General features: G+C 45.8%; 52 protein-coding genes, 1 pseudogene and 1 riboswitch (1 of these 54 running past the window's edge). Of the genes and pseudogenes, 32 read left to right on the top strand and 21 right to left on the bottom strand.

Translation table 11 applies throughout. The features are described from left to right. Positions 1 to 562, bottom strand: partial view of a TonB-dependent receptor gene (locus tag ABD031_RS15060; protein ID WP_343852925.1) — the beginning only. It extends 1,829 nt beyond the left edge of the window; the window shows 562 of its 2,391 coding nt (coding positions 1–562); the start codon lies at positions 560 to 562; its stop codon lies beyond the left edge, outside the window. A gap of 141 nt (positions 563 to 703) precedes the next feature. Here ABD031_RS15060 and ABD031_RS15055 point away from each other — a divergent pair, with 141 nt between their 5' ends. The 4 genes from ABD031_RS15055 (at position 704) to ABD031_RS15040 (ending at position 4,188) form a co-directional block, all read left to right on the top strand. After that, entirely contained in the window at positions 704 to 1,669 is a 966-nt protein-coding gene (locus ABD031_RS15055; protein WP_343852924.1) for a VWA domain-containing protein, read from the top strand. Further along, positions 1,669 to 2,313, top strand: a complete 645-nt coding sequence (locus tag ABD031_RS15050) for a hypothetical protein (protein WP_343852922.1) — start codon at positions 1,669 to 1,671, stop codon at positions 2,311 to 2,313. Before ABD031_RS15055 ends, ABD031_RS15050 begins: the two co-directional genes overlap by 1 nt. Further along, complete coding sequence (locus ABD031_RS15045) at positions 2,303 to 2,917, top strand: hypothetical protein (protein ID WP_343852920.1); 615 nt, start codon at positions 2,303 to 2,305, stop codon at positions 2,915 to 2,917. Before ABD031_RS15050 ends, ABD031_RS15045 begins: the two co-directional genes overlap by 11 nt. 92 nt (positions 2,918 to 3,009) lie before the next feature. Further along, positions 3,010 to 4,188: an acetyl-CoA C-acyltransferase gene (locus ABD031_RS15040; RefSeq protein WP_343852952.1), complete on the top strand. Its 1,179-nt coding sequence runs from the start codon at positions 3,010 to 3,012 to the stop codon at positions 4,186 to 4,188. A gap of 116 nt (positions 4,189 to 4,304) precedes the next feature. Here ABD031_RS15040 and ABD031_RS15035 read toward each other — a convergent pair whose 3' ends face one another. Beyond that, a complete protein-coding gene (locus ABD031_RS15035) occupies positions 4,305 to 5,321 on the bottom strand; it encodes an FAD:protein FMN transferase (protein WP_343852918.1) in 1,017 nt (338 codons plus the stop codon). 156 nt (positions 5,322 to 5,477) lie between these two features. Here ABD031_RS15035 and ABD031_RS15030 point away from each other — a divergent pair, with 156 nt between their 5' ends. The 9 genes from ABD031_RS15030 (at position 5,478) to dprA (ending at position 14,688) form a co-directional block, all read left to right on the top strand. Next, the gene (locus tag ABD031_RS15030; RefSeq protein ID WP_343852916.1) at positions 5,478 to 6,578 is read left to right on the top strand and encodes a toxin-antitoxin system YwqK family antitoxin; all 1,101 of its coding nucleotides are present in this window, start codon (positions 5,478 to 5,480) and stop codon (positions 6,576 to 6,578) included. 275 nt (positions 6,579 to 6,853) lie between these two features. After that, complete coding sequence (locus tag ABD031_RS15025) at positions 6,854 to 7,795, top strand: phosphoribosylaminoimidazolesuccinocarboxamide synthase (protein ID WP_343852914.1); 942 nt, start codon at positions 6,854 to 6,856, stop codon at positions 7,793 to 7,795. Positions 7,796 to 7,920: 125 nt separating this feature from the next. Next, complete coding sequence (locus tag ABD031_RS15020; RefSeq protein ID WP_343852912.1) at positions 7,921 to 8,298, top strand: STAS domain-containing protein; 378 nt, start codon at positions 7,921 to 7,923, stop codon at positions 8,296 to 8,298. After that, a complete protein-coding gene (locus ABD031_RS15015) occupies positions 8,295 to 9,239 on the top strand; it encodes a ribonuclease Z (RefSeq protein ID WP_343852910.1) in 945 nt (314 codons plus the stop codon). Before ABD031_RS15020 ends, ABD031_RS15015 begins: the two co-directional genes overlap by 4 nt. Continuing rightward, the gene (locus tag ABD031_RS15010) at positions 9,220 to 10,011 is read left to right on the top strand and encodes a queuosine precursor transporter (RefSeq protein ID WP_343852908.1); all 792 of its coding nucleotides are present in this window, start codon (positions 9,220 to 9,222) and stop codon (positions 10,009 to 10,011) included. The genes ABD031_RS15015 and ABD031_RS15010 overlap by 20 nt, the downstream gene beginning before the upstream one ends. Before the next feature lie 504 nt (positions 10,012 to 10,515). After that, the gene (locus ABD031_RS15005) at positions 10,516 to 12,321 is read left to right on the top strand and encodes a DEAD/DEAH box helicase (protein ID WP_343852906.1); all 1,806 of its coding nucleotides are present in this window, start codon (positions 10,516 to 10,518) and stop codon (positions 12,319 to 12,321) included. Positions 12,322 to 12,401: 80 nt separating this feature from the next. Then, entirely contained in the window at positions 12,402 to 13,106 is a 705-nt protein-coding gene (locus ABD031_RS15000) for an RsmE family RNA methyltransferase (RefSeq protein WP_343852904.1), read from the top strand. A gap of 129 nt (positions 13,107 to 13,235) precedes the next feature. Then, positions 13,236 to 13,589: a MerR family transcriptional regulator gene (locus ABD031_RS14995; RefSeq protein WP_343852902.1), complete on the top strand. Its 354-nt coding sequence runs from the start codon at positions 13,236 to 13,238 to the stop codon at positions 13,587 to 13,589. Then, positions 13,561 to 14,688 (top strand): DNA-processing protein DprA, encoded by a 1,128-nt coding sequence (gene dprA / locus ABD031_RS14990; RefSeq protein ID WP_343852900.1) that lies wholly within the window; start codon positions 13,561 to 13,563, stop codon positions 14,686 to 14,688. Before ABD031_RS14995 ends, dprA begins: the two co-directional genes overlap by 29 nt. Before the next feature lie 12 nt (positions 14,689 to 14,700). Here the strand turns inward: dprA and ABD031_RS22400 are convergent. The 8 genes and pseudogenes from ABD031_RS22400 to ABD031_RS14950 form a co-directional block, all read right to left on the bottom strand. After that, positions 14,701 to 15,225 (bottom strand): annotated as a pseudogene (locus ABD031_RS22400) (Uma2 family endonuclease). 93 nt (positions 15,226 to 15,318) lie between these two features. Further along, positions 15,319 to 16,170 (bottom strand): hydroxymethylglutaryl-CoA lyase, encoded by an 852-nt coding sequence (locus ABD031_RS14980; protein ID WP_343852896.1) that lies wholly within the window; start codon positions 16,168 to 16,170, stop codon positions 15,319 to 15,321. A gap of 49 nt (positions 16,171 to 16,219) precedes the next feature. Further along, the gene (locus tag ABD031_RS14975; protein WP_343852894.1) at positions 16,220 to 16,957 is read right to left on the bottom strand and encodes an energy transducer TonB; all 738 of its coding nucleotides are present in this window, start codon (positions 16,955 to 16,957) and stop codon (positions 16,220 to 16,222) included. An 81-nt stretch (positions 16,958 to 17,038) separates the two neighbouring features. Then, complete coding sequence (gene metF / locus ABD031_RS14970; RefSeq protein WP_343852892.1) at positions 17,039 to 17,992, bottom strand: methylenetetrahydrofolate reductase [NAD(P)H]; 954 nt, start codon at positions 17,990 to 17,992, stop codon at positions 17,039 to 17,041. A 6-nt stretch (positions 17,993 to 17,998) separates the two neighbouring features. After that, positions 17,999 to 20,680 carry a methionine synthase gene (metH, locus tag ABD031_RS14965; RefSeq protein WP_343852889.1) on the bottom strand — a complete coding sequence of 894 codons (2,682 nt, stop codon included), beginning with the start codon at positions 20,678 to 20,680 and terminating at the stop codon, positions 17,999 to 18,001. Then, positions 20,673 to 21,728 (bottom strand): homocysteine S-methyltransferase family protein, encoded by a 1,056-nt coding sequence (locus ABD031_RS14960; RefSeq protein WP_343852887.1) that lies wholly within the window; start codon positions 21,726 to 21,728, stop codon positions 20,673 to 20,675. The genes metH and ABD031_RS14960 overlap by 8 nt, the downstream gene beginning before the upstream one ends. A 63-nt stretch (positions 21,729 to 21,791) precedes the next feature. Then, a riboswitch (SAM riboswitch) is annotated at positions 21,792 to 21,891 on the bottom strand. A gap of 89 nt (positions 21,892 to 21,980) precedes the next feature. Beyond that, positions 21,981 to 23,297, bottom strand: coding sequence for a hypothetical protein (locus ABD031_RS14955; RefSeq protein WP_343852885.1), 1,317 nt, complete (start codon positions 23,295 to 23,297; stop codon positions 21,981 to 21,983). A 56-nt stretch (positions 23,298 to 23,353) separates the two neighbouring features. Beyond that, on the bottom strand, positions 23,354 to 27,682 hold the full coding sequence (locus ABD031_RS14950) for a PAS domain S-box protein (RefSeq protein ID WP_343852883.1): 4,329 nt from the start codon (positions 27,680 to 27,682) through the stop codon (positions 23,354 to 23,356). 237 nt (positions 27,683 to 27,919) lie between these two features. On the opposite strand from ABD031_RS14950, the gene ABD031_RS14945 reads away from it, so the two are divergent. Then, positions 27,920 to 28,240: a YbjQ family protein gene (locus ABD031_RS14945; protein WP_343852881.1), complete on the top strand. Its 321-nt coding sequence runs from the start codon at positions 27,920 to 27,922 to the stop codon at positions 28,238 to 28,240. Between the two features lie 19 nt (positions 28,241 to 28,259). Here the strand turns inward: ABD031_RS14945 and ABD031_RS14940 are convergent, their stop codons facing one another. From ABD031_RS14940 to ABD031_RS14925, 4 genes are all read right to left on the bottom strand, one after another. Further along, positions 28,260 to 28,502 carry an NAD(P)H-dependent oxidoreductase subunit E gene (locus ABD031_RS14940; RefSeq protein WP_343852879.1) on the bottom strand — a complete coding sequence of 81 codons (243 nt, stop codon included), beginning with the start codon at positions 28,500 to 28,502 and terminating at the stop codon, positions 28,260 to 28,262. Continuing rightward, complete coding sequence (locus ABD031_RS14935; protein WP_343852877.1) at positions 28,502 to 29,755, bottom strand: DUF819 family protein; 1,254 nt, start codon at positions 29,753 to 29,755, stop codon at positions 28,502 to 28,504. The genes ABD031_RS14940 and ABD031_RS14935 overlap by 1 nt, the downstream gene beginning before the upstream one ends. A gap of 57 nt (positions 29,756 to 29,812) precedes the next feature. Further along, the gene (locus tag ABD031_RS14930) at positions 29,813 to 30,373 is read right to left on the bottom strand and encodes an NUDIX hydrolase (protein WP_343852875.1); all 561 of its coding nucleotides are present in this window, start codon (positions 30,371 to 30,373) and stop codon (positions 29,813 to 29,815) included. Between the two features lie 67 nt (positions 30,374 to 30,440). Continuing rightward, complete coding sequence (locus ABD031_RS14925; RefSeq protein ID WP_343852873.1) at positions 30,441 to 31,130, bottom strand: hypothetical protein; 690 nt, start codon at positions 31,128 to 31,130, stop codon at positions 30,441 to 30,443. Positions 31,131 to 31,530: 400 nt separating this feature from the next. On the opposite strand from ABD031_RS14925, the gene aceK reads away from it, so the two are divergent. The 4 genes from aceK (at position 31,531) to ABD031_RS14905 (ending at position 37,180) form a co-directional block, all read left to right on the top strand. Further along, a complete protein-coding gene (gene aceK, locus ABD031_RS14920; RefSeq protein WP_343852871.1) occupies positions 31,531 to 33,255 on the top strand; it encodes a bifunctional isocitrate dehydrogenase kinase/phosphatase in 1,725 nt (574 codons plus the stop codon). Between the two features lie 78 nt (positions 33,256 to 33,333). Then, positions 33,334 to 34,458, top strand: a complete 1,125-nt coding sequence (locus ABD031_RS14915) for an alpha/beta hydrolase (protein WP_343852869.1) — start codon at positions 33,334 to 33,336, stop codon at positions 34,456 to 34,458. A gap of 18 nt (positions 34,459 to 34,476) precedes the next feature. Further along, the gene (locus tag ABD031_RS14910) at positions 34,477 to 35,898 is read left to right on the top strand and encodes a leucyl aminopeptidase family protein (RefSeq protein WP_343852867.1); all 1,422 of its coding nucleotides are present in this window, start codon (positions 34,477 to 34,479) and stop codon (positions 35,896 to 35,898) included. A gap of 67 nt (positions 35,899 to 35,965) precedes the next feature. Then, positions 35,966 to 37,180 carry an ATP-grasp domain-containing protein gene (locus tag ABD031_RS14905; RefSeq protein ID WP_343852865.1) on the top strand — a complete coding sequence of 405 codons (1,215 nt, stop codon included), beginning with the start codon at positions 35,966 to 35,968 and terminating at the stop codon, positions 37,178 to 37,180. Positions 37,181 to 37,439: 259 nt separating this feature from the next. On the opposite strand, the gene ABD031_RS14900 is transcribed toward ABD031_RS14905, so the two are convergent. The 3 genes from ABD031_RS14900 to ABD031_RS14890 all read right to left on the bottom strand — a co-directional run bounded on the left by ABD031_RS14900 (position 37,440) and on the right by ABD031_RS14890 (position 40,141). Beyond that, a complete protein-coding gene (locus ABD031_RS14900) occupies positions 37,440 to 38,207 on the bottom strand; it encodes a TIGR02757 family protein (RefSeq protein WP_343852863.1) in 768 nt (255 codons plus the stop codon). Next, positions 38,207 to 38,761 (bottom strand): hypothetical protein, encoded by a 555-nt coding sequence (locus ABD031_RS14895; protein ID WP_343852861.1) that lies wholly within the window; start codon positions 38,759 to 38,761, stop codon positions 38,207 to 38,209. Before ABD031_RS14895 ends, ABD031_RS14900 begins: the two co-directional genes overlap by 1 nt. Positions 38,762 to 38,953: 192 nt before the next feature. Beyond that, a complete protein-coding gene (locus ABD031_RS14890; RefSeq protein WP_343852859.1) occupies positions 38,954 to 40,141 on the bottom strand; it encodes a LysM peptidoglycan-binding domain-containing protein in 1,188 nt (395 codons plus the stop codon). Positions 40,142 to 40,586: 445 nt separating this feature from the next. Here ABD031_RS14890 and ABD031_RS14885 point away from each other — a divergent pair, with 445 nt between their 5' ends. Further along, complete coding sequence (locus ABD031_RS14885; RefSeq protein WP_343852857.1) at positions 40,587 to 41,003, top strand: DinB family protein; 417 nt, start codon at positions 40,587 to 40,589, stop codon at positions 41,001 to 41,003. A 430-nt stretch (positions 41,004 to 41,433) separates the two neighbouring features. Here ABD031_RS14885 and ABD031_RS14880 read toward each other — a convergent pair whose 3' ends face one another. Then, positions 41,434 to 41,628 carry a hypothetical protein gene (locus ABD031_RS14880; protein WP_343852855.1) on the bottom strand — a complete coding sequence of 65 codons (195 nt, stop codon included), beginning with the start codon at positions 41,626 to 41,628 and terminating at the stop codon, positions 41,434 to 41,436. Between the two features lie 33 nt (positions 41,629 to 41,661). On the opposite strand from ABD031_RS14880, the gene ABD031_RS14875 reads away from it, so the two are divergent. The 13 genes from ABD031_RS14875 to prfB all read left to right on the top strand — a co-directional run bounded on the left by ABD031_RS14875 (position 41,662) and on the right by prfB (position 54,290). Continuing rightward, complete coding sequence (locus tag ABD031_RS14875; RefSeq protein WP_343852854.1) at positions 41,662 to 42,609, top strand: hypothetical protein; 948 nt, start codon at positions 41,662 to 41,664, stop codon at positions 42,607 to 42,609. Between the two features lie 74 nt (positions 42,610 to 42,683). After that, a complete protein-coding gene (locus ABD031_RS14870) occupies positions 42,684 to 43,196 on the top strand; it encodes a hypothetical protein (protein WP_343852852.1) in 513 nt (170 codons plus the stop codon). A gap of 46 nt (positions 43,197 to 43,242) precedes the next feature. Beyond that, positions 43,243 to 43,986: a hypothetical protein gene (locus ABD031_RS14865; protein WP_343852851.1), complete on the top strand. Its 744-nt coding sequence runs from the start codon at positions 43,243 to 43,245 to the stop codon at positions 43,984 to 43,986. A gap of 294 nt (positions 43,987 to 44,280) precedes the next feature. After that, positions 44,281 to 45,624 carry an NfeD family protein gene (locus ABD031_RS14860; RefSeq protein ID WP_343852849.1) on the top strand — a complete coding sequence of 448 codons (1,344 nt, stop codon included), beginning with the start codon at positions 44,281 to 44,283 and terminating at the stop codon, positions 45,622 to 45,624. A gap of 28 nt (positions 45,625 to 45,652) precedes the next feature. Further along, positions 45,653 to 46,030 (top strand): globin domain-containing protein, encoded by a 378-nt coding sequence (locus ABD031_RS14855; RefSeq protein WP_343852847.1) that lies wholly within the window; start codon positions 45,653 to 45,655, stop codon positions 46,028 to 46,030. Continuing rightward, positions 46,023 to 46,760, top strand: coding sequence for a lysophospholipid acyltransferase family protein (locus ABD031_RS14850; protein WP_343852845.1), 738 nt, complete (start codon positions 46,023 to 46,025; stop codon positions 46,758 to 46,760). The genes ABD031_RS14855 and ABD031_RS14850 overlap by 8 nt, the downstream gene beginning before the upstream one ends. A gap of 13 nt (positions 46,761 to 46,773) precedes the next feature. After that, entirely contained in the window at positions 46,774 to 47,061 is a 288-nt protein-coding gene (gene gatC / locus ABD031_RS14845) for an Asp-tRNA(Asn)/Glu-tRNA(Gln) amidotransferase subunit GatC (protein WP_343852844.1), read from the top strand. A gap of 2 nt (positions 47,062 to 47,063) precedes the next feature. Then, the gene (locus tag ABD031_RS14840) at positions 47,064 to 49,829 is read left to right on the top strand and encodes a tetratricopeptide repeat protein (protein WP_343852842.1); all 2,766 of its coding nucleotides are present in this window, start codon (positions 47,064 to 47,066) and stop codon (positions 49,827 to 49,829) included. 78 nt (positions 49,830 to 49,907) lie between these two features. Continuing rightward, complete coding sequence (locus ABD031_RS14835; protein WP_343852840.1) at positions 49,908 to 50,624, top strand: ABC transporter ATP-binding protein; 717 nt, start codon at positions 49,908 to 49,910, stop codon at positions 50,622 to 50,624. Positions 50,625 to 50,684: 60 nt separating this feature from the next. After that, positions 50,685 to 51,236, top strand: coding sequence for a cob(I)yrinic acid a,c-diamide adenosyltransferase (locus ABD031_RS14830; RefSeq protein ID WP_343852838.1), 552 nt, complete (start codon positions 50,685 to 50,687; stop codon positions 51,234 to 51,236). 104 nt (positions 51,237 to 51,340) lie between these two features. Continuing rightward, complete coding sequence (locus tag ABD031_RS14825; RefSeq protein ID WP_343852836.1) at positions 51,341 to 52,408, top strand: branched-chain amino acid aminotransferase; 1,068 nt, start codon at positions 51,341 to 51,343, stop codon at positions 52,406 to 52,408. A gap of 206 nt (positions 52,409 to 52,614) precedes the next feature. Further along, a complete protein-coding gene (locus ABD031_RS14820) occupies positions 52,615 to 53,121 on the top strand; it encodes a hypothetical protein (RefSeq protein WP_343852834.1) in 507 nt (168 codons plus the stop codon). 67 nt (positions 53,122 to 53,188) lie between these two features. Further along, positions 53,189 to 54,290, top strand: a protein-coding gene (gene prfB, locus ABD031_RS14815) for a peptide chain release factor 2 (RefSeq protein ID WP_343852832.1) whose coding sequence is annotated in 2 segments (ribosomal slippage) — positions 53,189 to 53,248 and positions 53,250 to 54,290 — 1,101 coding nt in all. Because the reading frame shifts where the segments join, the coding sequence is not laid out codon by codon here. 694 nt (positions 54,291 to 54,984) lie between these two features. Here prfB and ABD031_RS14810 read toward each other — a convergent pair. The 3 genes from ABD031_RS14810 to ABD031_RS14800 all read right to left on the bottom strand — a co-directional run. Continuing rightward, entirely contained in the window at positions 54,985 to 55,725 is a 741-nt protein-coding gene (locus tag ABD031_RS14810; protein WP_343852831.1) for a phospholipase D family protein, read from the bottom strand. 179 nt (positions 55,726 to 55,904) lie between these two features. Continuing rightward, positions 55,905 to 56,543, bottom strand: coding sequence for a hypothetical protein (locus ABD031_RS14805; RefSeq protein WP_343852830.1), 639 nt, complete (start codon positions 56,541 to 56,543; stop codon positions 55,905 to 55,907). A 95-nt stretch (positions 56,544 to 56,638) separates the two neighbouring features. Further along, a partial coding sequence (locus ABD031_RS14800; RefSeq protein WP_343852828.1) for a type ISP restriction/modification enzyme occupies positions 56,639 to 57,671 on the bottom strand: 1,033 nt, incomplete at its 5' end.

Here is a 57,671-nt window from a genome sequence, read left to right as displayed (position 1 = left end):
CCGGGGCACCGTCGAGCTGCACGAGGTTTTGATCTGCTGATCCACCCCTAACAAAAATGCCCGTAGTTCCCTCCCCGGCAGACTTCACCCCTGGAAGCAGTTGCAGACTTCGAAGCAAATCCACTTCGCCAAAGAGCGCCGGAATATTTTTGATGGTTTCGATCGGGACAGTTGCTTTGCCCATTTCCATATTTTTTACCTGCTCGTCAGGTCGGCGTTCTTGGATAATAATCTCATCCAGAGACATTTCTTGTGGTTTCAGAAAAAAACGAATGGGCTTTTCAGCGTCTTTGGCATTGATGATCCGCACCGATTGCTCATAACCTATGTAGGAAATCACCAGCTTAAAAGGAAAATCGCCGGCCTTCAACCGGAATTTCCCTTCCAAATCCGAAACAACACCAAGGGTGCTTTTACCTTCCCAGTAAATATTGGCTCCGATAAGCGGTTCAGAGTTGGCGACGTCTAAAACTTCACCCGTTATAAAACCCTGCTCCTGTGAAAACGACTGATAGCTAAGGCTTATCAATAAAAACAGGGTCAACGCTTTGAAAAAGGACATGAAGGTAAATTTTTGGGGACTAAGCGAAGCCAACGAAAGGTTCAAATTAATGTTTGTTAATTCTGCCAAAAGTTTCGGGTACATTGAAGCTATCGCCAAAACCTGACTTTCAATTTAGGTTTAATTTCCTAATTTCAGGCCATGATTTGGGCATACCCTGACATCAAACTCACCCTCTTGCTGACAGGAGTCTTCGGACTTCTATACCTGCTATACCTCACCAGATTCTGGGCCATCAACCGCAAGTTGAAGGTGGAGAAGCAGCGCCTATTTACCAAACTGATCGTAAGAACGGCGTATTTCATCCTGTTTCTTATCGCATTCGCCGGGCCGTCCATTGGAAATTCGTTCAAGGAAGTCAAGGAAGAAGGCAAAGACATCTTCATCGCCATCGACCTTTCCCAGTCGATGAATGCCACAGATATCGGTCCGAGCAGGCTTCAGCGGATCAAGTTCGAATTGAAAGACCTGATCAAAAGCTTTCCTTCGGATAGAATCGGACTCATCATCTTCAGTTCAGAAGCTTTCATGCAATGTCCGCTGACATTCGACCAGGCAGTGATCCAACTCTACATCGACGGACTCAACACCGGTCTTGTACCGAACGCCGGCACAGACCTAACCGCTCCCCTGAAGATGGCTATGGAGCGCTTTATGAAGGACGAAAGCCAGGAAGTCAAAGCCAAGTCAGTGATCTTGATCTCTGATGGGGAAAATTTCGGAGATGATTTCGAAAGCACCGTTTCGGAACTTGGAGAAAATAACATCAAAGTTTTTTCCCTGGGAATCGGTACCCAAGCAGGTAGTCAAATTCCAAGAGGCAACGGGGTCATCATCGATCCGGACACCGGGCAACCCGCCATCTCCAAGCTAGACTCAGAGTCTCTGCGATTGGCTTCCTCAGAGACTTCCGGACAATATTTCGAAATCTCCGACGAGACCCAACAGATCGGCGACCTAGTGTCGGCCATCGACCGCTTGGAAGGTGGGGTAACCAACACCCGAATGGTTGAAGCCAGTTCCAACAAATACTTCTATTTCTTGCTGGCCGCATTGGGTTTGGCACTTTTAGATATGATTTTACCCATCAAAACAATCAAACTCTGATGACCTCGAGCAAGTTGATCTTGGCTGTTTTGCTGCTTATCCCCAGCTCCTGGACGCGAGTCACGCGGTTGAATGATGCGATCACGACCGCCGAGCAAAGCTATGCTTCTGCCAACTATGAGCAGTCGGTCACCGACCACATGGTATTGGTAAATGAATTTGAATACAAATCTTCTGAACTGAGTTTTGACTTAGGCCTCAGTCATCATTATTCCGAAAAAGTCGACGAAGCACTCACTTGGTACGATCAGACGACACAAAGCCCCAACAAGAAGTTGGCATCTTTTGCGTTTAACCAAAGCGGGGTAATCACCGGAAATAAAAAAGAATACGAGGCGGCACTCAGCAAATTCCAATCTTCGCTCATCAAAGATCCAACCAATGAGCAGGCGCGCTATAATTACGAAATGCTTGCCCGCTGGATGCAAAGAGATGAGGAGCGCAAAAATCAGGATCAAAACAAGCCCGAACCGTCTGACTTTGCGAAGCGCAAAAAAGCAGAGGCTGATCGCCTGGTGGAACAATTCCGCTTCAATGATGCGTTAACTGTCATGCAGGACGCCATGGCTCAAGACAGTACCGTGACCGCTTATCAGGATTTTATGACCACACTTCAGGAGGTAGTAGAGATCGATGAAAATTAAACTGATTGTATTTACGTTGGCCGTTTTTTCTTTTTTCGCAGAAAAAACACAGGCTCAAACCGCCGGAGACTTCTTCAATCGGGCGGCTCGCTCCTACGTGAAAACCGACAGGGAAAATGCGCTCAAAGAAGTCAATGACGGCCTAGGCAAATTTCCCGAAGACTCCAAACTCAAGGCTCTGAAGGAAAAACTAGAGCAGGAGCAAAAGGAAGAGGAACAACAAAACAAGCAGGATCAAGACCAACAAAATCAGCAGAACCAGGATCAAAAACCTGATAGTGAGGGTGAGCAGGGAGAAAGCGACTCCCAGCAGAAAGACGGCGAACAAACCGAGGAAGATAAAGCCGAAGACGGCCAAAAGGGCGAAAATCCCTCCCAGCAAAGTGAAGAAGCCGGAGAAAATGCCAACGATCAGATGGACGCCAACTTGGCCGACAGGCAGCAAAAGCTTGATGCGATGCGAGAAAAGCTAAAAAGCATGAACCTCACTCCCGAGCAGGCTGCACAAATCCTCGAATCACTCAACGCCGCCGAACTTCGGTATATCCAGGATAACAAAAAGAAACCGACACAACGACCTAAGCGCGGTTTGCCGGATTGGTAAGAAAGACCGAAGACCGAAGACGGGAGACAGAAGTACGCTTCTCTTCGGTCTTCGGTCTTAAGTCCCTTTTAACTTAAACCCAAATAGCCATGATCAAAGAAGTCTACATCGTCTCAGCAGTCCGAACTCCGCTGGGAAGTTTTGGAGGAAAACTCGCAGGAATGACCGCCGTCGAGCTTGGAAGCATCGCCATCAAAGGTGCTTTAAGTAAAGCAGGAGTGACTTCGGACATCGTCCAAGAGGTTTTTATGGGAAACGTCCTCTCCGCCAATCTCGGTCAGGCTCCCGCCAGACAAGCATCCATTGGAGCAGGCATCGGCTATCAGGTTCCCTGCACCACAGTCAACAAAGTATGTGCCTCGGGTATGAAAGCGGTGATGCTCGCCGCCCAATCCATTATGCTGGGCATTAACGACGTGGTGGTGGCAGGCGGTATGGAAAGCATGTCCAATGTGCCCTACTACATCCCAAAAGGCCGTTTTGGCTACAAATACGGCAACTCGGAATTGGTTGACGGATTGGTGAAAGATGGCTTGTTCGAAGTTTATTATAAATTCCCAATGGGGAACTGCGCAGACAATACTGCCAAAGAACTAAGCATCAGCCGCGAGGATCAGGATGCCTACGCCATCCAATCCTACAAGCGATCCGCGGAGGCTTGGGAAAAAGGAATGTTCAAGGATGAAATCGTGCCGGTGGAGATGACCGGAAGAAAAGGAGAAACCATCCTGATTGAGGAAGACGAGGAATTCAGAAACGTGATGTTTGATAAGATTCCTTCACTGCGGCCGGTTTTTGATAAAAACGGAACAGTAACTGCCGCCAATGCATCCACGATGAATGATGGTGCGTCTGCATTAGTTTTGGTGAGCAAAGAGAAAGCGGATGAACTGGGCTTGAAGCCTTTGGCTAAAATCCGAGGCTTTGCAGATGCGGCCACCGATCCGCTTTGGTTCACCACGGCCCCTGCCCTAGCCATTCCCAAGGCACTCAAACATGCCGGGGTTTCCTCTGACGAGGTCTCTTTTTACGAAATCAACGAAGCCTTCTCAGCGGTTGCTCTCGCCAACCAGCGCGAATTAAAACTGGATAACGACAAGCTGAACGTCTTTGGCGGAGCGGTCGCGTTGGGCCACCCACTGGGAGCTTCCGGAGCCAGGATCATCACGACCCTCAATTCTGTCCTTCACCAAAAATCCGGCAACATCGGCGTAGCCGGCATCTGCAACGGCGGCGGCGGTGCTTCGGCAATCGTGATTGAGAAGATTTGAAAAATTAGAAAGCTGAGGCCAGTAGTCTGAAAAAGATATAACGTAGCCAATTTTCATCTTTCCCGCTTCAGCCTTCTGATTTAGATTTTTGAAGGTTTCGATCCATCCTTCACTGCCTACTGGGACTGATCACTATCCTCAATTCTCGGAAATCCACTCGTAAACTCCATCTCCAGTTTTTCCTTCCCTCCGATCACAAACATCGCTTCGACGCCGGGCAGGCTTTCTGCCAAGATCATGGCTTTCTCATGTCCCATTCCCATAAAGGCAGTCGCCAGCGCATCTGCCTGAGTCGCTGATGGAGCCAAGACCGACACAGAAACCATGCTGTGACTTACCGGATAGCCAGTCTTTGGATCGATGATATGTGGTCTGCGATTGCCCGATTCGTCCACATAGAACTTTCTATAATTGCCCGAACTGCTGATCGAGCGATTGTCCAGCTCGACCTTGGTGAGCATTGTACTGGTCACGCCCATTTCGGCCTGGCTGGGATCTTCGATTCCGATTGTCCAGAGCGTGTTTCTTGGGTTGATGCCTTTTGCTTTCATCTCGCCGCCGATCTCGACCATGTAGTTTACGATCTGATTTTTCTCCACGACCTCAACCAGCTTGTCAATGGCATAACCCTCGCCCAATCCGGTAATATCGAGCATCACGCCAGGCTTGGTGGCGGAATAACCGGTATCTGTCATCGAGATCATCTTTTCAAAACCGATGTATCCGAGCAACTCGACGACTTTCAACGAGTCCATCTCCTCTCTTTTCTCAAAGGAAAAACCCCAAGCTTTGATCAGCGGATAAAGTGTCGGCTCAAAATAGCCATTGGAAACCCGGTTGTACTTTGCCGCCGAATCCATCATGTCTTTAAAAGTGTAGGAAGGATCCAAAAGCTGGCCTGATTGATTGAATGTAGATACTTCCGATTCTTGGACATAAGAATTGGAAGCCGCATTGACTAGGGCAAAAACAGAATCAAACTCGACTTGCAGGTCTTTGCCCAAATCCTCGACCTGAATGCGGTAGTAGGTTCCAAAAATCTCCCCCTCGTAGGTTTTAAAGGTTTTTTCTTTCTCCGCACAGGAACTAAAACCGATCAAAGCAATCAGGAAACAGATCAAGGTAAGTCTCATATCTTGTGAATTGGGCCAACACCGGCAATGGCAAATGGCAGAATTGGAAATTTTGACCAAAAATAGTCAAATTGAGCTCCTTCCCCGTTAATTTTCCGGGAAGTAAATTCACCCCACCGAGGACTTCGTTCCTCTTACGTCCATCTCCTCTTCCGCATGACCCGATTTACGGCAAAAGTTTTCTTTCTGAGTTTAGTAATTGTATTTATCTCCTGGTATGCCGGGTATGCGCAAGATACCCTGCGAACCTATTATGATGAGGATTCGCTTCATGTCAAAGAAATACTGACCAAAATCAACGGAAAGGCGGAAGGTGAAGTCCGACTCTTTGATCCAACCGGCAACTTAATCTTGATAGGAAACCTTAAAAACGACCAACGTAACGGTTTTTTCTACGACCTACATCCTGACACCGGAGACACACTGCGTATTGTAGAATTTCAGAATAATCTCAGGGAAGGCAAAGCGCGGAGCTTTTTTCCCGAAGGTGGAGTCAGCCAAGAATCGACTTTTGTCAATAATCAGCTACAAGGGCCGATGATTTCCTATTTTGAAGACGGTACTGTCAGCGAGCGAATCAATTTCAAAAACAACAAGCCAGACGGTATTTCCGAAGCATATTATCCCTCGGGAAAACTCAGATCCAAAAACTCATTTGTTGCAGGGCAGTTTGACGGCGTCAATGAAGAATACGGGGAAGATGGACAGCTACTCTCCAGCACGAGCTATTCTAAGGGAGTTCTCAACGGGCCAGAAACCCATTTTTTTGCCGACGGAACTGTCAAATCGAAGCGGAATTTCGTCAATGGCATGATCGAGGGAACGTATATCTTGTACTACCCCGAGGGAAAAATTCAGCGCAAGGGTCTTTACAAAAAAGGAAATCCTGAGGGAGAAATGCAGGAGTTTTTCCCCGATGGAACTGTGAAAATGAGAGCCGTCTACTCCAAAGGAACTCCAAGCCGGCCCATCGTCTATTATTACGAAAACGGCAAAATCAGACAGCGAGTCACCTTTAACTCTTCCGGACAAAAAATTCGAGAAGATAACTTCTACCCAAGCGGCGCGCCCTACTCTGTAGTTCCATTTGCCGGAGGATCTGAAAGCGGAGTGGTAAAATTGTATTTTGAAGACGGCGCGCTCAAGGAAATACGGACCTACAGCTATGGTCGACTCAACGGAAAACAGGAGACCTATGACAAAGACGGCAACGTTCTAAAAAGCGAAACCTACCGAAACGGAATTGTTGTCAAGTAATCTAACCTGTAGCAAATGACACCAATTAGAATGTCCAGACAGCTATGGAGTACTTTGCTCAATTCTACCGAATTAAGTTAGGGACAGGCGATGTGGCGAAAAAAAATCAATTACAAACACATGAAATGCCCATGAGAAATTTTGCTCCCACAGAGTGTTGATTATTTAGGGCATCCCATGTGGCCTTTAAAAAACAGAAAATAATCACATCAAATAACCGGACAACCTGAGGCAAGGGAAATCCATTTTTCTATTTTTGCCGAAACGATTTTCAAATGAGCGAGGCAATTAAGGAGACCTATTTCAATTTTCCAGGTCAAGTGGGTTTTTACAAAGGAAAAGTACGAGACGTTTATATTTTCGATAAGGAATTGGTCGTAGTTGCATCCGATCGAATATCGGCTTTCGACGTGGTGCTTCCTGAGCCTATCCCATTCAAAGGCCAAGTGTTAAACCAAATCGCTGCCGGATTTCTGAAAGCAACGTCCGACATTGTTCCCAATTGGGTAACTGCGACCCCTGATCCGAGCGTCACGATCGGGTATCGTTGCGACCCCTTCAAAGTCGAAATGGTGATCCGCGGTTACCTTGCTGGACATGCGGCCCGAGAATATAAAGCTGGAAAACGAATGATTTGCGGGGTTGCTTTGCCTCAAGGACTAAAAGAAAACGACCAACTCCCCGAGCCGATCATTACCCCTACGACCAAAGCTTCTGAAGGTCACGACGAGGATATCTCTAGAGAAGATATCCTGGCACAAGGCATCGTCAGCGAGGCGGACTATGTGATTTTGGAAAAATACACGCGGGCACTTTTCCAGAGAGGTCAGGAAATGGCAGCTGAAAAAGGACTTATCCTTGTGGATACCAAATATGAATTCGGGAAATTTGGAGACGAAATTCTCCTAATTGACGAAATTCACACGCCGGATTCTTCCCGCTATTTCTACGCCGAGGGCTATCAGGAAAACCAAGCCCAGGGAATCGCACAGAAACAACTGTCCAAGGAGTTTGTAAGACAGTGGCTCATCGCCAACGGTTTTCAGGGCAAAGATGGACAGACCGTGCCGGAAATGACCAGCGAAATTGTAGAAAGCATCTCTGATCGCTATATTGAGCTCTTCGAGAAAATCACCGGTGAAACCTTCGTAAAAGCGGAAACCAAAAACATCGAAAAAAGAATTGAAAACGCTATTTTGGCCCATCTCCGCCAATAAACCCAACTTGTAAAAACTGTAAAATCGAGCGTGACCTTAGCCTCCGAAAATGGAAAAACTATCTGTCATGTGAGATTTCTCCCGATAGTTATCGGGATGACCTTTAGAATGTAAATTAAAATGATATGAAATACACCATTGATAAGAAAGAGCAGTACGTGGTATTTGCTCCTTTGGAGGAAAAAATTGACTCCCTGCTTGCCCCAAAATTGAAGTCTGAATTGTTGACAATTCACGCCGAAGGATATGCGAATATCGTATTGGATCTGAGTCAAGTGAAATATGTAGATTCCAGCGGACTGAGTGCGTTGTTGGTAGGTGACAGGGAATTTGGCCGAAGCGGCGGGATTTTCGTGATCTCTGGCGTTCAGGATCACGTGATGAAGTTGTTGAAAATCTCCATGCTTGATAAAAAACTGAACCTGGTGAATACGCTCGAAGAAGCTGGAGAAGCCATCTTCATGCACGAAATTGAGGGGGGCGAAGACGAAGAAGGAGCTTGATTCCTGATTTCGAAGTCACCATTTTAGGAAACACTTCTTCCATCCCTGTTCATGGAAGAAATCACACTGCCCAAGTCATCAGATTTGGGCAGGAGTGTTTATTGATAGACTGTGGAGAAGGGACGCAGATACAGATGCGCAGGTACAAGATCAAATCTTCCCGCATCACCCACATTTTCATCTCCCACCTTCACGGAGATCACTACCTCGGTTTGATGGGAGTTTTGTCAAGCTACAACCTTTCGAAAAGAACCAAACCTCTGACGATCTTCGGCCCCAAGGGCCTCGACGAGATCATCACCACCCAGTTTCGCTGGAGTAACACCAAACTCACCTACCCGCTCGCATTCGTAGAGACCAAGGCGGACGGTCTAAATCGCTTGCTCGATCATCCCAGATTTATAGTTTCCAGTTTTCCGCTGACACATCGCCTACCAACGACTGGCTTTTTGATTCAGGAAAAAAAAGGACTGAGAAATCTCATAAAAGAAAAATTGGCAGAAAGGAAGATCCCTCTTGCCGCTATTCAAAGCCTGCGAAGGGGAGAAAGTTTTACTGGAAAAGATGGCACCTACTACGATTTGGTAGACTATGCACATCCGTACCATTCCTTGAGAAGCTACGCTTTTTGCTCCGACACGAGGTATGAACCAGCATTGGCCCAGTATCTCCACCAACCTACTTTGCTCTACCACGAGTCCACCTTTATGGAGTCGGATACTGCGCGGGCCGAGGTCACTTTTCACAGTACTGCCAGACAGGCTGCTGAAATAGCCAATCTGATCGGTGCAAAATCGTTGATTTTGGGACACTTTTCCTCCCGGTATGTCGATTTGGCCCCGATGCTATTGGAAGCAAAGTCTGTATTTTTAGAAGCAAAATTGAGCGAAGAAGGCGTAACTTATCCAATCTTTCCAAAAGATGAACGACATTCAAAATAGCCGAAAGACCAACCTATTTATCATTCTCGCATCGATCTTCCTGACAAACGCAATCTTGGCGGAGATCATTGGGGTCAAGATCTTCTCCGCGGAGAAAACCCTTGGTTTCGAGCCTGTCAACTGGAGTTTTTTTGATCAATACATCTTGGATTTCAACCTCACCGCTGGCGTGATCATTTGGCCAGTGGTATTCTTGACCACCGATATTATCAATGAGTATTTCGGAAAAAAGGGCGTGCGCAAGATCAGCTTCATCACTGCCGGATTGATCGCCTACATTTTTGTCATCATCAGCGTAGTAACCATTTTGGTACCTGCGGACTTCTGGCTAGAGGTCAATGGCAAAACTCCGACGGGAGATAGTTTCGACATCAGCTATGCATTCAATTCAATTTTCCGACAAGGATTGGGAATCATCATCGGCTCGTTGACAGCCTTTCTGCTGGGTCAGTTGATCGATGTATATGTCTTCCAGAAACTCCGGGCCGTCACCGGTTCCAAGATGATCTGGCTCAGGGCGACGGGGTCTACGTTAGTTTCCCAGTTTATCGATTCCTTTGTGGTGTTGGGGATTGCATTTTATGTGTTTGGCAATTGGAGCATCAGCCAGATTATCGCAGTGGGGATCATCAATTACATCTATAAGTTTTCGGTAGCGATCTTACTGACACCGCTGCTTTATGTCGGACATGGTTTGATAGATCGATATTTAGGAAAAGAGTTGGCGGAAGACATGGCCAAGGATGCGAGTGCTGACAAGGCCTTTTTCTAAGGGTTCCTTAATAGATAAAACTGCAAGTCAGATTTGCTAAAACCTGACTTGATCGAGTCGCTGAAAAGCTTCCGAGAGAAGAAAAGGAAGCCGTTCATTCTTTTTTTAGAATCAGAGCTTCATAAAAAAGTGAATGAGTCTGAAGCAATCTGTTTTATCTCAGAAAAACCACTTCAAGAGATGAAGAAGACGAAGCGTGGAAGGATCTGTAACGGGATGACTAGGCTTTCATAAATCCGATATCATATGATCTCTTTTATTTATTACACCACATAATCATCCTCCACAGCCTATCGAAATCGATTGAAACCAAATATATTTCGCTTTTAATCGCCGAATTATATCGAATCTTCCAAAAATTTTTAAAGCGGGGTTGGATTTCCAAATTATTAACCCTACTTTTGCATCGTCAATTTTGACACAGCTATTTTTCGTGCCGTGAATCCTTACTGTCGCTTGTCTGGGATTTAGGAGTACATGGCAAGAAAAAGTAAGGAAACATTCATGGAAAACACACTAAAGTTCTCAGACCTGGGGATTTCGGGAGAAATCGTGCGGGCAGTGGAAGAGATGGGTTACACAACCCCTTCCCCAATTCAATCACAAGCTATTCCTTTCGTCCTCGAAGGGCGCGATGTAATCGGTCAGGCTCAAACCGGAACCGGTAAAACCGCAGCTTTTGCAATTCCTATCATCGACCTCGTCGATGCGGAATTCAACAAACCACAAGCTATCATTCTTTGCCCTACCCGAGAACTTGCAGTTCAGGTAGAAGGCGAAATCCAAAAACTAGCCAAATTCCACAGAGCCATCAATTCAGTTGCGATCTACGGAGGTGAATCTATCGACAAGCAGATCCGAATCCTTAAGAAAGGCGTTCAGATCGTAGTAGGTACGCCCGGTCGTATTCAGGATCACATGAACCGTGGCACACTGAAGTTGGATAACGTCGGAATCATCGTTTTGGACGAGGCAGACGAAATGCTCGACATGGGCTTCAGAGACGATATCGAGGCGATCTTAGAGCAAATGCCGGAAGAAAGACAGACCGTATTTTTCTCCGCAACGATGGCCAAGCCGATCATGGATTTGACCAGAAAGTATCAAAAAGATCCTGAAATCATCAAAGTCGCTAAAAACGAACTGACAGTTTCAAAAATCGAGCAGGTTTACTATGAAGTGAGGTCTTCTTTGAAGATGGAATTGATGACTCGATTGATGAACATCAACAATTACGCATTGAGTGTAGTGTTCTGTAACACCAAGAGAATGACCGACGAAGTTACGGAGTCTCTGGGGGCCAGAGGAATCTTGGCTGAGGCGCTTCACGGTGATCTTTCTCAAGCGCAAAGAGATAAAGTAATGGGTAAGTTCCGTAAGGGACTTTGCTCGGTATTGGTAGCGACTGACGTGGCTGCCCGTGGTATCGACGTGGACAATGTGGAAGCCGTATTCAACTATGACCTTCCGTTGGACGAAGAATATTACGTACACAGAATCGGTCGTACTGGCCGTGCTGGTAAGTCTGGTACAGCGATCACTTTCGTGACCGGTCGCAGAGAATCATTTAAACTCAGAGATCTGGAGCGCTATACCAAAGCTACCATTGCTAAAATGACTCCTCCATCTGTCAACGAATTAGTTGAGCTGAAAAAAGCACAACTGGTCAAAGACGTCTACAAAGTCTTGGCTGTAGAAGAAGACAATCAGCTTTTCGAAGCAACTATCGGTCAAATGCTTACTGAAGGCTTGTCTATCGAGCAGATTGCTTTGGGCTTGATCAAGATGACGATGGGTGAAACCGTGAAAGAATTGAAAGAGCAGGATTTCGGAATCGAAGCCTACGGAGCAAGAAGAGAAGGATCAAGAGACGGAGGCCGTGATTTCGGCAGAGGCGAAAGCAGATTCGGACGTGGCGAGAGAGGTTCTGACAGATTTGGCAGAGGCGAAGGTCGTGGTGATCGTTTTGAAGGCCGCGGCGAGCGCGGAGGAAGATTCGGTGACAGAAAAGAAGGCGGAGCTCCAAGAGAATTTGAAAGAAGAGGCCCAAGAGAAGAAAGAACGCGTGACGCCAACATGACCCGTTTGTTCTTGAACCTTGGCAACAAAGACAGAATACGTCCCAACGATATCGTAGGTGCCATCGCGGGCGAAACCGGCGTACCGGGCAGAAGCATCGGGGGCATAGACATCTTCGACAACTTCTCCTTCGTGGACGTTCCAAATAAGGACGCCGAACATGTGATCCGAGTGATGAAAAACAACACGATTAAAGGAAAGTCCGTCAACATGGAAATTTCAAAAGGTTAATTTGGTTAAAGGTTAATAGTGTTAAAGGCACATTTCTTAAGGAAATGTGCTTTTTTTGTGTCCAAATCGCAGTGTTGCCCATGCAGCTTTTTTTTCAGGAAAAAATCGAAACACCTCTCACCTACCTCAACGAGGAAGAATCCAAACATTTGGTCAGAGTGCTTCGCAAAAAACAAGGTGACAGCATCCGACTGACTAATGGTCAGGGACAGGTTTTTGAAGGTGTGATCTTGGATGCAAATCCAAAGAAAGCCAGTCTCAAAATCTTGACATCAACTGAGGTTCCCGAGGACATCTTTCATATCCACTTGGCCATTGCGCCGACCAAAAGTCCGGATCGGATAGAGTGGATGGTAGAAAAAATCACAGAGGTAGGTTTTCATGAGTTGACCTTGCTGGAAACGATGAATTCAGAACGGAGTTTTTTGAAAACAGATCGACTCCACAAAAAAGTGATCTCAGCTTGCATGCAGAGCCTGAAATTTCGAATTCCAGTCTTACATCCTATTCGAAAACTGTCGGAACTTTTCAAGTCAACTGATTTTGAGGATTTTCAGAAATTCATTGCCTATGTGAATGAAGAGCACGAAAACCATCTCTTGGATGTCGCAAAGCCGGGAGGAAACTACCTGATTCTCATCGGCCCTGAGGGAGACTTTGACCCAAAAGAGATCCAAACTGCAGTTGAAAATGGCTTTAAACCCGTGTCTTTGGGGAAAAGTAGACTCAGAACAGAAACCGCCGGACTGGCAGCAATTCAGATGCTTCAGGTACTAAACCGCTGAATCCAACGTTTTTTTTACCCTAACCTCAAGTAACCCTTGAAGTCATCACACAAATTTTTAACTTAGATATTAAACGTAACTCTCCAAAGAGTTGAAACCTTTGAAGAGTTACTATTAACAAATACTGCTGTGCCGTACAAAGAGCGAGAGATCGAAAAAAAATACCATTCCATCGGGGAGGTTGCTGAAATGTTCAAGGTAGCACCATCGCTTATACGTTACTGGGAGGGTGAATTTGACATCATTCGTCCTAAAAAAGACCGGAAAGGTAATCGTCGATACACCAAAGACGACATCCAAAAGATTCGCTACGTGTACCACCTGGTCAAGGAAAAAGGATATACGCTGCAGGGAGCTCAGGAAGTGATCTCCTCCGGTAAAAATCAGGGATTCGACAAGGTAGCGGCAGTTCAAAAGCTTCAGGAAATCAAAGACTTTTTAATCAATCTGAAGAATGAGCTCCAAAACCGAAAAGGATCCTGAAAAAATTCGTTACTATTTAGCCCTCTCTCAAGCTCAAAAAGTAGGCCCAAGCGTATTTAAAGCTATACTAGCCTACAGCGGGTCGGCGAAGGCTTTTTTTCAGCTCAACAAAGGCAAAGCGGCCAAGATCCCACGCGTCGGAGAGAAACTCCTTGCAATACAAAGCCAATCCGAGTCACTCCTTCGCAAAGCAGACGAATTGATCGAACACTGCGAGAAAAAAGGCTTTCGAATCTCAGTTTTTACCGATGCAGACTTCCCCAGCCGACTGAAAGTTCTGGAAGATGGCCCCATCATCCTCTTTACGCAGGGGAATGGCAACCTGAATTTTGAGCGAAGCATAGGAATAGTCGGGACTCGCAGTGCAACTACCTATGGCAAATCAATCACTCGAAAGATCGTAGAGGATCTCCTTCCCTACCAGCCGGTTATCATTTCCGGTCTGGCTTACGGAATCGATATCGAAGCACATCGCGCGGCCATGCAGGTTGGCTTACCCACGGTCGCGGTAATGGGCTCTCCCCTCTCACAGATCTATCCTGCAGCACATAAGAAGACTGCAGAGCAGCTGCAAGAGATGGGGATTCTGATGAGCGAATATGCTCCTGGAAGCACGATGGTTCCAGGGAATTTTCCGGCACGAAACCGGATCATCGCCGGCCTCTCCGATGCGTTGATCGTAGTAGAAGCCGCAGTGAAAGGCGGTGCTTTGATTACCGCAGAGATTGCCTACAGCTACAATAAAGACGTCTTTGCGGTACCGGGAAACCTGCAATCCGCATTTTCCGAAGGATGTAATCAGCTGATCAAAAAGATGAAAGCGGGGATCTACACTGGACCAGGCGATATCGCTGAGGCATTATTTTGGACAAAGCCGGGAGAAGAAGCCGTCAAAAGACCGAATTTGGATCTATCCGGCAGAGATGACGACGAAGTCTCGATCTTGAAATTACTACAGGAGAAAGGGGAATCAGAGATCGACCAGATCAGCTACCAAACGGAAATTCCCTTGGGGATGCTATCCTCCAAACTGCTTTCTCTGGAGTTTGAGGGCATTGTCAAGTCGCTGCCGGGGAAAAAGTATAAGCTGTTGATATAGAAATGGCTGTGCCTATTGCTCAAAAACATCTTCTAGATTGAGCATAAAGCCCGGCAAACAGGACGATGTGATAATATCCTCTGAGATGAACAGCTTTGACGGCTGAAATCTCCCGTCGACAAGCGTGTAGATCAACAAAGTCTGCTCAATGGGATGGATGACCCAATATTCTTTGACGTCACACTCTTCGTACACCTCGTATATCAGTTTCAGTTTTTTCCAGTTGTTTCGAGACAACCTGCTTCTTCCAACTTGGTCGGATCGCAAATCACGGAGGGATCTGGCTGAACCACGGTAAAGATTTCAGAATTTTTCCTGGACTTTACAGGAAGTCGTACATCGAAAGGAGCGTGAAAAACCTGACAGGGTTTACCCTTCAGATACCGCTCTAACTCGAAAGTAAGATTGACCGACACTCGTTGATGGCTCAACGCAGGTGCTGCGATGTCTTTTTTTAGACCTTACCCTTAATCAATTCGCCATCTCCTCCATCTGCCAAGTGATATAGTCGGCATAGGAATAGAGTCCGTATTCAATATCCGGTTCATTGACTACATCTGGTTTTTTGGACTCCGTGGGTAGAAGGTACTAAATATCAGGTTCAGGCAATCGATTTTAGGAACTGATCAATCAGGGATTAAACACAAACTGAGTCAGCTTCATCGCCTCCGCAAGTTCTGGTTTGTTGAGTCCAAGCGAATACCCTACGCTTTCCATTTTTTCGATCATCACTTCCGTCGCCATGTTTCCGACCAACTCATCCTTTGCCATTGGGCAACCTCCAAATCCTTTCAAAGCGCCGTCAAAGCGTTTGCATCCACCTTTCAACCCGGCACATACTTTCTCCGAAATAGACTCAGGTCGGCTGTGCAGATGTGCTCCAAACTCGATCTGAGGAAACGTTTCAATTTGAATTTTGAATAATTCTGTGATCAATCCCGGAGTGGCGATACCAATGGTATCTGAAAGAGAAATTGTTTCAATTCCCAATAAAACTAGTTTTTCCACAAATTCTGCAATAAGATCAGGAGAATAAGAGTCACCATACGGATTGCCAAATCCCATGCTGAGATACACAACCTGCTTTTTTCCCTTGATCTCACAAAGATTCTGAATCTCCTCTACCAGAACCATTGCTTCTGCGATGGAGGCATTCGTATTTCTCCGCTGAAAAGTCTCCGAGACAGAAAGCGGAAATCCCAAGTAATCGATCTCGGGAAAGTGAAGTGCGTCTTGCGCACCTCGGACGTTGGCTACGATAGCCAACAGCTTGGATTTGGAGTTATGGAGATCCAAAAGCTCCAATACTTCGGCCGTGTCCCGCATCTGCGGAACAGCCTTGGGGCTGACAAAACTCCCAAAATCAATTGTATCAAATCCCACCTCCAAAAGCTGGTTGATATAGGCAGCTTTGATCGCCGTGTCGATAAAACCCGAAATTCCCTGCATGGCGTCTCGGGGACATTCGATAAGCTTGATCATGGCCGAATATAAGGAGAAAGCAGTAGTGTAATCAAATTCATCAACTTGATTAACTCAACACAAACCGCAAAGGAAGAGTCACCTCAGAGCTCACGGCAACACCATTTTCTGTCTTCGGAGTCCATCGGTGAGGATAGCTCTCGATGACTCTTACCGCTTCTTTCCAAAGAGCTTCATGTATGAATTCCGCATTTCCGACGCGGATATTTCCAACAGTCCCATTTTCGTCAACCTCGAAGGCAAGGAGTACTGTCCCCTCTGCCTTTGCTGCTCTTGCCTCAGCCGGATATCGCATTGTTCCCGCCAAATAGGAATACCAACCATTTTCCCCACCTTTCGCAGAGGGTTCTTCGATAACAGGTTTCGCTATCTCAGCGCCAATTTCAGAATAATAAACCTCCGAGGTCACTTCATCACCCCACATAGCTAGCTCGCTTTTTAATGCTCCACTTGAATAAAAGTACTTTTGACGTGTCTCTCCTTTTTCGAAGTCCGTTCGCGTGCTAAACTCCATTACTCCATTGGTAAAATAACCGAGCTCCCTCTTACTCCTCTTATTCCCTTGATCGTCCAGTAGCGTTGTTGTGTGTCGAATCTTCACAGTGTCACGGGTGAACAGTTGTTGATGAATCACTCCATCCGCCACGGTGATGAGCTCCCTATATTCATACCCGTACTTTGCAGTGTCTAATACCGGTTTTTTCGCAAAATTCAGATATTGTAGGGTTTGGCTATAGCCACTGAAAGACAGCAATAAGATTGCGAGAAAAAAAACAAGTCGCCTCATATAAAAATTATTTCCCCTAAAAAAGTAAAAACTGCTGAATCTTGAAAATCCAGCAGCTGCTTTTTTACAATTTGGAGTGGGTTAAAAGACTGCCTTCGCAATCTTATAGGTCGTATCCGCCTTGCTCATGGTGTAGAAGTGCAGCGAAGGCACATTGGCCGCGATCAGCTCCTTACACTGCTCTACCGACCAAGCGATCCCCACTTCTTTGACATCGGCGTTGGTTTTGCATTTTTCGAGTTCGTCAGTCAAATCATCAGGCAAATCCAAGAAGAATGTTCTCGGTAGGTTGGTAATCTGTCCTAGCGTCGCGATCGGCTTAATCCCCGGAATGATCGGAACGGTGATGCCTGCCTGCCGCACTTTATCGACAAACTCAAAATACTTCTTGTTGTCAAAAAACATTTGGGTAACAATGTATTCGGCACCTTTGTCAATTTTTTCCTTCAGGTATTTAAGATCAAATTTCAAGCTTGGCGCTTCAAAATGCTTCTCCGGATAGCCGGCCACTCCGATACAAAATTCGGTATGGAAGCTGTTCTCGGTTTCCTCATGCAGGTAGCGGCCATTGTTCATCCGGACGATTTGCTCGACCAACTCACTCGCAAAGCTATGGCCCTCAGTTTCTGGAATAAACTTACCCTCCGTCTTTGGCGCATCGCCACGAAGAGCAAGTACGTTTTCAACTCCGATAAAATTGAGATCGATCAATGCATTTTCTGTTTCTTCCTTAGTAAATCCTCCGCATAGCAAATGCGGCACCGCATCCACGTGAAAACGGTTCATAATTGCCGCGCAGATACCGACCGTTCCGGGGCGCTTTTTAGTGCTGACCTTTTCCAGCAGTCCGTTAGGATGTTTTTTGTAAATAAACTCTTCCCGATGGTAGGTTACGTCCACAAAGGGCGGCTTGAACTCCATCAGGGGAGCAATCCCTTCCAAGAGTTCTTTCAGACTTTGTCCTTTCAGCGGAGGCAGAATTTCAAATGAAAAAAGCGTTGATTTCGCGTTTTTAAGGTGATCTGTTATTTTCATGTGTTGTCAATAGCTAATAATAGGTGCTGGAGAATAGGCCAAATTTGGAGAAAGTAAGCGCTCAGCTTGTTGGAGCGTGATTCCTTTTCGCTCGGCATAGCTTGCAACTTGATCCTCCCCAATTTTCCCCAAGCCGAAATACTTGCTTTCCGGATTGCCAAAGTAGAACCCAGAAACCGAGCTGGTCGGATACATCGCAAAACTGGAAGTCAGGGTGATACCCGCAGATTTTTCCAAATCAAGTAAGCGGTCGATCGTCATCTTTTCGGAGTGCTCCGGACAAGCCGGGTAGCCTGGCGCAGGACGGATTCCAGGGTATTCCTCTCGGATCAGGGAATCGTTATCGAGGCCTTCCTCAGTCGAGTAGCCCCAATAGTTCTTCCGGACTTCCTCATGAACATATTCCGCCGCGGCTTCAGCCAATCGATCAGCCAAAGCCTTGAACATAATATCATTGTAATCGTCACCCGCAGCTTGAAACTCGGCTAATTTCGCTTCCATTCCCAGCCCGGCGGTCACGGCAAAGCAACCTAGGTAATCGGTTTTCTCAGGATGCAGGTAGTCCGCAAGCGAGCGATTCGGTACGCCTTTTCCTTTTTTGCCTTGCTGGCGCAAAAAGTGGAAGGACGCTACTTGCTCTCCATTGGGCTCAAAAACCGCCACATCGTCATCCTTTCGCTGTACTGGATAAAGTCCAAAAACGGCATTTGCAGACAACCATTTCTCCGAAATCATTTGATCTAGCATTTCCTGAGCGTCGGAAAAAAGCTTCTTTGCTTCCTGTCCCACAATCGGATCTTCCAAGATTTTCGGGTATCTCCCACTTAGCATCCAGGTGCTGAAGAAGGGAGTCCAGTCGATGTACTTTCTCAGTACAGCAAGGTCGAGATCTTCCAAAGTCGTCCTACCGAGCACTTTGGGCTTCACTGGTACAAATGAACTCCAGTCAATTTCTACCGGATTTGCCTGGGCTTCTTGATAGCTGACCATTTGCTTCAACGACTGCTTCGCCTCGTGCTCCACCCGCAATTGCCGGTAAGCCTCCTTGAGTTGAATCCGGTAGCTTTCTCTCGTCTCTTCAGAAATCGCCTCTCCGGCTATCGGCACCGACTTACTCGCGTCCGTCACATGGACGACTGTACCAGAATAGACGGGATCGATCTTCACCGCCGTGTGGATTCTTGAAGTAGTTGCACCACCGATCAGCAAAGGAATCTTGACGCCTTGACGCTCCATTTCGGAAGCGACGTTGACCATTTCGTCCAGAGAAGGCGTGATCAAGCCGCTCAGTCCGATGATATCTACCTTATTTTTGATGGCCTCGTCGATGATCTTTTGAGCATCCACCATCACTCCCAGATCGATGATCAGGTAGCTGTTGCAAGCCAAGACGACTCCGACAATGTTTTTTCCAATATCGTGTACATCTCCTTTGACAGTCGCGAGAAGTATTTTCTTTAAAGTAGTCACCTGCCCCTCTTCGGGCAATGGCATAAACGGCTCCAGATAGGCCACCGCTTTTTTCATCACTCGGGCGGATTTCACGACCTGAGGAAGAAACATTTTCCCTTCTCCAAAAAGATCCCCCACCACGTTCATCCCGTCCATCAGCGGGCCTTCAATGACTTTTAGCGGATTGCTGAGTTCGAGACGCGCAGCTTCAGTGTCTTCGACGATGAAGTCCAAGATCCCTTTGACCAAGGCATGCTCGATGCGTTTTGCAACGGGATCAGTTCTCCACGCTTCGTTGACCACTTCCTTTTTTCCTGCGGCTTTTACTGTCTCGGCAAAGTCCAACAGCCGCTCAGTGGCGTCCTCTCTCCGATCAAAAAGCACATCTTCGACTCGCTCCAAGAGGTCTTTTGGGATATCGTCGTACACTTCCAACATCGTCGGATTGACGATGCCCATGTCCATGCCGTGATGTATGGCATGATAAAGGAATGCGGCATGCATGGCTTCTCTCATCCGATCATTTCCACGAAATGAAAAGGACATATTGCTGACTCCACCACTGACTTTTGCCCCGGGAAGATTTTCTTTGATCCACTTGGTACCGTTGAAAAAGTCAAGCGCATTCTTGCGGTGCTCCTCCATTCCTGTGGCAACCGGAAAGATATTTGGATCGAAGATGATGTCTTGAGGATTGAATTTGACCTGATCGACGAGAATTCGATAGCTTCTTTCGCAGATCTCGACTCGCCGATCATAGGTGTCTGCCTGCCCTTTTTCGTCAAAAGCCATGACCACGATCGCCGCGCCGAACTTCTTGACGGTCTTGGCCTGGTGTATAAATTCCGCCTCACCATTCTTTAGTGAAATTGAATTAACGATCCCTTTTCCCTGCACGCACTTCAAACCAGCCAAGATGATACTCCATTTTGAGCTGTCGATCATAATCGGAATGCGGCTGATCTCCGGTTCGGAAGCGATTAGGTTCAAGAATTTGACCATGGCAAATTCCCCGTCTAACATCCCTTCGTCCATGCAGACATCCAAAACCTGCGCACCGCCACGCACCTGATCGAGGGCGATTTCGAGTGCGTCGTCGTATTGGCCATTCAGGATCAGCCGGGCAAATTTCCTCGAACCTGTAATATTAGTCCGCTCGCCGATGTTGACAAAATTGATATTCGGGGTAAAAACCAGGGGCTCCAAGCCCGCCAGTTTCATGTAGTTCTTAGACATTGCTTTCCTCCTCTTCCGTTACGTCTTCGATGATTCTTGGCTTATATTCAGCGGCCATCTTGGCCAAAGCCGAAATGTGATCCGGCGTGGTGCCACAGCATCCGCCCAAAATATTCAGCATTCCTTCTTTCAAAAAGTCTCTGACCTGATCCGCCATCTCATTGGCACCCTGATCGTACAGTCCAAACTCATTTGGCAAGCCCGCATTTGGGTAGGCTGACACGTAAAACGGTGCTTTTTGCGCCAGCACCTTGAGATAGGGACGTAATTCTTTGGCACCCAAAGCACAATTCAATCCTACGGAAAGCAAAGGAACGTGGGAGACTGAGATCAGAAATGCCTCGGTCGTCTGACCAGACAGCGTGCGGCCTGAAGCATCCGTAATCGTACCAGAAATCATGATCGGAATCCCTCCGTCTTTTGGATCTAGCGGAATGTTCCGCTCTTCATAGACTTCCTGCACAGCGTACAAGGCCGCTTTTGCGTTAAGTGTATCGAAAATTGTCTCGATCAGGATGATGTCCGAACCACCATCGAGCAATCCTCTTACCTGTTCAGCATAGGCTTCCGCCAATTGATCAAAGGTTATTGCACGATAGCCGGGGTCGTTGACATCCGGAGAAAGTGAAGCCGTTCTGTTGGTTGGTCCTACAGCACCGGCTACGAAACGCGGTTTATGGGGTTCATTTGCAGAAAATTCATCCGCCACCTCCCGCGCGAGCTTCGCCGACTCAAAATTGATCAGATAAGCCAAGTGAGAAAGCTCGTAATCAGCCTGCGCGATCGTGGTTCCGGAGAAGGTGTTGGTTTCGATGATATCCGCCCCGGCTGCAAGGTATTCCCTGTGGATCTGTCGGATAATATCCGGCCGACTCAGGGAAAGGAGGTCATTGTTACCTTTGAGAGATTTAGGATGATTTTTCAACTCCGGTGTGCGAAAATCCTCCTCGATCAGCGTGTATCGTTGAATCATGGTTCCCATCGCTCCATCGAGGATCAACACTCGGTTTTGAATGGCTTGAAGGAGGGTTTCCGTTCTGTTTTGCATCGTATTCTAATAAGTTCAAAAAGCCAATCGAGCAAAACACGGAGAAAAGTACTTGTACTTGTCCGCTCATCTATTTCCGGCATTCCCGGAATGGGAGTTAGCACCTTGGTTGCAGGTTGCTAAGACGTCGTAGGGCCCTTCCCTCGGTCTTTCTCGATAAGCTTCACAAAGGTAATAGCATTTCGCTAAAAAAGCAGTAGAATTAATTCAATTCCTTGAGTTTTGTGCCTCTCATCATCCAAATTCAGAAACTCAGGGGCGGATTCCCACGCTAAAGCCGAGCATCGGCCCACTCAGATACTTTACCATCCCCAGCTCTCCAAGGCGGTAATTTCCGATTGCAAGCTCATATCCGGCGGAAGCGCTCAGCACCAAATCAAAAAACTTTCGGCTGGTCATCGGTATCCCGTATTCTACCAATACCTCGGGTTTAGCCATCAGCCCCGAACTCTTCAAATAGCCATCAAAATACCGCTGCTCAAACAACTCTGGAAAATCTGGCTTCTCATTTTGACTGAGAGTGTACCGGATATTCCCATAACCAAAACCTCCCATCGCACCCACAGCGAGGTTTTTGAACTGAAAAAACTTCATCCCCGCATTTGCATAGACTCTCAGGCTGTTTAGGGATTGATGCTGACTATCGGATGCTGGCCCTTTCATTGCCGAGTTGAATACGTCAACCCCGTACAAAAGCCCCTCTGTTTCGCCCAGGATTCTCAGTCCCCAATTAGAAGGAGTGCCCTCTAAAGGCTGGAAACCGTTCTTAACCAATTCGGTGTTGAGGGCGTCTGGCTTGCTGAAATGGACCCCGCGAATGAGTGAGACCCCTATGGAGGCATCTTTGTAGAAGAAATTGCGGTCCGGTAGCGAAATTCCGGCACCGACCCTCACGAATGCGCCCGCTTGGGTATTATTGAAGGAATAGCCATTCATTTCCCATCTTCCTTCAAAAGGACTAAAGGAATACCCGACTTTGGCCAAGGCCTGAATAGCTTCTTTTCTCCCCGGTAAATCAAAATCGTAGGTCAGCTGAAAACCGATTTCGGTCAGAAAATCGCCGAAATACTGGGTTCCTTTTTGAATATTATTTTCCCGCAATACAAAACCTTCCTCTGGATTTAAGAGGAACGACTCAAGGTTTTGAGTTTGGTCTTTAGGAAGCATTTCAAAATTCAGATAGCCCACACCGATAGACATGTAATGAATGAGCTGGAATCTACCCTCCTCGGTTAACGCGTAGCCCACATTGAGCAATGCACGTGAAGTTCGGTACCTAATCTCAAACTCGTCAAAACTACTGGACTTACTTTGATGCTGTGAAAGCTCAAATCCAACGATGAAATCGTTGATTCTGGCCTGATATCCCAGTCCATAGGAACGATATCGGTTTCGCAGCGGCGAAAGGCCTCTATCTGCGAGCATCTCATTAAACTCTCGGAGCTTGGCACCGGATATACCGGTAAACGCATAAAATGAAGAACGTTTGTTGACAATCCCCTGAGCCGACAGAAAATTGGGAAGGATTAGGAGGGAAATAAAAAGCAGTAGCCTTTGGAAAGGATTCATGAATGCGGATTTGAGCACAGGCTGAAATATTCAGCTGCCACTAGGCAAAATTAATGCTAAACCCCGTTTCTATTTTGATCTTTTGGATTGAGATGCTTTAAAATTTTCTCAAAAAGAATTTCTGGGGTAAATGGCTTGGGTACAAAATCGTCCATTCCGCTGATTCTCATCTCCTCTTTTACTTCGTGAATTGAGGCGGCGGTCAGAGCCAGAATAGGGATTTTTTGCTTTTCGACGTCCTCAAGGCCGCGGATAGTTCTGGACACCGCAAACCCATCTAGCTCCGGCATCTGGAGATCCAGCAGGATCAAATCAAAATCTCCCGCCTTGAACTTCTCCAAAGCATCTCTCCCATCCGAGGCGATGACCAAATTACCGACGTTCCATTTGGTCAGGAACTTTCGGATTAAAATTTGATTGACCACGTTGTCTTCGGCCACTAAAACCGAGGCGTTTTTCAAAAAATTTTGATTGGAAATATGTATGGCCTTTTCTGTTTCAATTTTTTGCAGGTCGACAAATTCAAAAGGAACAGTAAATTCGAAAATACTCCCTCCGTTTTTGCGTGCAGCGACCTCGATCTCCCCACCAAATAATTCTACCAAACGCTTGACTATCGCCAATCCAAGGCCGGTGCCTCCATATTTTCGACTAGTGGATGAGGATGCCTGCGTAAAAGCTTCAAAAACAGTCTTCCTTTTCGATTCGGGTATTCCAATACCTGAATCCTCAAACACGAATCTGATATCCGTCTGATTTCCCTGCGTGTACTCTCTCGAAATTGTAATCTTGACAAACCCCTTCTCGGTAAATTTGATCGCATTAGACACTAGGTTGTTGACGATCTGACCCATGCGGAGGGAATCACCGATTAAGGTAGCGGGAATGGCTTCATCGATTTCACAGGTAATTTTGAGCGACTTTTCGTGGGCTTGATAGCTGTGGGAGTGGACGATTCGGTGGATCACATTCCTCAGATCAAAAGGCGCCTCTTCCAATTCTACTTTTCCAGAGTCAATCTTATTGAAATCCAGAATATCGTTTATCAAAGCCATGAGGTTTTCAGCAGAGAACTGGAGTGTTTTAAGGTTTTCGAGCTGATCTGGTCGAGGCTCCTCTTCCATGAGCAGGTGGGCTAGACCTATGACCGCATTCATCGGAGTTCGGATTTCATGACTCATCACCGAAAGAAACTGCGACTTGATCTGGGAGGCTTGCTCAGCCCGCTCTTTGGCCAATACGAGCTCACGTTGCGTCTCCTTGAGCGTGGAAATATCACGGGCAATACCCGTATAGTACCGATGTATTCCTTCCTTGTCTTCAATGAGTTTTCCGTTGGAATTAAAAACCCTGTACATACCATTCATATGCTTCAGCCGATATTCGAGAAACTGATGTTGGGCAAGAAAATCACTGGTCTCATCCACCAACACCTTAAAGACACCCAGGTCATCCGGATGAAGGAACTCAAAAATACTTCGCCCAATAACGTCCTCCGAGTTGTACCCAAGAAATTGGACAATGTTGGGCGACACATAGTTCAGGATAAATGCCTCCGTCAGGGAAAAGATGATTTCGGTGGATTCCTCGACCAACCTCCGATACTTCTCCTCCGATTGCTGAAGATCCAACTTTGCTTGGTATTCGTCCTGTACATCTTTGACAATACTTAGCGCGTAGACAACTTCGTCTTCGATCACAATCGGCCGGATTGACTGATGGTAATGGCGTCCGTTCAGTTTAAATACTGTCTCTATGATCTCCCGGCTGTCGAATACTCTGCTTATTATTTCATTGATCTGCTCAAAGGGAGTTAGCTGAAGGTCTTTGAGTGATTTACCTTCAAAATCCTCTCTACTCAATCCCCACTTGGCAAAATTTGTTCCTTCGGCTAACGTATAGATACGGGCAGTGTCGATAAGAAAAATGTTGGTATCAGGGATGTTTGCCGCCAAAACACGATACTGTCTATCACGCTGACTTTGGATGCTTTCCAGATTTTTTCTATCCGAAATATCTTGAAAAAGGCCCTCATGCAATAAAATCCTTCCGGTATCGGCCAGCACGTCTTGGGTTCGATCCTCCACCCAGAAGTATTCACCTGAGGCGGATCTGATGCGATACTCACCTGAGAAAGCTGGCACACCCGCCGCTATTCTGGACGTGGCCGCATTGTTTTGGATCATTTGGGCATCAGTTGGATGCAGCAATTCAAAAAAGGACACCTGGCGTTCCATCAAATCTGCAGCATCGTAACCGAACCTATTTATGTTTTCTGAGATGTAGTTGATTTTGAACTTGTCATTGGGATCAACTCTAAACAGAACCGCCGGGCTGCTCTCGACAATCAATTTTGCACTTTTTGCGATTTCTTCTGACTTATACTTTTCTTCCAAGCCGCGTAAGATGAAGGAGTAGCCAACCTTCTCTGTCCCTTCCGCATGGATTGCCTGGATCGAAATTTCATAGGGAGAGGCGTCTTTCATTCGGGTTTTGACGTGACGCTCAGATTTCCACTCCTCGCCGACTTTCAGGTTGGATGTGATCTTAATCAGATCCTCGTTTTTTTCCCAGACCACAGCTAGCAAGTCACCCAGGTTGCCCTCAAAGTCTCTGGAGATATTTTCACAGCACAGCTGCACACTCGCCTCATTTTGATAGATGACCTCAAATTTCAGATTTGTCACCAAAATGGGATCATTCACCTGAGCTAAAATCTGGGACTGCAGCCGGAGGTAACTATCTGAGGCTCTTTTATGTGAAATGTCGGTACAAAATCCATAGACCTCCGATACTTGGGTCAGAAATTCCCGCCTACCTTCAATCTCGTAACTGAAAAACCGCACCGTACCCTCTTGGTTAGTCGAAGTGAATTCACCTGAAGTTCGAGCCAGCTCGTTGATCGCTTTCCGGAGGTCTTTGATGAATTTAGCTCGAAATGGCTTGTCGATTTTGTAGATCAGAACACGAAAATCCCGGCTAATCGGCTCCGCTCCCAAGTCAAACAAAACCGCCAGTCCGCCGGAGAACTGAAAGCGTTTTTTTTGAATGCTGAATCTCCAGGATCCCGACTTAGAAAGCATCTCGGTATGCGCAAGCAAGTTTTCATTTCGCTCTAATTTCTGTGTCATTTGGCTGCCTAAAAACGCGGCAGCCAACACATCCCCGAACTGCCGTAACACTTGGATTTCTTTTTTCTCAAAAAGAAATCCCGGAATATCTGACTGGAAACGAACCATACCCAGCAGTTTATTACCCGAAATCATCGGAACAAAAATCCTGGACTTCTCCCGGCCTTCATCCGTTTGCCTATTCGGGATCTCAGCCGAAACTAACATTACCTTTCCTTTTTTGAGAAAGCGCAGATTTTCAAAAATCAAATCCAATTCATCCTTTGGCAACGTTAACCGAGCATGCTCTTTCCTGCCGGTGGACCAGGACGTTAGAACTTCTAACTGCTCAGACTCTCGATTGAAAACCAATATCTCCGAATGGATTGCATGCAGAAACTCTCCAAATTTGGAGATCGCCGAGAAGTACAGATTCTCCAGTTCTTGGAAACTTCCATTGATCAAACTAGAGGAAATCTGGATGATGAGATTTTCTATTTCATAGCGACGTTGTAGTAACTTTTCCGCTTGGGCAAATTCTGACACATCCCTTGAACTAAATATTACCCCGTTAATCTGTGGATCTTGCAAAAGGTTTTTGGCAAAACATTCCATGTAGATCCACCCGCCGGCTTTTGATTTTACCCAAAAATCAATGGCAACTTGCTTTTTTGACCTAAATACTTCCTCGATAGTTCCTTGGACGATTTTTATTTTTCCAAGCGCAGAGATTTTTCGGTAGTTTTTTCCCAGAATATCCTCCGACGAATAGCCAAGCTTCTTAGTAACCGATTCGTTGATAAATTTAACATTCCCGTTTTCGTCCAGGGTGGCAAGCCTTCCGCCACTGCTGTCAAGTACACTTTGCTTGAAAAAAGCCTCATCAGTCATCGAATCCAGACTCGGTGGAAGGCCTGTCGGGATGCTTAGTGGTGAACGCTCTCTCAGCTGAGTACCTTTCGCAACCAAAAACCGAGAAGTGTAGGTGGAAGGCAGATTAATAAATGTCCATTCAAAGTCAATCGCGCTGCCATCTGCAAGGTATTGTGTTTTTGAGAACTTGCTGGAAGGTAGATTCCCAGTTTGGAAAAAAGCATCAGCCTCTAAAATCAACTTAGGATCATCAAAAAAAACCTTCCAATCGTCAGCGGGAGATTGGAAAATTTCCCGAAAATAGTGGTTGAAGAATACGATCTCTTCAGCGTCCATCAAAAGGATGGGCTCTTTTATCTCATTTAGAAAATCGGAAATATCAAACTGCTGGTATTGACTCATGAATCAGCTTCAAAGATTTGGGGCACTGGTCTGATAAACCCAATTAAAGAGGGGGATTTATGAATAAAATGCACTAATCACAACTGAGCAGTTCAAAATCTTCAAGTCTTGTCTGGCTCTTTTTCAGGGATTAAGATAAATTGAAAACCCCGAAATAGATATTCTGAAGTAAACTTTCTCCATATAAAAGTCGTGTCAACTCTGAAATACACATAACCTAATTCAAAATTCATTACTATGATCATTTCCACCACTCCCTCACTTGAAGGCTACCAAATTGACCAATATCTCGGCATCGTGTCAGGAGAGACCATTATCGGCGCCAACGTCTTCAAAGATTTTTTTGCAAGCATCACAGATATCGTCGGAGGACGATCTTCTGCCTACGAGCAGGTACTGCGCGAAGCCAAAGCCACTGCGATGGCAGAGATGGAAGTACAGGCGAAACACTTCGGAGCAAATGCGGTGGTTGGCATCGACCTAGACTATGAGACGATCCGGGATGGAATGTTGATGGTGACCGTTAGTGGCACCGCGGTGAAGGTGACCAAACTTTAAATCAAAAAGGCCTGATCGATCAGGCCTTTTTGATTTGTTCGGCAACACTTTTCATGTCTGCCTTTTTGCAAAAATACCCATCGACAATCACCACGGGTGCTGACTTACACATATCCATGCATTTGGTCTGGAAAAACTTGCAGTGCCCCTTAAGTCCGCCTTCAGTTGCCGCTTCCTTCAATTCCTTTCGGATTCGCTTAGAACCGGCTTTTTTACAATCCGAGCCGCCACAGATAAATACCAATCTTCTATTAAACTTCATCACATTCCTGAAATAGCCCGCATCATCAATCCACAGAGATAGGCACCATAGGTTCCAAGAGCATATCCCAGCACAGCAATCAAAACGCCCACGGAAGCTAGAGATGAATCAAAGGCTGAAGCGACGATCGGCGCGGATGCTGCTCCACCCACATTCGCCTGAGAACCCACCGCCACGTAAAAAAATGGCGCCTTGATGATCCAGGCCACTAAAATCATAATAAGCGCATGGAATATCATCCAAATGATCCCGATCAAAAAGAAAATCGGGTTGTCCAATATCGCTCCCAGATCCATCTGCATACCGATCGTGGCAACTAATACATAGAGCAATACGCTGCCCATTCGGGAAGCTCCAGCGCCTTCCAGCTGCCGGGCTTTGGTAAATGAAAGCAAAAGACCAGCTGTCGTCGCAATGACCACGATCCAGAAGAAATGCGAATTTAAGGAGTACTGATTAAGCTGGGGATAATTGGTCTCAAACCAGGGAGCCAAAAAGTCCGCACATAAATGGGACAAACCGGTCACGCCAAATCCAAAACCCAAGATCAACATGGTATCCCCTAGGCTAGGAATTTTCATGATGCCTTCTCGGTACTTCGCTATCCGGTCTCTCAATTCATAGATCGCAGATGCGTCGGCTTTGAGCAACTTGTCAATCTTTTCCGGCTTGGCCGCCCAGTAAAGCAAGACTGCCATCCATAGGTTTGCAACCAACACGTCCACCGCTATCATCTGCCCAAACAAGGTCGGGCTAGCGCCAAATACCTCCAACATCGCAGTTTGATTGGCTCCCCCGCCAATCCAACTTCCCGCAATGGTAGAGAGACCACGCCAAATCTCGTCCGCTCCGGATGTGGCATAGATTTCCGGATAGAAAAAACCTACCGTGAGCATCGCCAAAGGACCGCCAAACATGATGCCCACGGTCCCTGCCAAAAACATCGTCAGCGCCTTAGGACCTAGACGAAGTATCCCTTTCAGATCAATGCTGATCGTGAAGAGTACCAGCGAGGCGGGCAATAAATATCGGGACGAAACCTTGTAAAGGCCCGAAGACTCACCGGAAATCAACCCCAATGAATTGAAAACAGCGGGAATGAAATAGCAAAGCAAAACGGTGGGGACATACCGATAGAATTTGACCCAAAAAGACTTCTTGCTGGCAGAAGTGACAAAAACAAATGCCAAAGTCGCCATCAACAAACCTAGAACTACGGCATCATTGCTGATCAAAGGGGTGCTTTCTTCCATAAAAAGGTCTCGGGATTGATCTGCAACAATACCAACAAAAGCGCAAACAGACCAATTTTAAAAATCTTGTATGTCCAAAATCTGGATCAGTTCATTCAAAATCATTGCCGTAGCCCCCCATACCACCTCTCCGTCTATCTCAAAATATGGGGTATCCAACTTGATATGGGTGCCGATTTCCAGAAGAGTTTGCTTACGAGTTTCCCGGCTAAACAATGTCTTTAAATCGGTCTGTACAATCCGTGAAACCTCATTTTTCTCTGCGACAAACTCAGGGCGCTCATCCAAGAAACCAACCACCGGACTCACCAAAAAATTGCTCGTTGGAATGAAGAGGTCTGTCAGCTTGCCGATGATTCTTACTTGATGCCGATCAACACCGACTTCCTCCTCCGCCTCCCGAAGGGCAGTTTGGATGATATTTTCGTCAGACTTTTCCATTTTCCCTCCCGGAAAAGCCATCTGTCCGCTGTGAAAACCAGGGTATTCGGGCCTCTTGATCAGGGGAAAAAAAGTGTCTTCTCCATCTGGATAGAATAAAATAAGCACTCCACTATTCCGGATATTCAATGGCAATAGAGTATCAAACCTCCTTTGGTCAACCGGCTGAGGAGACATCTTCAGATGGGCTTCTTTACCTGGAAGGGGGCCCTTTAATCTCCTTTCGAGGAGCCCTATCACTTGATCAAAATCCATCTGAGGCGAGATCCACCGATTTGAGCTTCGCATCCAGATAAGATTCCTGAGGATAGTCCACCAGCGCCTGGTTCATCCTAAATTGACTAAATCGATGGGTTTCCAAGTCAATCAGCCAGACCATAGGTCTGAAACCAGCCTCTTCTTGCAGGTAACCCAGTACTAAAAAATCCTGACTGGTGAGCCACAATCCGTCTTCAAACATTCCTGAAGGACCCATGAAAAGCAGTCGTTCTCTCATACCGTCTAATCGATACCAGATCACCTCGGAGTCGGGATTCAAGAATGGATGATCCAAACTCTCTTGTGCCTCCACTTTATAAGAATAAATGTCCATGGTGCCATTGCCCTCCGGATGAGGAATCTGGTAAGGAAAAAGTGGGTCGCCTTCCAGAATCGGATTTTTTTCGGGCATTTCCATCGCGTCAATCGAATCAGTAAACACCAAATCAAAAAACGAAGCATCAAAATTTCCAATTTTTTCTGACCAGTGCTTACGCCAAGCAGATTTTTGTGCCAGTCCGAGATCAATTTGGGCTTGCATCGTTGCGATCATTTCGGCATCAGAAACCGGATCGGAAGTACGCTCATTTTTTACAGAATTGGAAGACTCACAGGCCGTAAACCCGATCAGCAAGACAAAACATAAGCGACAAAAGAAAACTCGCAATAAGCCCATAGAATAAAATTTGAAAGATGAAGCTAAGAGAAGTGAATCAAAAATCAAATCAGTGTTGACCGGACTAGGTTGAAGAAAATCTCTGTAGTGAACGCTCCCAACCAAATATTATTTAGAATTTGGGCTGATCTAAAATACAAAAAAGGCCTGGATATCATCCGGGCCTTTTCCTGCTCTCAAACCTATTAAACCTATTGTAGATATTCAATTTATGAATACAGCCGAAAAGTAAAAAATGTTTTCATATCCACCAAACAATCGATTGCGAAAAAGTTTCAAAATTATATTCTGTGAATTTCAGCGAACTGTAATCGGCAGAAAATCAGGACTTTTTTTTAAAAAATACAACCGATAAACAATTGAAAAAACTTAATTTCTCGCCGATACTACCAAATATTCTATGCCATTACGAGCGCTGCCACTTGCCATCCATATATTCGAAGGATTTGTAGCCTATACCGAGACTTTCAAAACTTATACACGCCTTGCCCCGATTCACTTTGCAGAGCGCAACTGGCCGGCAACACAACTCAATCACCGCCAGCGACTAAGGCTATACAAGGATCTCCTGTTTCAGCTGGTAAAGGTATTTCACAACATTTTAGGGGATGACTCCGCCAACCGGAATATCTGGGCGTCTATTCGAATGGAATACCAGCGGCTGATCCACGATTTGCCGGATGTAGAGCTCGCGGAGACTTTCTTCAACTCTGTCTTTCGAAAGGCGTTCCCGAACAATCCACTGGATGAAGAGCTGATGTTTGTCATGGAGGGCTATGAATCCTGCGAGATTCATAAAAACTCCGAGCTGTTACACACCTACCCTGCCGAACTCGGACTGGAGCAAATCATCCGAAAAATTCTCGACGACTTTGATTTTGGTGTACCGTACATGGACAGGGAAAAAGACGCCGAGTTTTTGGTTGAGGGGGTCAAAAAAGTAATCCTCACTAGATACCGGGTTGAAGTGGGGACGACGACACAACTTCTCAAACCGGTCTTCTACCGAAACAAAGCCGCTTACTTGATCGGCAGAACCTTTGTCGGAAATAAATGGATGCCTTTTATCATCCCGTTTATGCACGGGCCCAAGGGCGTCTACGTGGACACTTTGATCTTTGACCCACACTTGATGAGCCACTTGTTCAGCTTTACAAGATCCTATTTTATGGTCGAAGCGGAGGTTCCCTCGCAGATCATCGGCTTCTTAAGCTCTGTCATTCCCCACAAAAAGATCCACGAACTCTACAATGCCATAGGATTCAACAAACATGGCAAAACACTTTTCTACCGCGATTTTCTTTATCATCTGGATCGAAGCTCAGACGAATTTGTAATTGCACCGGGGATCAAGGGAATGGTGATGACGGTGTTTGCATTACCCTCGCTGAACATCGTCTTCAAATTGATCAAAGATCACTTCGAGCCACCAAAAAACATGACCCGACAGGAAGTCCGGGAGAAATACAAGCTAGTCTCCCTCCATGATCGCGTTGGCAGAATGGCCGACACCCACGAGTTTGAGTACTTCAAGATCCCGCTGAATCGGGTAAGTGATGAGCTGATGAAGGAGCTGCGAAACACGGCTAATTCGTTGCTTGAGGTTAAGGAAAACTTTCTCGTTATTAAACATTTATATACTGAGAGAAAGATGGTTCCGTTAAACATATTTCTCGAAACTTGCTCAACCGAGGATGGACTTCGCGCCGTAGAGGACTACGGAAGGGCGATTTTGCAGCTCGCCCAGGCGGATATTTTTCCAGGAGATATGATGACCAAAAACTTTGGACTGACTCGACAAAAAAGGGTGATTTTCTACGATTACGATGAAATAGAATTTTTGGGAGACATGAATTTTCGAAAAAAACCCAAAGCGGAAACCTATGAACAAATCTATGCTTCGGAACCCTGGTATGACATCCATAAAAACGACGTCTTTCCAGAGGATTTTCGACGCTGGATGATTGGACGAACCGACCTCAAGCCACACTTCCTTCAATATCACCAGGAATTGTTTGATCCTGAATATTGGAATTCGTTGAAGCAAAGAATCCAAAAAGGAGAGCTGATCCACGCCTTTCCTTATCCGGAGGAAATCCGATTTCGGCCGGGAGAAGCAGTCTGAGTTCGCTTTCATTTTATTTTTAGCCAGACAAAACTTAATTTCGCATCCTCGGGTTAACCCATCACTCACCACCGACCCATGATTTCAGAAGTAGCACCACCGATCGTCATTCCTAAACGGGGGAAAAAAATAGTCTTGCACACCCCAGATGACGACGACCGCCAAGTTTATATTTCAGGAAATTTCAACAACTGGTCAACTCAGGATTATCGGTTCAAAATGAAAAGGCTTGGGTCTGGAAAATACGAGTTCAATTTTCCGGAAAGCCCAGATTATCAAGGCGAACTGATCTATAAATTCACCAAAGGTGACTGGTCCGAGGTCGAAATCGATCGACACGGAAACAGAACTCCCAATCGTCACTGGCACGACGACAAACAGATCAAACTTGAAAAAGTGGCCAGATGGCGAAAAAATTGGCTTCCCTATCGCCCTTCCCAATTGCCTCAAATCCATCTGATTTCCGAAGAATTTGAAATTCCTCAGCTAAACAAAACCCGAAAAATCTGGGCGCTGCTACCGCATGATTATGAGACCAGCGAAATGCACTATCCCGTGCTTTACCTTCAGGACGCTCAGAATCTATTTAATGAAAATGGTGAATTTGGAAACTGGCAGATCGACAAAAAATTGGCGGTCATGTCGGACTACGGAATAGGCAACATCATCGTGATCGCTGTCGAGCATGGAGAAAAGGAGCGATTGCAGGAGTACAATGTTGGCAAGACACTATTGGGCCATGGGCACGGAAAACAATACATCCGATTCATCACCGAAACACTCAAACCATATATTGATCAAACTTTCCGCACTAAACCCGAGCGGGAGTATACCGGCATGGGTGGCAGCTCAATGGGCGGATTGGTCAGTATATTTTCGGGTCTGATTTATCCTGAGGTCTTTGGTAAGCTGATGATTTTTTCACCGTCGCTCTGGGTGATTCCCAAGATCAAGCTGGGCTTTCTGGATTTTTTCGAGCCGCAGAGAACAAGACTTTACCTATACGCTGGTGGAGACGAAAGTGAAACGATGGTAGATCATGTAAGGAAGTTTCGAAAAAGGCTACTTAAAAGAGAAAGTCTCCAAGGCAAAATGCAGGTACGCCTTTCGATCAACGAGCAAGGCAAACATAACGAATCCTATTGGAGCGACGAGTTCCCAAAGGCGATTGAATGGCTGTTTTTCAGCGATAAACCGGAGTAATCTCCAAAATCCCATTTTATGCAGTTCAAGATCAATCCTAAAAATCCTTCAACAGGGGCGTTGAAGGTCATTCCAGTTTTTGAAAATGGAATAAGCGAATTCCTTACGGAAAAGCTGGCGCTCCCCTTTCCTCCGGCTTCTCTTTTCTCCGGAAAAAAAGACACTTTCTACAGCTTTGAATCCAAGGACCATTTGGTTTTGTTAGTCGGTTTGGGAGACAATCCCGAATACAAGACCCTTGAAAATTCCTATCGGAGAATCCTTGCAAAGCAGGCTTCATTAGCTGAAAATGGAATATTTCTGGATTTCCCAGACACATTTACGTCAGCGCAATTGGAGGCAGCAGTGGTTGGATTTCAGTTGGGTGCTTATTCGATTGGGTTTTACAAAAAAGAGAAAGCCAAAGACTTTAAGAAACTGAAAGTTGAAATCTCTTCGACAATGGAAAAGGTAAAATATTTGACCGAACGAGCTGAAAAAATCGCCGCCGCCAAGATCGAAGCCTTCAAGCTAGTCGATCTTCCTCCCAACAAAATCACCCCGGAATACTTGGGAGATTGGGCGAAAGATCTGGGCAAAAAATCGAAGTTGGACATTAAAGTATTTGATACCAAAAAAGCAAAATCAGAGGGATTGGAGGCATTTTTAGCCGTAGGAAGAGGCTCTGCAAAAGAATCAAAATTCATAATTCTTGAATATCGACCTTCCAAGCCCAAGTTTCACCTGGGATTAGTCGGTAAAGGTGTAACGTTCGATACTGGCGGGTTGAACGTGAAAACCCAAGGAATGCACCACATGAAATCTGACATGGGTGGCGCTGCAGCGGTACTGGCGACAGTGCAGCTCGTAGCAGATCTCGGGCTTCCGATCCATTTGACTGCCATTGTACCGGCTGTAGAGAATGCGATTGACAAAGACGCCTACCTCCCCTCCGAAATCATTGGAAGCCACGCAGGCCTGAGCATCGAAGTCATTGACACCGACGCAGAAGGTCGACTCATCTTGGCGGACGGACTCTCCTATCTGGTCAAAAACTATCAGGTGGATCAGGTCATCGATCTGGCGACATTGACCGGAAGCTCTATCGGAACGTTCGGTTTCGAATGCGCAGCGCTTTTCTCCAATGAAGGTAGCATGTCACATGGACTGCAAGAGGCTGGAGAAGCTATCGGGGAAAAATCCTGGCCGCTGCCGCTCTGGGAAAACTACGGCAAAGAGATGGATTCTGAGATCGCGGAAATCAAGAATTATCATGGAAAGCCCTTTGCGGGAGCCATCACAGCGGCCAAGTTCTTGCAGGCATTCACCCACGAGCATCCTGCCTGGGCACATTTAGACATCGCGGGGGTAGCATTTGGCGACAGTGAATTTGCAAAAACCAAAACAGGGACGGCCTACGGAGTCAGCCTTCTTTTACGTTATATCGAAAATCAACTCTAAAATTTATCCGGCAAGCGTTCACTTTTGCCGGATTTTTTTTGACATTAAACTGCAAAATTTCCCATCCATGAGCATATCCAAAACTTTTCTCTGCGTTTCCAATTATTTCAAAGGAAACGCATTTTTAACTGCGTTGAAGAAGCAAGGAAATCGAGTTTTTCTGATCACCACAGAACAGCTTCGCAACAAGCCTTGGGCTTTTGAATATATTGACGAGATTTTTTACATGCCTGGTTTGGATCTCGACTGGGATTTGGATTTGCTGTTGAAAGGTGTGGGAGGTTTGATGAAAGATCATAAAATTGAGGCTATCATCGCTTTGGATGATTATGATGTAGAGAAAGCTGCCTTTCTGCGCGAAAACCTGCGGATTCCCGGAATGGGTCAAACCACAGGCCGCTATTTCCGCGACAAGCTTGCGATGCGCATGCGGGCGAAAGATGCCGGAATTCGAGTCCCTCCTTTTTCCCCATTATTCAATAATGCTGAAATTAACCAATTCGCAGACACGGTCGATGCCCCTTGGGTATTGAAACCAAGATCGGAGGCTTCGGCCCATGGGATTATCAAAGTTCACAATAAGGAAGACCTCTGGAAACATATTGATCAGCTCGGCGAAAATCGCGTTTACTACCTCGTAGAGCAATTCAAGCCAGGCGATGTCTTCCATGCTGATGGTCTGCAAAAGGATGGAAAGACTCTGTTCTTGACTGTTTCCCGCTACCTCGCCACTCCCATGGAGATCTCTCAGGGCGGCGGGATCTTCAGATCTGCAAATCTCAAGTATGGGTCGGACGATAACAAAGCAATCAAAAAAGTAAATGAGGCGATCATGAAGGCCTTCGGGCTGAAAAGTGGGGCCTCGCACACCGAATTCATCAAAAGCCGGGAAGACGGGCAAATCTACTTTTTGGAGACTGCCTCCAGAGTAGGCGGTGCTCATCTTGCCGAGATGGTGGAAGCGGCGACGGACATCAATCTCTGGACGGAATGGGCGAAAATCGAAGATGCTGTGGCAAAGGATGAACCTTACCAACTACCCAAAGCCGCAAAAAACTATGCCGGGATAGTCCTGACACTTTCCAAATACGAGCATCCTGATCTAAGCAGCTTTGATGATCCTGAAGTTTGCTTCCGTGTCCCACTAGATTACCACGCCGGATTGATTGTCAAATCAGCAAACCAAGATCGGGTAATGCAATTGCTAGACGACTACGCAGAGCGATTCGCCAATGAGTTATCCACCAGCGCACAGGCACCTGAGGTGAAGAAGTTTCATTGATTAATTAGCCAGATGTTTGATCACTCTACCTTGACAGCTCCTAAGGTTGGTTTGTTCAAAGTGAAAAAACGCATTGTCAGGAACACCAGGGCTACTATGTAAATAGTAGATTATTAAGCTTGGAGTTTGCCTTAATGGAACACACACAAGCATTGTCGTTACTTTTACTGCTCCCAAACGCGGTATTCATCAACTGAAATATTCAAATAGATTGAAATTGTTCAAGCCCAGTACTTTAAAGCAGAACCCGTCGTCACCGCTAAAACCTCTCCTCGATCCCCAATCCAAACAGCGCAAAATCATATTTCACTGGGTCTACGGGGTCAAACTCTCTGAGCCTTTGAGTCAGCTCTACCGCAGTCAACCAGTCGGTTTGTTTTCGGGTGATAAGACCAAGCTTTCTACCCACCCGATCTACGTGGAGATCACAGGGGCAGATCAATTGAGCTGGACTGATCTTTTTCCAAAGTCCAAAATCAACCCCACTGTCGTCTGAGCGCACCATCCAGCGCAAGTACATGTTGATCCGCTTGCAAGCTGCCTTTCGGGCCGGAGTGGCGATGTGCTTTTTGGTACGGTTTGGAAAATCCGGAAGGCTGAAGAAAAACCCATGAAACTGCGATAAGATAGATCCCATGGCATCGATCTCGCCAGTTTGACCTATTAGAAAAGCCTCTTCGAAACTTTCGTGCTCTCGATAAAACCAGCTCAAAAAGTGAATGAAGTATAAGGTGTCGACGTCGTTGAAGGTTCGGTGTTTGAAACTCAAGAACGCATTCAAATCACTTTCCCGATGGTTCAACAGGAAATCATGGGGAGCATTGTCCATCAACTCAAAAAGCTGAACACATTTGTTGATGATGGTTTTCCGCTGACCCCAGGCCAGAATCGACGCAAAAAAACCTGCGATCTCAATGTCTTGCTTTTTGTTAAAGCGATGGGGAATACAAATTGGGTCGTTGGCAATAAATTCTGGACGGTTGTAATGCGACACTTTATCGTCCAAGAATTCCTTCAGATTATGCATCAAAGCGCGACTTTAACTTCACCACCCTGCGTCCCGTCAAACCATTTAAAGGAGAGTTCATTATCCACTTTCTCAGCCACATGCCAGTCGAAACACTTGATATTGGTCAGAGGACGAAGCGAGTCCTCATCCGGATCATACAGACAAATATCGAAATCTGGCATTTCTTTCGAATCCAGGGTATTCCATTTCTCAAGAATATACCCCTCCTCAAGCACACGAACTTTGTTCCCAAAAACATGGTCTTCCAAGACCGAGGGCACGCCGTCCTTTCTCCTCAATCTAAATCCAGACGGGCCAAACATAATCTGCTTGCATACCTTGGCTTCAATCAGCTCATTGGTATAGGGCATTGTCTCCCAATCAGTCTCTTTCAGTACCACTTTGTGGCCTTCGGGCTTGATCCGTGTGAGTAATTCGGAAATCTTCGAAAAAAAGAACGTCAGTCCGATGAACACCAACCCAAAACTGGCCAAGATCGGATAGCATACGATGAAGATTGCATTCCAAATGAACCGAAACGAATGATGGAAGAAGAGCTGGACTTTACTCATGGATGAAATGGCAACGCACAAAGGTACTCTGACCCCGTTACAATGCCAAGCCATTCTGCCCGCTGTGAGTTCAAGGTCCCTCTCGCCTTTTGATCAATTTAACCTTTGCAAAACTTCTTATGGTTTAAACTATCAAAAAAAAGCTCTCCCCAAGTCTGGAAAGAGCCTCTTTTCTTGACACGAAGGCAAATATCAATAAAGCACTTCTACCGGAAAACGCTGGTTTACCGCTTTCAACTGGTCAAATGCTGCTTGCGAAAGCTTAATCACCAGTTTGGAATTGTCTCCTGTCTCAGGGAGCGTGCCCACTACCCGGGCAAAGATCGTGAGGTCATTTTCCTCGTTTTTCACCCGCATGATACTCCCTACCGGAGCGTCTCGGTGGAGCACGAGGTATTTCTTGTGAGCACCGGTACCCTCGATCAATTCTGCCTGGCCGGTTTGGGTGATGTTCTTAAATCCTCCTGAAGTATTCTCGATAGTCGGCTCTACAACCATTTCGGCCGTGGATGCCGCGACTTTTGGAGTACCAATAACTGGAACCGTCGATGGTCCCTCCTGAGCTCTTCCCACCTTGATCACCTGTCCCGACCGCAGATTGTTGGAGGTCAGTGCGTTCCATTTGATCAAATCTTCCACGCTGGAACTGTACTGGTTAGAAAGCGAAAATAGAGTCTCACCCTGCTTGACCGTGTGTGAAATCCACTCACCGGGTGCAATCGGAGTAGCATTCGCTACAGCTACTGTTGTCGCGGCAGAATTTCGGACAGGTTCAGGCTGGGGTTTAGTCGCAGGCTGAGCCAAATGTTTATTCGCCTGATTGCCGCTAGCTTTCGACGGAGTGTCCGCGACGCTTGGCGTCTGGTTCGCAGCACTTCCGGTGGCCGCAGCTGCCGTGAGTGTAGGAGCTGTTAAGGGGGCCTCATAGTCACTAGCCAGACTCGCATCTTTCACAATCAATGCCTGCCCTACGCTCAAGTCGTTTCCCATCAACTTGTTCCACTGCTTTAATGAGTCGACAGATATTCCGTATTTCCGAGAAATGGAGAAAAGTGTTTCTCCCGGATTTACTTTGTGAAGCGCTGCTCCGGTAGGCACGGCGTTTTTCTCAATGTAAGGAACCCGGATCGTTTGACCGATTTTCAAACCTTGCTTCAGGACTTCGTTCGCATTTTGAATTTCACCTACAGGCACTTGGTATTTCCTGGATATCGCGAAAAGCGTTTCCTGAGGTGTAACCTTATGCAAAATAAAGGTCTTGTTCCCTACCCTTTCGACTCCGACAGAGTCTCCGGCGCTGAGATTAGAAGCATTTGAATAAGAAAGAGTTAAAACTAAAACCAGCAGGAAAGCACTTAGAAATTTGGTCTGGGAAGTCATTGTAATCTGGGGAATTGAAGTGAAACAGGTCAAAAATTTCAATAAACATTTTGCAAGAATTATGCTAGAAATGAAACCGAGGGGCTTTTTTGGAGCAAAAGATCGGTGAGCGACCACAACGTTGACTAAAGGACGTTAGACTATGTTTTGGTATAACCTCAATCCTCCTCCAAAAGCCCATATTTCGGAAACCCATAAGCAGCAGTGGAAGGTCCGCTGGGAAATCCAGACTAATGAAAACGAGAGCAATCGCCACTTTATTCGCTAGAAAAATGATCTTCCCTGCTTTTCCCTCGCCCATCACGATCTACAAACCGCAAGTAGCGAACTGATCTTTTTCCGAAATTTGATCCGATGACTAAACAACCCGAAGTATGGTTGAGGGGATCCTCGGAAAGCACTCCTACCCTCTTACAACCTGCGTCTAATGCCATCAAGCAGGCGCATGAGGATATCTACGGGCATATGGTTGGCTTTCCCTCCGACTTGCATTGAGAAAAACCCTCTGGAGTTGCCAGCCCAGGGGGTTCATCTGCAGCATATTGCTGGCGTGCTGGATCGGATGATAACCTATGCCAAAGGCGAAAGTTCACACAAGAGGCAGTTCGACTACCTGAAAACCGAAGGTGTGCCTGATGCCAGTCTCACGACAGAAATCTTGCTGGAAAACCTCGATGTCGAGATCGCTACCTATTTGGCTTTCGCTTCGCAAATAGACCCCGACAGCCTCACCGATTTTCGGGGTGTGGAACGGGCGCAGCTACCATCTAGTGTCGGAGGTCTTCTGTTTCACGCCGCAGAACACACCCAGCGGCATTTCGGACAACTGCTGGTGACAGTTAGGATTTTGCTATCGAATTGACCAAACTCTGAAACGCTTCAAGCAACTTGTATTGGCTGGTAAAAGCACCCTGTCTAGTGATATCGTACTCGAAATACTTCATTGAAAAGACGAAAAACTCTGCACACCTAGCCCTCAACTCGTTGAGGGAGAATTCAAGAAACCTAGATAGCCGTAAATACTTCATTAAACAAGCTTTCAAAATAAACTACTTTCTATCGAACACCAAGCCGGAATAAACTATTGTAAATAATTGGATATTAGTAATTTAATGTTTAAACTGGAATAGAGGTTGTTATTTCAACCAGTCAAAAAGCCATAACGGAGGTAGCCAGCTACTGAAAATTTTTAGAGACTTTTTCTGCTACAGTTGAATGATGAATCAATGTTTCAATCGTGTACTCGATTTATTCTGACCGCACTTACTTGCTTAGTCACCAGTTTTCATGTTTTAGCTCAACGCCCTGCGACTGGAGGATCTGCGCCGATAGTCCCCTCCCCGCTGGTTGACGAAGACGATGGTCTCAATCCCGTCATTTTCGTAGTAGGAGGAGTAGTCGTAGCGGGAGCCACCTATGCCTTGGTAAAATCCAAGGGAGCAAAACTGCCGGTTGCGGAACATCTGCCTGACTACTTGCTTGCACATAATATTTTGCCTAATTCCGATGCTATTAACCTGATGTATACACTTAATCCTTCATTGAACAATAGGGAGGAGATTAAGTCAAAGAAAAGGCTGAATCTGCCGGATTTCCCCGATTTGGATCAATCTCTAACTGGCGATTTGCTTGCTGGAAATGAAAAAAGCACAGCTCTGGATCTGGACAGGCAGGTAACCCGATTTGAAATTTCAAAACTAAATTTAGAGCGGGTCGCAGCTGAACTCAGTTCTAATGCTTCTGTTCAAAATGTAGTGAGAATCACGGCAATTGTAAACCAACTGAAACAAGAAGTGAATACTTCAGGTTGGGGGAGTGATGGAACGACTACAATAATTCACCAAATGGTTTTTGACCTATTCTCCATCTATAACCAGACGCTGAGCCAAGTGATAGCTGATAAAAATGCTGATGCTAGTCAAGTCACTTTAATGCAAAATATTGCGGACAATTTAGCTGAATTGGTGGGAGATGTCAAAGCACTTAGCCGAAACGGGCTGGCCAGTAGTGAGTGGATATCATCGGATCTGCGTGATAATCAAAACTATTTGGCTTCGATAGGCGAACCCGAATTTCTTGCAATAGGATCTTCTGAGTTTAAAACAAGCACCGGCACTTCGATATCAGCAGCAGCAGGGCTGTTAAAAGAATTCGCTTTTGCCGTGTATAAATACAGCGACGCGGGAGAACTGATCACCAAAGGACCTGAAGTGGAAGGTAAATATAAAGTAAAGTATGTATTGCCTGCATTGAAGGATATTCCAAATGCCTATCACCCTCTACGAGACCCAGCAACCTACGCGGTGGCGAGCTTACCTCCCGCGAAGATTTTCATCGTTGTAGAGGATTTCAGTGGAAATCAAGTATCAATTCAAGACCCATTGATTGATTTCAAGGTCGTGTTCAACAATCCTCAACTCGGCGACCAGGACCGGAAGATCGTCGTCCCCTTGTACATCACAAGATGATCCAACTGCTTAAATATCGCGCAGCCCTACTTGGGATACTATTCGGACTGTTTGGCGGGGCAATTTCTCAGCTCTTGGCAATAGAGGAAATGACCTTATATTATACTGCACTAGCAAGTATAATAGGCCTTGTGGTCAATCTTATGGTATCCTTTATGCTAAAGGGAAAGTGGAATGCAAAAGTGAAAAACACCCTAAAAGGGATATGTGCATTTTTCTTTGTCGCGCTGGTTGCTACTTTATTTATGCATACCAAGTTTTTTATTGAAGGAACCTTTTCTTACCAAAATTTTGAAAATGAAGTAAGCTATTACATCAAAGGCAGCGAATATACCAACGTTGCAAAAAAATTTAAAGAAGAAAACCCCTACATAGAGTCGGATGAAGATCTTATTCGAGAAGGCTTTGGGTCACCGGAAGAAAAGGGCAAAGTATGGACCCAAGAATCAATAAACAACAACTGGATGAAAATGCTCACCACCTATTGTCTGATTGTAATATTCTTTGTTGGTCTGATTTCCATCCTAATCGAAGTATTGATGGGCAAGTATGGGAAATCTACCGGCAAAATGATCGAGTCCTTTTAAATATAACAAGTATGGGGGTATAGCGAACAATTAAAATCCCACTCAGATGAAAGCTATAGCTGTATTTTTAAAAAAAACCCTCATGACTTTGGCGGCTATTTGCAGCCTCTTCGCGTGTGATTTGGATGACGCTCCAGACACACTCCGTCCTTCAAACGTGTTGACTAAATATGTTTTTCCGCCGGAAATAGTCGAGCAAATTTTCACTGAAGATGTACTGGAAGTAACAGGAAGCTTAGAACCTTTTTTGGATAGAATCAAGCGAAATGGAATGAAAATATACGACGGTCATAATCCACCGGTTGTTTACAATCCATATAGTTCGGGTGAGCTAGAGGGAGTTCAATTCAGAGTAAAAAATGACTGTATATATGACGAAAAATACCCCTCATATGCCGACTCCACTTTCGGAGACTATCTAGATCAAATACTTATTTTGGAAAAAGAGAAGGATGTCGTAGAGGCCATCATTTCCTACAGCTCTTTGAGTAACGATCCGAAATATCCTGATCGACTGGACAGTGGAAATGGGGAAGGAATCGCTACTGGCGAAGGCGACGATTTTACAGTATTTTACAAAGTAGAAAGAGGTCAGTTTGATAAAATTTTCTATCAGGGAATATGGATAGTTTCCGGAACATTTACCTTTGGAGAAAATCTTCAGCCAATTCTAAGCAACGTCTCCAAATGTCTGATTCTCTTGGAAAAAAGCAGTGACCCTGATCAAAAAATGGCGAACGTTGGCACCATTCGCATATTCCAGGATCCCGCACCAATATGGCAAGATTGAAATCAAAAAGCGATGGCTGGCTTGCGTAGACGGAATAGAACCATCTATTTCTATTGGGTTTCGACTTCGCTCAACCTGAATTTACTCAGTTTCCGTAAAGGGTGTTTACTAAAAAATGCATTCCAGTTTCACCCTAATAATTCCCCTCCCGTAAAGATACATGGTCAGAAGTGCTTGGTTCTCGTGACCTCATGCCTCTCGGAGGGTCAGGTTCTAAATCTAAAGTCTAGCCTCTTGAAAATTCATGCTTTCAATCGGTAAATCCGTATCTTTTCCTCCTCATTCCACACTCAAATGCAAATTCGCTGTTTCTTCCTTTTGCTCTTTGGCCTGATGAGCTTTTCTCTTTTTGCACAGCAGGCACCTGAGAAAATCTTCACCTTCAAGATCGACTCAGACATCGATCCTGCCATGAACCGTCGGGTTCAGCTTGCACTGGCAGAAGCGAAAAGGACCGAGTCAGAACTCATCATCATCGAGATGGATACGTATGGAGGCGCGGTCACTGACGCGGATGAGATTCGCACGATGCTACTCGAAAGCGACATCCCTATCTACGTCTTTATCAACAAGGACGCAGCTTCTGCCGGTGCCCTGATTTCCATCGCCTGCGACAGCATCTACATGGCACCCGGCGCCAGCATTGGGGCGGCGACTGTCGTCAACGGTGCTGGAGGGGAAGCCGCGCCTGACAAGTACCAATCGTACATGAGGTCGATGATGCGAAGTACGGCGGAAGCGACTGGCCGGGATCCGAAGATCGCCGAGGGAATGGTCGATGAGAAAATCGAGATCGATGGGATCTCTGCGGCGGGTTCAGTGATCACTCTATCCGTCTCGGAAGCGATCAAATACGGCTTTTGCGAAGGTGAATTCAACTCAATCGCCGCGATACTTCAGTCGCAGCAATTGCAATCCGCCGAACTTCTGGCCTACGAAGAAGATACAATTGACAAAATAATTTCCTTCTTCCTGAGTCCGGCCATCAGCGGCGTGTTGATCATGATCATTATCGGAGGCATCTATTTTGAGCTGCAAACTCCCGGCGTCGGCTTCCCGATCTTAGCGGCTATCGTTGCCACCTTGCTCTACTTTATTCCCTATTACCTCAATGGAATTGCCGAAAACTGGGAGATTCTCATCTTTTTCTTGGGCATCATCTTACTGGCTGTAGAACTCTTTGTTATCCCCGGATTTGGAATCTTCGGAGTGTTGGGGATTGTCTTTATCATCGGAGGATTAGTTCTCGGCATGCTTCCCAACCAAGATTTCAACTTTGATTTCGTCCCATCTTCCCAACTTTTTGCAGCACTATTGACAGTTATATTAGCGTCCATTGCAGCGGTCGGGATGGTATTTTGGCTCACGCCAAAAGTCAATGAATGGGGTGCTTTCCGACATCTCACCCTCGCTGGCACTCAGGAACGTAGCCAAGGCTATACCTCAAGCTTTTACTCAGAGACGCTCAAAGGGAAAACCGGGGTAGTCCATTCCAGACTGCGGCCCAGCGGAAAAGTGGACATCGATGGAGAAATCTACGATGCCTATTCCCGGGGCGAATTCATCGACCAGGGCGAGAAAATCATTGTCATCTCCACCGAAGGCACCTCCCTGAAAGTAAAAAATCTTGAAGCCTGAACCTAAAAGATTTGGCTAAGTTTACAGCATGAATCCATTTCAGTCCATTTATGAACTGATCGGCGAAGATCAAATCCGATTACTCACCCGATACTTTTACGAGAACGTCACCCAAAATCAAGCCCTGAGAAGACTCTATCCTGAAGAGGATTTGGCTCCTGCAGAGCGAAGGCTTTTCCTGTTTTTGCTGCAGGTTTTTGGCGGGCCGCAGACCTACTCTGAGGAGCGAGGTCATCCGAGATTGAGACAACGCCATTTTGCATGGCAGATCGGCCGGGAGTTCCGCGACCACTGGCTCAACGCCATGCTCTCTGCCCTCGACCGACTCGATCCGGAGCAAAATGCAAAAGAACTCATGGCAGGATATTTTATCAAGGTTGCCAATCACATGATCAATCATGACTAGGCTTCTGTCACACCTCCATTCGATCTATGCTGCGGTGACTTTTGTGCTTAGTTTCCTGCTCATCTTTCCGTTTATCGTGGTTTGCATCTGGATTCCGGGCTGGAAAAAGTACGGAAGAAAGATCAACCGCTATTGGGCGAGAGTGTACTTCTCACTGATTTTTCTTCCTGTGAAGATCGAAATGAACGCCAAAATCGAAAAAGGAAAATCTTATATCTTCCTCGCCAACCACTTCAGCTACCTTGACGTTGCGATGATGGGATTCATCCCCGGCGATGTGCTTTTTGTCGGAAAAGCATCGATCCGTAAAGCACCTCTTTTCGGATACTATTTCAAAAACCTTCATATCGCAGTGGATAGAGACCGGTTAAGAAGCCGCGCCGAAACCATGCGCAGAGCTGGCGAAGCTTTGGATCAGGGAAGCAGCATCATCCTTTTCCCCGAAGGAGGTATTTTCACCAAAAATCCTCCCCAGATGATGGCCTTCAAAAACGGGGCGTTTCGACTTGCCGACGAAAAACAAATCCCGGTAATACCTGTCACGTTATCCTACAATCATCTAATTTTACCCGATGACGGCAAGTTCCTGCTAAACCGAAGAAGTGCCAAGATGGTTTTTCATGAGCCATTGAATCCCAGTACATTCGGTTCGGACGAAGACTTGAAAAAAAGATGTTTTGAAGTAATCCAATCCCAACTAGACTTGGACAATCCCGTTATTCATTCCTAGAATTTCCAAAAAAATGAAGATAGACAAAGACTCAATCAAGAAGATCGCTCACTTGGCGCGATTGGAATTTGACGAAAGTTCTGCCGAAAAGATGTCCAAAGACATGTCGCAGATCCTGGACTGGGTGGAGCAGCTGAATGAAGTCGACACCAGCGGAATAGAGCCACTCACAACCATGTCATCGGAAATCAATGTGATGCGCGAGGACAAAGTCGGAAAGCATCTCGACCACGAAGCCGGATTGCTGAATGCCCCAAAGCGAGACGCAGAATATTTCCGAGTACCGAAGGTTTTGGAATAAGAATGCTAAAAAACACCTCCATTTCGAATCTCATCGCAACAACAGCTGCCCTCCTGCTTTTACTGTCTGGAGGGCTTTTTGCGTGCTATGCGCTGCTAGTTGGAGCAGAAATTTACCCCAATATAGAGCCTGGAGCCTTTTTGGATACAATTGCCGTACCACTGGACTGGGTCAACTTAGGCACGCTCTCCTTTCCGATTCAGGTGGACAACTACCTCATATTTCAGGAGTTTCACTCGCTTCCGGCTAGGTTTACCCTGCGTGAAAGCTATTTGTTTGGCGGAATAGTCTTTTTGACCGCCGTTTCGGCACTGGCACTTTTCAGTACGTTTCGAAAAATCCCTTTCCTCCTCGCCAGTGGCGCATGGATTGTGTTGTTGTCGCTTTTTAATGCTAACGGGCTGAATATCGGAACGGCCAGCTCTAACATACCGTTGATTATTCTGATCGTTGGTACTGTTTTGCCTTTGATCTATTTCCACGTCTGGAAGACCAACGCAGCTTTTTGGTATCGATGGGTGGTGGTGTTCTTGACGTCCTCGATTTCGTTGACAGCCTTGATCAAGCTGAGCCCAATCACTAATCCTCAATTATACCTCGCCGAACAAAGCTTAATTGTAGGGATGGTCATGTCTATCGCCTGGATTTTTTGGCAGGGTCATGCCGTACTTTCCGGCATCTACCTGCTTTTGGCCAGAGCCAACCAAAACATCAGCATGAAGATTTCCTGGCAAATATTGGGGATCAGTGCTCTTTATTTACTGACGCTGGTATTCCTTCTTCTCGAACTGCAAGGCGGAACCAATCTGCTTTTCCCGACTTTTTCACCGCTGTATCTCGTACTGCCAATCGGAACTCTAGGCTGGATATCCACCAGCGAAAAGCTGAAGCAAGAATCGGAAATCGCTGCAAAACCGAACTATCTAAACGCACTATTCGTACTCGGATTTTCACTGGTTTTTTGGGTAATCTGGAAACTTGAAATCTCCCAAAATCAAGCCGCTTCGGAGTTTTTGAAACAACTGATTGTCTATTCTCAATTTGGATTTTCGTTGTTTTTCGTTGTCTACCTCCTGAGCAATTTCCTCTCGGTCATGGACTCCGGCAAGTCGGTCGACAAAATATTGTACAAGCCATTTTCACTCCCCTATTATCACCTTCGCATCGGGGGCTTGATCGCGATCTTGGTGGTCACCATCTATATGGATGCGATCTTGGCACCACAGGTCAGTTCGCTTACATCCAACATACGTGGGGATTATTACTATCAGACAGGCAAAAAATTGGAAGCGAGTATTTTGTATGAAAATGCCTGGGATACGTTTCGCAAAAATAGAAAAGCAAAAAACACAACCTCCCAACTCCTTCTTGATCTCAACCAGCCAACTCTGGCGAAGGAACACTTGGATGAAAGTTTCGCCGAAGCGCCGCAGGTGGATAATATTCTCTTGCTCAGTGCGCGGGTGATCCGGGAGAACAAACCTTTTGAGGCGGTGTTTTACTTGGAAAACGGATTAAAAAAATTCCCCAACAATCCTTACTTAGCAAATAACCTGGCTTTGCTCTATGTCAGAGTTCAAAAACCAGAGCAGGCACTCAAACTGCTAGAAGACTACCAAGAAACCAATCCAGTACTTGCTTCCAATCTGATTGCCCTTCAAAGCAAGTTTCAGACCGAACGTTTTGCAACCGAATCGAGCGATGAATTGATCCCCCAGATCAATCGAATGGCGAGAAGAAATCTCCTAGGCGAAGCAAGCTCCGAAGCCGAGCTAAAGAGTCTTGACGAAGAACTGAAAAAAGGAGCTTCACCAATGATTTTGAACGCCGGAATCAGAAATCTTTTCTCAATCAAAAGCTTCTCAAAGACCCCGGAAGACCTCGCCCTGATCGACTCAATCAGCCACGATCCGGCGATGCTGGAGTACCTAATGCAAGTACAGGAGACAGCATCGATCCGAAGTCTAGCCGCAGGGCGAGTGACCGAATCAGTTAAAAACCTGAACGGACTTGCCTTCCGAAACCCAGGCGATGCGGGCTATTACCTTAACCTGACAGCTGGAATCTTGGCTCGGAATCTGGATTTTGAGAAAGCGTCAAAAGACATCATCGCTTCGGAAGAAAAAGGTTTCAAAGCCTTCAGACCTTATCATTTGACGATTTTGGAACTGGGTGGATTTGCAGAAAAGAGCACAGAATTAAAAGCAAAATATCAGGTTCCGGGATCAAATTCTCCGGATGAGTTTCTCGCTTTGCTCGCCAAGTTTAATCAAATGACCCCTGAAAAGCTTTTCGATCAATGGGCTGAACTACCGTCTGAAGAAATGAAAGCAACTTTGGCCTACTTGCTTTTGGAAAGAAAAGCCCATGGCCTGACTAAATATCAACTAAATGAGCTCGGAAAAGTCCTGAAAGGAAAAGTAGAAAATGAGGAGAAACTTGCTCAGTTCCTTCAAAACCCCAATTGGTCAAATCAAGCTTCGCTCCTCGCTTTCTCTGAATTCCTCCAAGTTGGCGAAGAATTGAGCGCGAATCCCTATCGCACCCCATTGATTCTCAGCGCTGCGGATAGACTCCAAGATCCTTTAGCCCAATATGAATTGCTCAACACAGCGAGCGAGTTCAGCAAAGATCCCTTGCTCTGGATCAAAAAAGTCCAGGCAGCCAAACGTATCGGTCTGGGAAACTATGCCACGGATGCGATTCAGGAGATGAGTACCTGGATGAGTTGGGATGAAATTGAATTCCTGCAGGGCACCAACTTTTAGGCTTTTTTCACGTATTTTGACCCACCGGCTTTCGGAATAATAAATACTAAACCACTATCTTAAACAAAATTTTATACCATGAGCAGAGTCATCGAAACCCAGGATATCAACAAAACTTATAAAATGGGTTCAGAAATCATCCAAGCCCTCAAGTCAGTGAGCATATCAGTAGATCGTGGAGAATATGTGGCGTTCATGGGCCCATCCGGATCCGGGAAATCCACCCTGATGAATATCATTGGCTGCCTGGACTCACCTACAGCAGGCTCGTATGTCTTGGCCGGAAAAGACGTCAGCGACATGAGCGAAAATGAGCTGGCTGACATCCGAAACAAGGAAATCGGTTTTGTTTTCCAGACGTTCAATCTACTCCCAAGAGCTTCTTGCCTTGACAATGTGGCTCTACCGCTTGTTTACGCAGGTTTCAGCAAAGCTGAGAGATCTGAAATGGCTTTCAAAGCATTGGACAACGTAGGTTTGGGAGAAAGAACCAAACACCGCCCGAATGAACTTTCCGGTGGACAGCGTCAACGGGTTGCCATCGCCAGAGCGTTGGTAAACAATCCAAGTATCATCCTTGCCGATGAACCTACCGGTAATTTGGACTCCAAGACTTCCCACGACATCATGGAGCTTTTTCACGAGCTCCACGCAAAAGGCAACACCATCATCATGGTGACTCACGAAGACGATATCGCCCACTATGCACACCGAATCGTCAGACTGCGCGACGGCTTGGTCGAAACAGACACGATCAATCCCAATCCTACCCGAGGCGTACCGGCACACGCCTGATTTCATCCCGTTAAATTCAAATAGATTCTTATTTTTGTCACTGAAAAGCACGGTGACTGGATGAAAATCTATACAAAAACAGGAGATCAGGGTATCACATCACTACTTGGCGGCTTGCGGGTACCAAAGTGCGACTTGAGGATTGACGCCTATGGCACCATCGACGAACTCAATTCCTACATCGGGTTGCTAAGGGATCAAGCGGTCAACGAGAAACGGACTGGTTTCCTCAAAGAAATCCAAGACCGACTGTTCACTGTCGGTGCCGACCTTGCCACTGCTCCCGGCAAAGACAAGGTAAAAAAACCAAGTCTTGATCCCGCAGACATAGAAATGCTCGAGCGAGCGGTGGATTCGATGGAAGCCGAACTGCCGATGTTGACTGCATTCATTCTTCCCGGAGGTCATCAGTCGGTTTCATTTTGTCATTTGGCAAGGACGGTATGCAGGCGTGGAGAGCGGATCACAGTGGAATTGGCTTCTGTCGAACAGGTTTCTGAGTTGGTCATTCAATATCTTAATCGGCTATCGGACTACCTGTTCGTTCTGGGTAGAAAAATGGCACAAGAACTTGAAGTCGAAGAAGTAACTTGGGCACCAAGACTAAAATAAGCAAAAGCAGTTTTGTAAATTGCCTTGAATTCAAGCCGACGTCCGATTTGGATTAGAAGGAAAATAGAAAAAATGAGGACACGAGCCTCCAAATTTTAAAGCGTATGAAGACCACACTTGCTATCCCGGTTCAGAAGACCACCAAGTCCAAACTTGCCGAAACAGACTTTTCCAACTTGGTCTTTGGTAAGACTATCTCTGACCACATGTTTGTGGCGGACTATAAAAACGGGGAATGGACTGATCTTCGGATCCAACCTTACGGCGCATTGGATCTTCATCCAGCCAACGCTGCGCTTCACTACGGTCAGTCAATTTTCGAAGGCATGAAGGCTTATAAGAATGAGAAAGGCGAAATCCTGATCTTCCGAGGCGATGCCAATGCGCAACGAATGAATGAATCCGCTGTGAGAATGTGCATGCCCGAGATTCCCGAGGAGATCTTCATGGAAGGACTACTCCAGTTGGTCGATTTGGACAGAAATTGGGTGCCTGACGGAAAGGGCTCCAGCCTCTACATCCGCCCTTACATGTTTGCCACGGACAATTACATCGGGGTCAGACCTTCCGACACCTATAAATTCATCATTTTTACAAGTCCTGTCGGTGCATATTACAGCAAGCCTGTCAGCGTAAAAGTGGAGACGGACTTCACCAGAGCTACTGAAGGCGGAACTGGCGGCGCAAAAACCGCTGGAAACTACGCCGCATCGCTTTTCCCTGCGCTTCAAGCACAACGAGCTGGCTACGATCAGCTGCTTTGGACAGATGGAAAATCCCACAGCAAAATCGAGGAAAGCGGCACCATGAATGTGATGTTTGACATCAACGGAACTTTGATCACCGCTCCAACCAATACAGGAACCATCCTCAAAGGTATCACCAGAGACTCTGTCATTCAACTGGCAAAAGAATGGGGCAAGCCATTGGCAGAGCGTTTCCTCACCGTTGCTGAACTTCAGGAAGCATTGGAAAAAGGAACACTTCGAGAGGCATTTGGAACCGGCACCGCTGCAACCATTGCCCACATCTCCAAGATCAACGTAAACGGAAAAGACTACCTCCTACCGGATGGAAATCCGGGTGCCTTTTCCTACAAAGTGCTTCAAGAGCTGGATGGTATCAAATACGGAGAGATAGATGATTCGAGGGGCTGGATCGTAAAAATCTAGTCTATCGGATTGTTATTCCTGTCCAGGAGCTAGTCTTCTTCCTCAATTGAGAAGAAAGAACGGTAACCATGTATTGATGTAGTGTTCTCAACACGGTTAAGCAAATAGGTTTTTAACGTTGTTCTCTTTCTGGTCGGGTACCGTGTACCCATAAAATCTAATTTATACGGGAAGGCAACTTCCCTTTTTTTGGTTACTATACATTTATGAAAATAGCGTTAGCGGCTTTACTTTTTCTTTCTTTGATCTTTGGAGCGCAAGCGCAATCAAAAGATTTTATCCTTCTAAAAAGAGGCAGCAACCAGAAAAATCAAATCCGTTTTTACCCTGGAGAAGACATCACCTACAAAAGCAAGAAGCTCGACTATTTCGTCACCGACCAGATTGTAAGTCTTGACAAAGACTTCATCTACCTGACGGAAAACATCCTAAGCCCCGCCGACATCGAGGAAGTTGGCATTCGGCAAAAAGACCCCCGAAATCGTACGATGCGCAACCTGACAGCCCTTTTTCTCGGAACTGGAGGGATCTTGCTCAGTGTGGAGACAGTCAACACCTTAATCAAGGAGGACGATGACAGTATCGATTCCGGTGTGGTGATTACCTCAGGCATCCTGATCGGCACCGGATTAGCCTTGCTTCCGCTGCGGTACAAGACTTTCAAAAACACCACGGGCTACGGGATTCAAATCATCCTAAAGAACTTGGATTAATCAATTCGGGCTGGCAAAAGCGGATATTTTTTCGGACTTTTGCAGACTAAATTTTCCAACTAGACAGATGACTTCAGAACAACTGAAAGACTTGAAAGCCCGCACATCGGCTTTGAGGAGGTATCTTTGACTACGATCGTAAGAAAGTAGAGATCCAAGACTTCGAGGCCGTATCGGCCCAGGCAGACTTCTGGAACAATCCGGAAGAAGCCGAAAAAACCATGAAACACATCCAAGCCCGAAAGGCCTGGACTACTTCTTTTGAAAGCCTGGATCAAAAAATCCAGGACCTGGAAGTGCTGTATGAATTCTACAGCATGGAAGAGGTTTCAGAAGAGGAATTGAAAGCCGAATTCGTCAAGGCAAGAGATGCCGTCGAAGAACTCGAGCTGAAGAAAATGCTTTCCAATGAGGAGGATCAGCTCAATGCAGTCCTTGAAATCAACCCGGGTGCCGGGGGAACAGAAAGCAACGACTGGGCCTCGATCCTCATGCGGATGTACATCATGTGGGGAGAAAAGAACGGCTACAAAGTCAAAGAAGTGGACGTCCAACCCGGTGAAGTTGCAGGGATCAAATCGGCTACTTTGGAGTTTGAGGGGCCATTGGCTTACGGATTCCTGAAGTCCGAAACGGGTGTTCACCGCTTGGTTCGAATTTCGCCCTTTGACTCAGGGGGAAGAAGACACACCTCCTTTGCCTCGGTTTATGCCTATCCGGAAGTGGATGATTCGATCGAGATCGATATTAACCCTGCTGATGTAGAACTCCACACGTCCCGATCAGGAGGTGCTGGAGGACAGAACGTCAACAAAGTGGAGACGAAAGTCCAGCTGACTCACAAGCCGACAGGCATCGTGGTCGTCTGCCAGATCGAGCGCTCACAGCTCGCCAACCGGGAGAAAGCCATGCAGATGCTCAAGTCCCGACTCTATCAGCTGGAGTTGGAAAAGCGAAACGCCGAGATCGCCAAGATTGAATCCTCTAAACTCCGAGTGGACTTCGGTTCCCAGATCCGAAACTACGTCCTTCACCCCTACAAACTGGTGAAAGACAACCGAACCGCCCACGAGACCTCCGATGCGCAGAGTGTGTTGGATGGAGGCTTGAATGAATTTATGAAGGCCTTTCTACTCGCCCAAAGTGAGGAAGAGGCAAACAAAGACTAATTTAGAAGGCCGGAATTACCTCCGGCCTTTTCTTTTTCTAATTTTTTAAACCGCATAGAAAAACTATACAATGGTGGTGCTTGAGTATTCACTTGGTTTAGCTAGTGCAACCTATGATTGGTTCCGGTCTGTGAGGACACAGACCGGGGGTTGGGTGTTGTCGAAAAATGACCCTGAAAGGGTCTAACCTTTCAATAGCCCCCGGTAAAACCGGGGGTATGAATGTGCGGAAGGAGTTCCGGCAACCCTGAAAGGGCTGAACTTATAAAAGATACTTCGGATCAAATTTAATAATTCGACCCCTTCGGGATCTTGATGGACTTTGTTTGTTACGTTTCCACGGGTCCCGATAGCTATCGCGGACACCCATGGCTATTCAAGGTTTGATCCCTTCGGGATCATTACCACAACATTTAAGCACTATCAAGACCAGCCGTTAAAACGGCTGGCAATCACATCGGTCGTCCCGATGGGACTTTTATCCTATGCTTTCTATGATCCCTATGCGCTAAAAAAACAAGGTTGAAGGATTGAAGGGCTATAGCCCCATTATGGTTTCATATTTTGGGAATTATAAAATCCAAAAAAAAGGTGGAGTTGGTAACTCCACCTAGACAAGTGCCAAGCCTTCACTAAGAATTGAGTCTGGAATTGCAAATTCCGCTTACTCTAATATCCAAGCGAAACGGGAAAATCAAAGACCAAATATTTCTCTTGCCTTCCTCCAATTCTTTTTCAGTATTGGCCTACTTACGGTAGTCTCTCCGTAGGAAGGTTCGCCTGAAAAATGGCAGAATCTTTCGGCGTATTCTGGATCCCCATACTTACTCCAAGACTTAAAGGCATCAAAACTCATTGGTTTTTCAACATTGAAGGGGATTGAAATGCCTGATCTGATGCAAAATCCAGCCTGCCTGTCTGATGACTTTGTAAAAGTAGGTGCAGTCTCAACCACTTTCTTTTCAATTCTTGGAGGAGTGTCAGATGTCACCTTTTTCACGGTCACTCTTATTTCTTCACTAATTGTTACTAGCCGATGAGCTTCTTCGAGTGCCGAATTATACAACTCTGGATCTTGTGCTTTAGAAATGTAAATTCCCATTTCATTGTTGTTTTGTTGCGAAAACTCATACAAATTCATTGATGTTATGATCGCTTCATTTTCATTCAGATAACACTTTGCATGAAGGTTTTTGCATAGACTTGTGCGAATGCCTATTTGGCTTTCTAGCCAATTATTTTCTTCAAATTGAAGTTTGTTTTCTCTGTAAACTACTCTGATATCTCGCTTTTGAATATTTAGGTTACTCAGATGTTCCTTGATACGGTCATTGAATTGCAAGTATGGACTTATAAGAATTAATCGGTCTTTAGTCCCTTTGATTAGCTCTTCTAAATGATAGGAAACTCCTGTTGTGTTTAAAAATTTTGCCATTTTACTTTTTTTTGTTTAGGGTATAATAGATTTTATCTTGTGATAATTTGATTTTATGTAGTGGGATTACAAATTAGAAGAAATAAGAAAGCTTCGAAACTCTCGATGGCTATCGCGGAATACAACCAGCGTCCACGGAAACTCAAAGCTGAAAGGCATTGGACTACGCCGAGAAGGGACTATTTTACGGAATAAAAATCATCAACAACTCTTCTTAAAACTGAATCACCTTCCGAGTCCTTCCAATCAAACAATTGGATATACTTTGCTTTAGTCTCCATTTGACCAAATTCTTTAAATAAAATCTCCGCATCTTCATCAAGAAGGGTCGTTCTATTGAAATCAACGTTATAATAATTTGTTTTCTTAGTATTATTTATATCAATATAATCAATTTTTAAATAATTAATAATTTTTATAAAGGCATATCTAAATTTTAACGAATCTTCAAGTTTCTCTCCCATATTTCTAGTAAATTCCAATAATTTCAAATTGTTTTTATATCCAGTATGAGTTTCTGAAAAATTATTTCCGACAAATGTCGTCTCATAGTATCCATATAAAATATATTTTATATCCTTTGAATTAAAAAGGGAATCATGTAAATTAAATTCAATGATAGAAATTAAATTTGAATGAAAGTTATTTCCATATCCAGAAACCTTTTCTATAGTAATTTCATTCGTTTCATAAAAACCTGAATTTGGATTGTATTTTTGGTTTTGATTGATTTCAAAAATTGGCATACTTAAATTATAATTCAAATTTAATTGACTTTGCATAATCTTATAAGACGCCCAAGTAACCGTAAGAGACATGATAGCTATAAGGATTGTTGAAAAAAGGTTTATAAAATCCCTATTTCTATTTATCCAGTTCTTACATATTGCAATTTTACTTTTTTTCCTAATTTTCATCCCTCTGCCCCTTCCATAAAACCCACCCCATCAATCTCCTTCATCACCCGCTCCGTCTCCGTCAAGGCTTTGATGATGCGCTGGTAATGCATAATATCTTCGAAGTCGAGGACTCGGCCTTTGCGGTCTTTGAGCCACTTCTGGGCGGGTTGGTAGCCGCCGATGTAGAAGTTCCAAGCGAGCTCGGGGACGGAGTCGAAGTATTGGATATCGTTGATATAGACTCGGCCAATCACTGGTGGAGATTGCTTCGTCGTGCCTTCTTGCAAGGACGGGTCCTGCGTCACTGCGAGGCTTTTCGCCGAAGCAGTCTCATCAGGGAGATTGCTTCCCTCCTGCGTCGGTCGCAATGACGAGACAAACCGTGGCTTCTCCACCTCATTTTCGCCAGCCTCTGGATACTGGGTGATGAACTGATTCAAGGCCGGACTCTCCATCAGATGCAGGGCTCGTAATTCCCCGCCCAACTTGACCAGTTCCCAGAATTTGCCTGTGTCAGTCGGATAGGGCACCCGAGGAAAGTCGATCTTCAAAAACTCCTTGTACGTCTCCCGATATGTAGGCGAGTGGAGCACCGCATAGATGTAATCCAGCAAATCAATCGGCGCAAAGCTTTGTCGATAATCGGGCATCACCTCCCCACTCTCCGCAAAGCAGACTTCTCCTTCTTCCCCTTTTTCAGAGGTAAAAGTAAAGCCCAAGCCTTTCGCAATCTGATCCACGATCTTCATATCCAAATTCGGCGTGCGGGTCTCGGATTCGCCCAAACTTAACTGACCGGATGATTCAGGATAGAGGAAAAGAGGTGAGCCATAACTTCCATCATAAGGAGTTACTATTTTATGTTGACCAAGCGGAGTATTAGAAATGAATACAGAAAAATTTTCTTTTGTCTGCCTGGTGTATACAATACAAATATTCCCTTTAATTAGTTCGTCATTTAATTGTATCCCTCCGATGAACTGCATCTTGATAGGCCGTGATTTAAGAGCTAAAGTTGCGGGATGAAAAAGTGGAGTGTCGAAACCT

Origin of the sequence: Algoriphagus jejuensis, from assembly GCF_039523455.1 — a bacterium.
Lineage (GTDB): Bacteria > Bacteroidota > Bacteroidia > Cytophagales > Cyclobacteriaceae > Algoriphagus > Algoriphagus jejuensis.
Note: the sequence above shows the minus strand (reverse complement) of the source record. Positions and strands in the feature narration are given on the sequence as shown.

Coding starts and splice junctions, on each gene's coding strand:
- metF (WP_343852892.1), bottom strand. CDS start 17,992: ATGAAAATAACAGATCACCTTAAAAACGCGAAATCAACGCTTTTTTCA.
- ABD031_RS14955 (WP_343852885.1), bottom strand. CDS start 23,297: ATGAATCCTTTCCAAAGGCTACTGCTTTTTATTTCCCTCCTAATCCTT.
- ABD031_RS14945 (WP_343852881.1), top strand. CDS start 27,920: ATGATCATTTCCACCACTCCCTCACTTGAAGGCTACCAAATTGACCAA.
- ABD031_RS15035 (WP_343852918.1), bottom strand. CDS start 5,321: ATGAGACTTACCTTGATCTGTTTCCTGATTGCTTTGATCGGTTTTAGT.
- ABD031_RS14825 (WP_343852836.1), top strand. CDS start 51,341: ATGAAGACCACACTTGCTATCCCGGTTCAGAAGACCACCAAGTCCAAA.
- ABD031_RS14980 (WP_343852896.1), bottom strand. CDS start 16,170: ATGATCAAGCTTATCGAATGTCCCCGAGACGCCATGCAGGGAATTTCG.
- ABD031_RS14850 (WP_343852845.1), top strand. CDS start 46,023: ATGACTAGGCTTCTGTCACACCTCCATTCGATCTATGCTGCGGTGACT.
- ABD031_RS15030 (WP_343852916.1), top strand. CDS start 5,478: ATGACCCGATTTACGGCAAAAGTTTTCTTTCTGAGTTTAGTAATTGTA.
- ABD031_RS14880 (WP_343852855.1), bottom strand. CDS start 41,628: ATGTGCAAGCAAGTAGTCAGGCAGATGTTCCGCAACCGGCAGTTTTGC.
- ABD031_RS14890 (WP_343852859.1), bottom strand. CDS start 40,141: ATGACTTCCCAGACCAAATTTCTAAGTGCTTTCCTGCTGGTTTTAGTT.
- ABD031_RS14975 (WP_343852894.1), bottom strand. CDS start 16,957: ATGAGGCGACTTGTTTTTTTTCTCGCAATCTTATTGCTGTCTTTCAGT.
- ABD031_RS15000 (WP_343852904.1), top strand. CDS start 12,402: ATGCAGCTTTTTTTTCAGGAAAAAATCGAAACACCTCTCACCTACCTC.
- ABD031_RS14900 (WP_343852863.1), bottom strand. CDS start 38,207: ATGCATAATCTGAAGGAATTCTTGGACGATAAAGTGTCGCATTACAAC.
- ABD031_RS14875 (WP_343852854.1), top strand. CDS start 41,662: ATGTATACACTTAATCCTTCATTGAACAATAGGGAGGAGATTAAGTCA.
- ABD031_RS15020 (WP_343852912.1), top strand. CDS start 7,921: ATGAAATACACCATTGATAAGAAAGAGCAGTACGTGGTATTTGCTCCT.
- ABD031_RS14925 (WP_343852873.1), bottom strand. CDS start 31,130: ATGGGCTTATTGCGAGTTTTCTTTTGTCGCTTATGTTTTGTCTTGCTG.
- ABD031_RS14895 (WP_343852861.1), bottom strand. CDS start 38,761: ATGAGTAAAGTCCAGCTCTTCTTCCATCATTCGTTTCGGTTCATTTGG.
- ABD031_RS14950 (WP_343852883.1), bottom strand. CDS start 27,682: ATGAGTCAATACCAGCAGTTTGATATTTCCGATTTTCTAAATGAGATA.
- ABD031_RS15045 (WP_343852920.1), top strand. CDS start 2,303: ATGAAAATTAAACTGATTGTATTTACGTTGGCCGTTTTTTCTTTTTTC.
- ABD031_RS15025 (WP_343852914.1), top strand. CDS start 6,854: ATGAGCGAGGCAATTAAGGAGACCTATTTCAATTTTCCAGGTCAAGTG.
- ABD031_RS15010 (WP_343852908.1), top strand. CDS start 9,220: ATGAACGACATTCAAAATAGCCGAAAGACCAACCTATTTATCATTCTC.
- ABD031_RS14805 (WP_343852830.1), bottom strand. CDS start 56,543: ATGTCTCTTACGGTTACTTGGGCGTCTTATAAGATTATGCAAAGTCAA.
- ABD031_RS14855 (WP_343852847.1), top strand. CDS start 45,653: ATGAATCCATTTCAGTCCATTTATGAACTGATCGGCGAAGATCAAATC.
- ABD031_RS14915 (WP_343852869.1), top strand. CDS start 33,334: ATGATTTCAGAAGTAGCACCACCGATCGTCATTCCTAAACGGGGGAAA.
- ABD031_RS15050 (WP_343852922.1), top strand. CDS start 1,669: ATGACCTCGAGCAAGTTGATCTTGGCTGTTTTGCTGCTTATCCCCAGC.
- ABD031_RS14910 (WP_343852867.1), top strand. CDS start 34,477: ATGCAGTTCAAGATCAATCCTAAAAATCCTTCAACAGGGGCGTTGAAG.
- aceK (WP_343852871.1), top strand. CDS start 31,531: ATGCCATTACGAGCGCTGCCACTTGCCATCCATATATTCGAAGGATTT.
- metH (WP_343852889.1), bottom strand. CDS start 20,680: ATGTCTAAGAACTACATGAAACTGGCGGGCTTGGAGCCCCTGGTTTTT.
- ABD031_RS14935 (WP_343852877.1), bottom strand. CDS start 29,755: ATGGAAGAAAGCACCCCTTTGATCAGCAATGATGCCGTAGTTCTAGGT.
- ABD031_RS14840 (WP_343852842.1), top strand. CDS start 47,064: ATGCTAAAAAACACCTCCATTTCGAATCTCATCGCAACAACAGCTGCC.
- dprA (WP_343852900.1), top strand. CDS start 13,561: ATGAGCTCCAAAACCGAAAAGGATCCTGAAAAAATTCGTTACTATTTA.
- ABD031_RS14830 (WP_343852838.1), top strand. CDS start 50,685: ATGAAAATCTATACAAAAACAGGAGATCAGGGTATCACATCACTACTT.
- ABD031_RS14930 (WP_343852875.1), bottom strand. CDS start 30,373: ATGTCTCCTCAGCCGGTTGACCAAAGGAGGTTTGATACTCTATTGCCA.
- ABD031_RS14940 (WP_343852879.1), bottom strand. CDS start 28,502: ATGAAGTTTAATAGAAGATTGGTATTTATCTGTGGCGGCTCGGATTGT.
- ABD031_RS15005 (WP_343852906.1), top strand. CDS start 10,516: ATGGAAAACACACTAAAGTTCTCAGACCTGGGGATTTCGGGAGAAATC.
- gatC (WP_343852844.1), top strand. CDS start 46,774: ATGAAGATAGACAAAGACTCAATCAAGAAGATCGCTCACTTGGCGCGA.
- ABD031_RS15055 (WP_343852924.1), top strand. CDS start 704: ATGATTTGGGCATACCCTGACATCAAACTCACCCTCTTGCTGACAGGA.
- ABD031_RS14865 (WP_343852851.1), top strand. CDS start 43,243: ATGAAAGCTATAGCTGTATTTTTAAAAAAAACCCTCATGACTTTGGCG.
- ABD031_RS14835 (WP_343852840.1), top strand. CDS start 49,908: ATGAGCAGAGTCATCGAAACCCAGGATATCAACAAAACTTATAAAATG.
- ABD031_RS14885 (WP_343852857.1), top strand. CDS start 40,587: ATGAGGATATCTACGGGCATATGGTTGGCTTTCCCTCCGACTTGCATT.
- ABD031_RS14820 (WP_343852834.1), top strand. CDS start 52,615: ATGAAAATAGCGTTAGCGGCTTTACTTTTTCTTTCTTTGATCTTTGGA.
- ABD031_RS14960 (WP_343852887.1), bottom strand. CDS start 21,728: ATGCAAAACAGAACGGAAACCCTCCTTCAAGCCATTCAAAACCGAGTG.
- ABD031_RS14810 (WP_343852831.1), bottom strand. CDS start 55,725: ATGGCAAAATTTTTAAACACAACAGGAGTTTCCTATCATTTAGAAGAG.
- ABD031_RS14905 (WP_343852865.1), top strand. CDS start 35,966: ATGAGCATATCCAAAACTTTTCTCTGCGTTTCCAATTATTTCAAAGGA.
- ABD031_RS14860 (WP_343852849.1), top strand. CDS start 44,281: ATGCAAATTCGCTGTTTCTTCCTTTTGCTCTTTGGCCTGATGAGCTTT.